At 69.3% G+C, this 57671-nt stretch carries 47 protein-coding genes and 3 pseudogenes (1 of these 50 running past the window's edge); 24 read left to right on the top strand and 26 right to left on the bottom strand.

Features of this window, described 5'->3' with window-relative positions:
- Nucleotides 1-266, bottom strand: partial view of a signal recognition particle-docking protein FtsY gene (ftsY, locus tag ABZ848_RS33670; protein ID WP_360838042.1) — the start only. 937 nt of this gene lie to the left of the window's left edge; 266 of the gene's 1203 nt are visible here — the first part of the coding sequence; it begins with the start codon at nt 264-266; the stop codon falls past the left edge of the window.
- A gap of 104 nt (nt 267-370) precedes the next feature.
- Between ftsY and ABZ848_RS33665 the strand changes: the two genes are divergently transcribed.
- Nucleotides 371-1342 carry an LLM class flavin-dependent oxidoreductase gene (locus ABZ848_RS33665; RefSeq protein ID WP_360838040.1) on the top strand — a complete coding sequence of 324 codons (972 nt, stop codon included), beginning with the start codon at nt 371-373 and terminating at the stop codon, nt 1340-1342.
- A gap of 149 nt (nt 1343-1491) precedes the next feature.
- Here ABZ848_RS33665 and ABZ848_RS33660 read toward each other — a convergent pair whose 3' ends face one another.
- From ABZ848_RS33660 to ABZ848_RS33645, 4 genes are all read right to left on the bottom strand, one after another.
- Nucleotides 1492-2910: a sugar porter family MFS transporter gene (locus tag ABZ848_RS33660; RefSeq protein ID WP_360838039.1), complete on the bottom strand. Its 1419-nt coding sequence runs from the start codon at nt 2908-2910 to the stop codon at nt 1492-1494.
- Nucleotides 2911-3091: 181 nt separating this feature from the next.
- The gene (gene smc / locus ABZ848_RS33655) at nt 3092-6697 is read right to left on the bottom strand and encodes a chromosome segregation protein SMC (RefSeq protein WP_360838037.1); all 3606 of its coding nucleotides are present in this window, start codon (nt 6695-6697) and stop codon (nt 3092-3094) included.
- A 213-nt stretch (nt 6698-6910) separates the two neighbouring features.
- On the bottom strand, nt 6911-7114 hold the full coding sequence (locus ABZ848_RS33650) for a hypothetical protein (protein WP_360838035.1): 204 nt from the start codon (nt 7112-7114) through the stop codon (nt 6911-6913).
- A 381-nt stretch (nt 7115-7495) separates the two neighbouring features.
- A complete protein-coding gene (locus tag ABZ848_RS33645) occupies nt 7496-7777 on the bottom strand; it encodes an acylphosphatase (RefSeq protein WP_360838033.1) in 282 nt (93 codons plus the stop codon).
- A gap of 169 nt (nt 7778-7946) precedes the next feature.
- Between ABZ848_RS33645 and ABZ848_RS33640 the strand changes: the two genes are divergently transcribed.
- Together ABZ848_RS33640 and ABZ848_RS33635 are read left to right on the top strand one after the other, a co-directional pair.
- Nucleotides 7947-9080 carry a CAP domain-containing protein gene (locus tag ABZ848_RS33640; protein WP_360838031.1) on the top strand — a complete coding sequence of 378 codons (1134 nt, stop codon included), beginning with the start codon at nt 7947-7949 and terminating at the stop codon, nt 9078-9080.
- A gap of 72 nt (nt 9081-9152) precedes the next feature.
- Nucleotides 9153-9554 (top strand): helix-turn-helix domain-containing protein, encoded by a 402-nt coding sequence (locus ABZ848_RS33635; protein ID WP_360838029.1) that lies wholly within the window; start codon nt 9153-9155, stop codon nt 9552-9554.
- On the opposite strand, the gene mutM is transcribed toward ABZ848_RS33635, so the two are convergent.
- The 8 genes from mutM to ABZ848_RS33595 all read right to left on the bottom strand — a co-directional run bounded on the left by mutM (nt 9527) and on the right by ABZ848_RS33595 (nt 17883).
- Entirely contained in the window at nt 9527-10387 is an 861-nt protein-coding gene (gene mutM, locus ABZ848_RS33630; RefSeq protein WP_360838028.1) for a bifunctional DNA-formamidopyrimidine glycosylase/DNA-(apurinic or apyrimidinic site) lyase, read from the bottom strand. The genes ABZ848_RS33635 and mutM overlap by 28 nt on opposite strands.
- 78 nt (nt 10388-10465) lie before the next feature.
- Nucleotides 10466-11317, bottom strand: a complete 852-nt coding sequence (gene rnc / locus ABZ848_RS33625; protein ID WP_360838026.1) for a ribonuclease III — start codon at nt 11315-11317, stop codon at nt 10466-10468.
- A gap of 7 nt (nt 11318-11324) precedes the next feature.
- Nucleotides 11325-11498 carry a 50S ribosomal protein L32 gene (gene rpmF / locus ABZ848_RS33620; RefSeq protein WP_003951102.1) on the bottom strand — a complete coding sequence of 58 codons (174 nt, stop codon included), beginning with the start codon at nt 11496-11498 and terminating at the stop codon, nt 11325-11327.
- A gap of 2 nt (nt 11499-11500) precedes the next feature.
- Nucleotides 11501-12151 (bottom strand): YceD family protein, encoded by a 651-nt coding sequence (locus ABZ848_RS33615; RefSeq protein WP_360838025.1) that lies wholly within the window; start codon nt 12149-12151, stop codon nt 11501-11503.
- 132 nt (nt 12152-12283) lie between these two features.
- Nucleotides 12284-13336, bottom strand: a complete 1053-nt coding sequence (locus tag ABZ848_RS33610) for an ATP synthase F0 subunit B (RefSeq protein ID WP_360838023.1) — start codon at nt 13334-13336, stop codon at nt 12284-12286.
- Nucleotides 13337-13411: 75 nt separating this feature from the next.
- Complete coding sequence (gene coaD / locus ABZ848_RS33605) at nt 13412-13891, bottom strand: pantetheine-phosphate adenylyltransferase (protein WP_360838216.1); 480 nt, start codon at nt 13889-13891, stop codon at nt 13412-13414.
- A gap of 26 nt (nt 13892-13917) precedes the next feature.
- On the bottom strand, nt 13918-14520 hold the full coding sequence (gene rsmD / locus ABZ848_RS33600) for a 16S rRNA (guanine(966)-N(2))-methyltransferase RsmD (RefSeq protein ID WP_360838021.1): 603 nt from the start codon (nt 14518-14520) through the stop codon (nt 13918-13920).
- Nucleotides 14521-14649: 129 nt separating this feature from the next.
- Nucleotides 14650-17883, bottom strand: coding sequence for a helicase-related protein (locus ABZ848_RS33595; protein ID WP_360838020.1), 3234 nt, complete (start codon nt 17881-17883; stop codon nt 14650-14652).
- A 166-nt stretch (nt 17884-18049) separates the two neighbouring features.
- Between ABZ848_RS33595 and ABZ848_RS33590 the strand changes: the two genes are divergently transcribed.
- A complete protein-coding gene (locus tag ABZ848_RS33590) occupies nt 18050-19912 on the top strand; it encodes an HSP90 family protein (RefSeq protein ID WP_360838019.1) in 1863 nt (620 codons plus the stop codon).
- Nucleotides 19912-22908, top strand: coding sequence for a tetratricopeptide repeat protein (locus ABZ848_RS33585; RefSeq protein ID WP_360838018.1), 2997 nt, complete (start codon nt 19912-19914; stop codon nt 22906-22908). Before ABZ848_RS33590 ends, ABZ848_RS33585 begins: the two co-directional genes overlap by 1 nt.
- Before the next feature lie 28 nt (nt 22909-22936).
- On the opposite strand, the gene ABZ848_RS33580 is transcribed toward ABZ848_RS33585, so the two are convergent.
- Nucleotides 22937-24808: a DAK2 domain-containing protein gene (locus tag ABZ848_RS33580; RefSeq protein WP_360838017.1), complete on the bottom strand. Its 1872-nt coding sequence runs from the start codon at nt 24806-24808 to the stop codon at nt 22937-22939.
- A 201-nt stretch (nt 24809-25009) separates the two neighbouring features.
- Here ABZ848_RS33580 and rpmB point away from each other — a divergent pair, with 201 nt between their 5' ends.
- The 3 genes from rpmB to ABZ848_RS33565 all read left to right on the top strand — a co-directional run bounded on the left by rpmB (nt 25010) and on the right by ABZ848_RS33565 (nt 29833).
- A complete protein-coding gene (gene rpmB / locus ABZ848_RS33575; protein WP_003993230.1) occupies nt 25010-25195 on the top strand; it encodes a 50S ribosomal protein L28 in 186 nt (61 codons plus the stop codon).
- A 113-nt stretch (nt 25196-25308) separates the two neighbouring features.
- The gene (locus ABZ848_RS33570; RefSeq protein ID WP_360838015.1) at nt 25309-28560 is read left to right on the top strand and encodes a BTAD domain-containing putative transcriptional regulator; all 3252 of its coding nucleotides are present in this window, start codon (nt 25309-25311) and stop codon (nt 28558-28560) included.
- A gap of 34 nt (nt 28561-28594) precedes the next feature.
- Nucleotides 28595-29833: an FAD-dependent monooxygenase gene (locus ABZ848_RS33565; protein WP_360838013.1), complete on the top strand. Its 1239-nt coding sequence runs from the start codon at nt 28595-28597 to the stop codon at nt 29831-29833.
- On the opposite strand, the gene thiD is transcribed toward ABZ848_RS33565, so the two are convergent.
- Nucleotides 29808-30614 carry a bifunctional hydroxymethylpyrimidine kinase/phosphomethylpyrimidine kinase gene (gene thiD / locus ABZ848_RS33560; protein ID WP_360838011.1) on the bottom strand — a complete coding sequence of 269 codons (807 nt, stop codon included), beginning with the start codon at nt 30612-30614 and terminating at the stop codon, nt 29808-29810. The genes ABZ848_RS33565 and thiD overlap by 26 nt on opposite strands.
- Complete coding sequence (locus ABZ848_RS33555) at nt 30611-31576, bottom strand: thiamine-phosphate kinase (RefSeq protein ID WP_242775579.1); 966 nt, start codon at nt 31574-31576, stop codon at nt 30611-30613. Before ABZ848_RS33555 ends, thiD begins: the two co-directional genes overlap by 4 nt.
- Nucleotides 31577-31773: 197 nt before the next feature.
- On the opposite strand from ABZ848_RS33555, the gene ABZ848_RS33550 reads away from it, so the two are divergent.
- Together ABZ848_RS33550 and ABZ848_RS33545 are read left to right on the top strand one after the other, a co-directional pair.
- Nucleotides 31774-32007, top strand: a complete 234-nt coding sequence (locus ABZ848_RS33550; protein WP_003997603.1) for an Lrp/AsnC ligand binding domain-containing protein — start codon at nt 31774-31776, stop codon at nt 32005-32007.
- A gap of 20 nt (nt 32008-32027) precedes the next feature.
- A complete protein-coding gene (locus ABZ848_RS33545) occupies nt 32028-32510 on the top strand; it encodes a DUF3515 domain-containing protein (RefSeq protein ID WP_360838008.1) in 483 nt (160 codons plus the stop codon).
- A 103-nt stretch (nt 32511-32613) separates the two neighbouring features.
- Here the strand turns inward: ABZ848_RS33545 and ABZ848_RS33540 are convergent, their stop codons facing one another.
- The 3 genes from ABZ848_RS33540 to ABZ848_RS33530 all read right to left on the bottom strand — a co-directional run bounded on the left by ABZ848_RS33540 (nt 32614) and on the right by ABZ848_RS33530 (nt 35624).
- Nucleotides 32614-33771, bottom strand: coding sequence for a D-alanine--D-alanine ligase family protein (locus ABZ848_RS33540; protein WP_360838006.1), 1158 nt, complete (start codon nt 33769-33771; stop codon nt 32614-32616).
- Nucleotides 33772-33840: 69 nt separating this feature from the next.
- Nucleotides 33841-34851: an NAD(P)H-dependent glycerol-3-phosphate dehydrogenase gene (locus tag ABZ848_RS33535; protein WP_360838005.1), complete on the bottom strand. Its 1011-nt coding sequence runs from the start codon at nt 34849-34851 to the stop codon at nt 33841-33843.
- On the bottom strand, nt 34848-35624 hold the full coding sequence (locus tag ABZ848_RS33530; RefSeq protein WP_360838004.1) for a lysophospholipid acyltransferase family protein: 777 nt from the start codon (nt 35622-35624) through the stop codon (nt 34848-34850). Before ABZ848_RS33530 ends, ABZ848_RS33535 begins: the two co-directional genes overlap by 4 nt.
- Before the next feature lie 169 nt (nt 35625-35793).
- Here ABZ848_RS33530 and cofC point away from each other — a divergent pair, with 169 nt between their 5' ends.
- Both cofC and ABZ848_RS33520 read left to right on the top strand, forming a co-directional pair.
- Nucleotides 35794-36432, top strand: coding sequence for a 2-phospho-L-lactate guanylyltransferase (gene cofC, locus ABZ848_RS33525; protein ID WP_360838003.1), 639 nt, complete (start codon nt 35794-35796; stop codon nt 36430-36432).
- Between the two features lie 10 nt (nt 36433-36442).
- Nucleotides 36443-36646 (top strand): hypothetical protein, encoded by a 204-nt coding sequence (locus tag ABZ848_RS33520; RefSeq protein ID WP_360838002.1) that lies wholly within the window; start codon nt 36443-36445, stop codon nt 36644-36646.
- Nucleotides 36647-36741: 95 nt separating this feature from the next.
- Here ABZ848_RS33520 and ABZ848_RS33515 read toward each other — a convergent pair whose 3' ends face one another.
- From ABZ848_RS33515 to leuC, 4 genes are all read right to left on the bottom strand, one after another.
- Nucleotides 36742-37398, bottom strand: coding sequence for an HU family DNA-binding protein (locus tag ABZ848_RS33515; protein ID WP_360838000.1), 657 nt, complete (start codon nt 37396-37398; stop codon nt 36742-36744).
- 137 nt (nt 37399-37535) lie between these two features.
- Nucleotides 37536-37766 (bottom strand): hypothetical protein, encoded by a 231-nt coding sequence (locus ABZ848_RS33510; protein ID WP_360837998.1) that lies wholly within the window; start codon nt 37764-37766, stop codon nt 37536-37538.
- Between the two features lie 276 nt (nt 37767-38042).
- Nucleotides 38043-38636, bottom strand: coding sequence for a 3-isopropylmalate dehydratase small subunit (leuD, locus tag ABZ848_RS33505; RefSeq protein ID WP_360837996.1), 594 nt, complete (start codon nt 38634-38636; stop codon nt 38043-38045).
- 6 nt (nt 38637-38642) lie between these two features.
- On the bottom strand, nt 38643-40061 hold the full coding sequence (gene leuC / locus ABZ848_RS33500; protein WP_360837994.1) for a 3-isopropylmalate dehydratase large subunit: 1419 nt from the start codon (nt 40059-40061) through the stop codon (nt 38643-38645).
- 189 nt (nt 40062-40250) lie between these two features.
- On the opposite strand from leuC, the gene ndgR reads away from it, so the two are divergent.
- Nucleotides 40251-40967 (top strand): IclR family transcriptional regulator NdgR, encoded by a 717-nt coding sequence (ndgR, locus tag ABZ848_RS33495; protein ID WP_015036427.1) that lies wholly within the window; start codon nt 40251-40253, stop codon nt 40965-40967.
- Between the two features lie 97 nt (nt 40968-41064).
- Here the strand turns inward: ndgR and ABZ848_RS33490 are convergent.
- Nucleotides 41065-41376: pseudogene (locus tag ABZ848_RS33490) on the bottom strand (DUF4188 domain-containing protein); the annotation flags it as partial.
- Between the two features lie 397 nt (nt 41377-41773).
- On the opposite strand from ABZ848_RS33490, the gene ABZ848_RS33485 reads away from it, so the two are divergent.
- The 8 genes and pseudogenes from ABZ848_RS33485 to dnaG all read left to right on the top strand — a co-directional run.
- Entirely contained in the window at nt 41774-43279 is a 1506-nt protein-coding gene (locus tag ABZ848_RS33485) for a helix-turn-helix domain-containing protein (protein ID WP_360837992.1), read from the top strand.
- Complete coding sequence (locus tag ABZ848_RS33480; protein WP_360837990.1) at nt 43276-43845, top strand: helix-turn-helix domain-containing protein; 570 nt, start codon at nt 43276-43278, stop codon at nt 43843-43845. Before ABZ848_RS33485 ends, ABZ848_RS33480 begins: the two co-directional genes overlap by 4 nt.
- A gap of 181 nt (nt 43846-44026) precedes the next feature.
- A complete protein-coding gene (locus ABZ848_RS33475) occupies nt 44027-44743 on the top strand; it encodes a ParA family protein (protein WP_360837989.1) in 717 nt (238 codons plus the stop codon).
- Nucleotides 44740-45612: a hypothetical protein gene (locus tag ABZ848_RS33470; RefSeq protein ID WP_360837987.1), complete on the top strand. Its 873-nt coding sequence runs from the start codon at nt 44740-44742 to the stop codon at nt 45610-45612. Before ABZ848_RS33475 ends, ABZ848_RS33470 begins: the two co-directional genes overlap by 4 nt.
- Before the next feature lie 120 nt (nt 45613-45732).
- Entirely contained in the window at nt 45733-46044 is a 312-nt protein-coding gene (locus tag ABZ848_RS33465) for a hypothetical protein (protein WP_360837985.1), read from the top strand.
- 313 nt (nt 46045-46357) lie between these two features.
- Entirely contained in the window at nt 46358-46711 is a 354-nt protein-coding gene (locus tag ABZ848_RS33460) for a hypothetical protein (protein ID WP_360837984.1), read from the top strand.
- Nucleotides 46701-47357, top strand: a pseudogene (locus ABZ848_RS33455) (caspase family protein); the annotation flags it as partial. The gene ABZ848_RS33460 and the pseudogene ABZ848_RS33455, both read left to right, overlap by 11 nt.
- A 204-nt stretch (nt 47358-47561) precedes the next feature.
- Nucleotides 47562-49418: pseudogene (gene dnaG / locus ABZ848_RS33450) on the top strand (DNA primase); the annotation flags it as partial.
- Nucleotides 49419-49858: 440 nt separating this feature from the next.
- Here dnaG and ABZ848_RS33445 read toward each other — a convergent pair.
- Nucleotides 49859-52876 (bottom strand): DEAD/DEAH box helicase family protein, encoded by a 3018-nt coding sequence (locus ABZ848_RS33445; protein WP_360837983.1) that lies wholly within the window; start codon nt 52874-52876, stop codon nt 49859-49861.
- A gap of 547 nt (nt 52877-53423) precedes the next feature.
- The gene (locus ABZ848_RS33440; protein ID WP_360837981.1) at nt 53424-53780 is read right to left on the bottom strand and encodes a helix-turn-helix transcriptional regulator; all 357 of its coding nucleotides are present in this window, start codon (nt 53778-53780) and stop codon (nt 53424-53426) included.
- A 398-nt stretch (nt 53781-54178) separates the two neighbouring features.
- On the opposite strand from ABZ848_RS33440, the gene ABZ848_RS33435 reads away from it, so the two are divergent.
- From ABZ848_RS33435 to ABZ848_RS33425, 3 genes are all read left to right on the top strand, one after another.
- The gene (locus ABZ848_RS33435; protein ID WP_360837979.1) at nt 54179-55132 is read left to right on the top strand and encodes a site-specific integrase; all 954 of its coding nucleotides are present in this window, start codon (nt 54179-54181) and stop codon (nt 55130-55132) included.
- 305 nt (nt 55133-55437) lie between these two features.
- Nucleotides 55438-56925, top strand: a complete 1488-nt coding sequence (locus tag ABZ848_RS33430; protein ID WP_360837978.1) for a hypothetical protein — start codon at nt 55438-55440, stop codon at nt 56923-56925.
- Nucleotides 56926-57112: 187 nt separating this feature from the next.
- A complete protein-coding gene (locus ABZ848_RS33425) occupies nt 57113-57529 on the top strand; it encodes a hypothetical protein (RefSeq protein WP_360837977.1) in 417 nt (138 codons plus the stop codon).
- The last annotated feature ends 142 nt before the right edge of the window (nt 57530-57671 follow it).

Raw genomic sequence — 57671 nt, 5'->3', positions numbered from 1 at the left:
TCGGGGACTTCGAGCGCAGGGGGTTCCTCGACGGCGACCGGCGCCGAGCCGTCCGGAAGATCCACCTCCTCTATCGTCCGGCGCGGTTCGTCGCGCGGCGTCTCGGCCTCGTCGCCGACGTGCGGTTCGGCCGGAGGGGCGGTGATGTCGGGGGCGGCGGGGGGCGGCGGGGGCAGCGACTTCTTGCGCCGACTGCCGACGACGAGCCCACCGAGCGCGCCGATCACGACCACGGCGATGACTACAGCAAGGATGACGGTTTCCATAACCCGTCCAGTATCGGCCATGGAGTCCTACGACACCCCTCTGGATGTCTGACACACCGTCAGCTAACGTCCCCCTCCACACCCGCCCGGCGAAGGGGACCCCCATGCCCGTCACGGTCGTACGTTTCAACCTCGTCGAACCCGGCGCCACCCCCGCCTCGCTCGGTGCCCGCTACCGGGCCGCCCTGGAGATGGCCGCGTACGCCGACGAGCACGGGGTCACCACGGTGCAGACCGAGGAGCACCACGGCGTCGACGACAACTGGCTCCCCTCCCCCTTCACCTTCGCGGCGGCCGTGTTCGGGGCCACCCGGCGGATCGCGGTCACGGTCGGCGCGATCATCGGCCCGCTGCACGACCCGCTCCGGCTGGCCGAGGAGATCGCGGTGCTCGACCTGCTCAGCGGGGGCCGCCTGGTGACGGTCGCCGGGATCGGGTACCGGCCCGAGGAGTACGCCCAGTTCGGCGTCGACTGGAAGCGCCGCGGCCGGCTCCAGGACGAGCTGCTGGAGACGCTCCTCAAGGCCTGGACCGGCGAGGAGTTCGAGTACCGGGGCCGTACGGTACGGGTCACCCCGCGCCCCTTCACCGAGCCGCACCCCCTGCTGCTCGTCGGCGGCTCCTCGAAGGCCGCCGCGCGCCGGGCAGCCCGCCTCGGCCTCCCCTTCTTCCCCAGCGCCCACCTCCCCGAGCTGGAGGCCTACTACAAGGAACGGCTCGTCGAGTACGGCACCGAGGGCTGGACCATGATGCCGACCGCCGAGACCCCGCTGCTGCACATCGCCGAGGACCCGGACCGGGCCTGGGCGGAGCACGGCGAGCACTTCCTGCACGAGGCCCGGACGTACGCCTCCTGGCAGTCCGGCGACATCACCTCGGCGGTGCGGTCGTCGGCCGCGACCGTGACCGAGCTGCGCGCCGAGGGCGTCTACCGCATCCTCACCCCGGACGAGTGCGTGACCCAGGGCCTCGACAACCTCGTACTGCACCCGCTGGCCGGTGGGATGCCGGTGGAGGAGGGGTGGCGGAGCCTGCGACTGTTCGCGGAACGCGTGATTCCGGCGCTGGGTGGCTGACTTGCGGCGACAACCGGTGGCCCGGTGAAGACATCGCACCGCCGCCCCCGACCGGGAAGTGACCGGGCGGGGGCGGCGGAGGGTGTCGAGGAGAGGGGCAGCGGGGACTTGGCCCTTCTCCTCGAGTTCGAGGGCCTCTGTTACGAGGCTCAGCCCATCTCCTCCAGCGCCTTGCCCTTCGTCTCCTTCACGAACTTCAGGACGAAGGGGATGGAGAGCGCGGCGAAGACCGTGTAGATCACGTAGGTCGCGGAGAGGTTCCAGTCGGACAGGGACGGGAAGCTCGCGGTGATGGCCCAGTTGGCGATCCACTGCGCGGAGGCGGCCACGCCCAGCGCGGCGGCGCGGATCTTGTTCGGGAACATCTCGCCGAGCATGACCCAGACGACCACACCCCAGGACAGGGCGAAGAAGAGCACGAAGATGTGGGCGGCGATCAGGGCGGTCCAGCCCTGCGCGGCCGGCAGCTTGCCGTCGACCAGGTCGTACGAGAACGCCCAGGCCTCCAGCGCGAGACCGATCACCATGCCGACCGAGCCGATCAGGGCCAGCGGCTTACGGCCGACACGGTCCACGAAGATCATGGCGATCACGGTGCCGACGATGTTGATGATCGACGTCGTGAAGGAGTAGAAGAACGAGTCCGTCGGGTCGACGCCGACCGACTGCCACAGCGTCGAGGAGTAGTAGAACGCGACGTTGATGCCGACGAACTGCTGGAAGACCGAGAGGCCGATGCCGACCCAGACGATCGGCTTGAAGAAGAAGGAGCCGCCGAGCAGGTCCTTGAACGTGGACTTGTGCTCGCTCTTCATGGCGTGCTCGATCTCGCCGACCCGCGCGTCGAGGTCGACGCTCTTGCCCTCGACCTCTTCGAGGATCTCGCGGGCGCGCTCGCGCTTTCCGACGGAGATCAGGAAGCGCGGGGACTCGGGGATCGCGAAGGAGAGCAGGCCGTAGAGGACGGCCGGGACCACCATGACGCCGAGCATGACCTGCCAGGCCTCCAGGCCCATCAGCTTGCCGCGCTGGTCGCCGCCGGCCGCGTTGAGCAGCCCCCAGTTGACCAGCTGCGAGATCGCGATGCCGACCACGATCGCGGCCTGCTGGAAGGAACCGAGCCGGCCGCGGTACGCCGGCGGGGCGACCTCGGCGATGTAGGCGGGGCCGATCACGGAGGCCATGCCGATGGCGAAGCCGCCGACGACCCGCCACAGGGCGAGGTCCCACAGGGCGAAGGGCAGCGCCGAGCCGACGGCGCTGATCGTGAACAGCACGGCGGAGATCTGCATACAGCGGATACGGCCGATGCGGTCGGCTATCCGGCCCGCGGTCGCGGCGCCGATGGCACAGCCGATCAGGGCGATGGCGATGACCTGCGCGAGGGCCGCGGAACCGATGTCGTACCGGTCCCGGATGGCCTCGACGGCGCCGTTGATCACGGAGCTGTCGTAGCCGAAGAGGAAACCGCCCATCGCGGCCGCCGCCGCGATGAAGATGACGTGCCCGAGATGATCGGGATGAGCCGTCCTGGCTCCTGACTTCTGTGCCTGCGCTGTGCTGGTCACGTTCAACTCCTCGGGCCACCGGCAACGCTGCCGGGTGGGGGACCCTTCGAGATAGGTGGTATCTGAAGGTAAAAGCAACGTTGCCGAGACTATGCCTTCAAGTTTCGAAGTCAAGAGGGTCTGGCTGTGACTTTTCAGCGCAGGAGTGACGAGGTTGTGTTCAACTCTTGAAGAGATAGTCTCAGCGCAGGCGCTGGCTGATGACCTTCGAGACGCCGTCGCCCTGCATGGAGACGCCGTACAGCGCGTCGGCGACCTCCATGGTCCGCTTCTGGTGCGTGATCACGATCAGCTGCGACGCCTCCTGCAGCTCCTGCATGATCCGGATCAGCCGCTGCAGGTTGGTGTCGTCGAGCGCCGCCTCGACCTCGTCCATGACGTAGAACGGGCTCGGCCGAGCCTTGAAGATCGACACCAGCAACGCTACGGCGGTGAGTGAGCGCTCGCCACCGGAGAGCAGGCTGAGCCGCTTGACCTTCTTGCCCGGCGGACGGGCCTCGACGTCGACGCCCGTGGTGAGCATGTTGTCCGGGTCGGTCAGGATGAGCCGCCCGTCGCCGCCCGGGAAGAGCCGGCTGAAGACGCCCTCGAACTCGCGTGCGGTGTCCCGGTACGCCTCGGTGAAGACCTGCTCGACCCGCTCGTCGACCTCCTTGACGACCTGGAGCAGGTCGGCGCGGGTCTTCTTCAGGTCCTCGAGCTGCTCGCTGAGGAACTTGTGGCGCTCCTCCAGGGCGGCGAACTCCTCCAGCGCCAGCGGGTTGACCTTGCCGAGCTGCTGGTAGGCCCGCTCGGCCGCCTTGAGCCGCCGCTCCTGCTCGGCCCGGTGGAAGGGCTTCGGCTGGTTGCGCGGGTGCTCGGGGTCCTCGGGCAGCTCCTCGCCCTCGGCAGGCGGGGACGGCGGTACGGGCTGGTGCGGGCCGTACTCCTCGACGAGCCCGGCGGGCTCCACGCCCAGCTCCTCCAGCGCCTTGGTCTCCAGCTGCTCGATCCGCATGCGCTTCTCGGCACCGAGCACCTCGCCGCGGTGCACCGAGTCGGTGAGCTTGTCGAGCTCGGTCTTGAGGTCACGGCCGGTGCTGCGGGCGGCGGTGAGCTCCTGCTCCCGGTGGGCCTTGGCGGCCTCGGCCGCGGCCCGCTCCTCCTCGGCGCGGGCGAGGGAGACCTCGACGTGCGCGAGCAGCTGGCGGGCGCCGGATGCGACGGCCTCGGCGACGGCCGCCTCGTGGCGCAGCCGGGCGCGGCGCTGCTCGGCACGCGCGCGTGCGTCGCGCTCCGCTCGGGCGGCGCGGTCGAGGGAGTCGGCACGGCCGGCGAGGCCCTTGACGCGTTCCTCGTGCGTACGGACCTGGAGGCGGGCCTCCATCTCGGTCTGGCGGGCGTTGGCGCCGTCTGCCGCGAGGCGGTCGCGGACGGAGGTGTCGGGTTCCTCCTCGACCGGCATCTCCTCGGCGACGGCGAGACGTTCGGCGAGTTCCTCGACCTCCTGGAGGGCCTTGTCGAGGGACTCCTGTGCGCGGGACGCCGCGGCGACGGAGCGCTCGGCCTCGCCTGCGGCGCCGCGGGCCTGGCCGGCGAGGCGGCCGAGTTGCTGGGCCACGGCGGACTTCTCGCGGTCTGCTGCTCGGCGGCGGTCGGCCAACTCCTCGACCAGGGCGGCGCATTCCCTGCGGCGGTCTCCTGCCGCGTGCTGGGCCTCGGTGAGTTCCTCGCAGCGGACGGCGAGCTCTTCCAGCTCGGCTGCCGCTTCGTCCACGGAGGCCTGTACTTCGAGGAGGCTGGGCGCTCCCGCGGAGCCGCCGTGGGCGAAGTGGGCGCCGAGCAGGTCGCCTTCGGCGGTCACTGCGGTGAGGTGGGGGTTCGCGTAGACCAGTTCTTCGGCGTCTTCGAGGGTGGGGACGATGACGATGCCGTGGAGTAGGCGGCGGATGGCGGGCATGAGGTCGGAGGGGGCGCGGACGAGATCTGCCGCGTGCTGATGTGTGGCGTCTGCGGGTCCGTCGTGGCTGGTCGCGCCCCGCGGCGGAGCCGCAGATTGATACAGCCCCGCGCCCCTGAGTGGGTCGGGTGCTCCGGCAAGAAGCAGTGACGCTCTGCCTCCGTCCTGTTTCCGCAGCAGGCGGATCGCGTCTGCTGCTGCCGACGGGGAGGTTACGGCCAGCGCATCCGCCGCCGCGCCGAAAGCCGCCGCCAGGGCCACCTCATGGCCCGGTGTCACCGTCAGCAGTTCCGCCGCCGGACCCAGCAAACCGTTCAGCCGGTCCTTCGCCCCCAGCAGCGCCCCCGTGCCGTCCTTCCTCCGCAACCCCATCGCCAGCGCCTCATGCCTCGCCTGCGTCGCCGCGCGCCTGCGTTCGGCCGCTGTTGCCGACTCGCGGGCCGCCGACAGGGTCGCCTCCGCCTCCTTCAGTTGCTGCTTGGCCGCCTCGTGCTGGTCGGCGAGGCTCTCGTCGCCCGCGTCGAGGGCGTCCACCTCCGCCTTGAGGGCCTCGTACTCCTCCTGGGCCGCGACGGCACGTTCCTGCGCCTCGTCGCGGGCCGCTGCCAGGCGGTCGATCTCGGCCTGGGCCGAGGCCGCACGGGAGCGGGCCGCGTTCACCTGGCCGTTGAGGCGGGCGAGGCCCTCGCGGCGGTCGGCGATGGCTCGGGCCACGTCCTTCAGGCGGCGTTCCTCCTGGGTGAGTTCGCGCTCCAGCTCGGCACGGTGGGCGACCGTGTCCTCCAGGGCGCGCTCGGCGGCCTCCAGGGCCGCTTCGAGCTCGGCCTCCTGCTCGCGGATGCGGGCGGCCTCGCGCTCCATGTCCTCGGGGTCGCGGCCCCGGCGCTCCTCGGGCGGTACGGAGGTCGCGCTCTTCACGCGTGCGTCGGCGAGGGAGATGGTGCCGCGGACGCGCTCGGCCAGCTGGGAGAGTTCGTACCAGGTCTGCTGGGCGCGCTGGAGGCGGGGCGTGAGCCGGCGGACCTCGTCCTCCAGGAGTGCCTCGCGCTGCTGGGCCTTCTTCAGCTCCTGCTCGGCCGTCTCCTTGCGCTCCTTGAGGGCTGCCTCGTCGGCGATCTCGGTCTGCAGTGCCTGGCGCAGTCGTACGAGATCGTCGGCGAGGAGGCGGAGCCGGGAGTCGCGGAGGTCGGCCTGGATGACCGCGGCCCTGCGGGCGACGGCGGCCTGGCGGCCGAGGGGCTTGAGCTGGCGGCGGAGTTCGTCGGTGAGGTCCTGCACGCGCGCGAGGTTGGCCTGCATCGCGTCCAGCTTGCGGAGGGCCTTCTCCTTGCGCTTGCGGTGCTTGAGGACGCCCGCCGCTTCTTCGATGAAGGCCCGGCGGCCCATGGGGTCGGCGTGCAGGACGGAGTCGAGCTGGCCCTGGCCGACGATGACGTGCATCTCGCGGCCGATGCCGGAGTCGGAGAGGAGTTCCTGGATGTCCAGGAGGCGGCAGGTGTCGCCGTTGATCTGGTACTCGCTGCCGCCGTTGCGGAACATGATCCGCGTGATGGTGACTTCGGCGTACTCGATGGGCAGCGCGCCATCGGAGTTGTCGATGGTGAGGGAGACCTCGGCGCGGCCCAGGGGCGGACGGCCCGTGGTGCCGGCGAAGATGACGTCCTCCATCTTGCCGCCGCGCAGCGACTTGGCGCCCTGCTCGCCCATGACCCAGGAGAGGGCGTCGACGACGTTGGACTTGCCCGAGCCGTTCGGTCCCACGACACACGTGATGCCCGGCTCGAACCGGAGCGTGGTCGCCGAGGCGAACGACTTGAACCCGCGGAGGGTCAGGGCCTTGAGGTGCACGCCGCTGGACTCTACCTCCCGGGGGTGTCTCACTCCATGAACCCACGGTTTCACCCATGAACGTGCAGGGCACACCAGACGTTAAAGAGAGTGAAAGGATGCGCGGGGGAAAGAAAGAAGGGACGCCGAAGCGTCCCTTGCAAACTCTAACTCTGACAACTTAGCGGTTGACACGGGCAGCCCAACCACTGCTGTCGTTGTTCGATGCAGTGATCAGGTGAGCGCAGGCTCCGCCTGGTGTGCGTCGATGCTCTCCATAAGCGAGTCATGAGAAGCGGCAGCCGCGAGCGCGTCGTTCTCCGCCTGGATCCGTACGAGCTCGGATTCCAGGTCCTGTACGCGCTGCTGGAGCCGTCGCATCTCGGCGATGAGTCGCGGGTCAGAGCCGCCGACGTAACCGAGAAGCGCCTTTGCCATGATGGATGGTCCTCCACACTGAGTGACCGACCGAAGCGGTGTGGGTCGTGAGGGAATCGCACCCGCGATGCTTGGCACTGTTGAGTTTGTGCTGCCGTTCATCCATGCCAAACAGCTAAGGTGCGCGGGGCTTTCAGCGTCTCACCAAAAAGTTTGACGGTCAACACGATCACGCCCTGTATTGGCGGGCAACCCGGGGCTGCGCGGCCTGAAACGGGCGGCGCTGCGGCTCCTGCGGGGCCCTCAGGGCGTGACGATCATTCTTAGGTGCGGAGCCTGCCAGAGCGTGGGGTTCTTGGCAACCACCAGGCCCTTTCTGCTCGGGGCAACTGCCGGTGGCAGGTCCCTCCGCTTCCGCCTGGGCCGATTTACAGAAACCGCTCAGCGGATGGCGAAGCCGTCGTAACCCCCACGAGGTGTGTCCCAGATCTCGGTGACACCCTCCACGCGGCCGGGCGTGTCGTCGCCCTGAAGCCAGTCCAGAAGACCTTCACAACGCTCCCGCGGGCCCTCCGCGACCACCTGGACCCGTCCGTCCCCCAAATTGAGAGCAAAACCACTAAGGCTCCCCAGCTCCAACGCCTTGGCACGCGTGAACCAGCGGAAACCCACACCTTGGACGCGTCCCCGCACCCAGGCGACCAGTCGCACATCCTCGCTCATGGGTGCAACCTAACCGGCCAATGTCTCTCCGGACACTCCTTCCTCTGGCGCCATGCGGTACCGTCCCCACCCAATGAATCTCATATGAAACTCACTCGATCGAGTGAGTCACATCACTCGCAGGATCTTCACGACGCGGGTGATCTCATGGACGAGGAAGGGCAAGGACATGGGACGCCACCGACGCTCCGCCGCCGGCCGCGCCGCCACGGGCCGCGCCACGGGGGTAACAGGAACGGACGGCTCGTACACGAGCGGCTACGACCCCCGGTACCACTCGCCCAGCTACGACTACAGCTACGACCCGCCGGAGGCGTTCGCGGGCGACGGGCAGAACACCACCCTGGGCACCGCTCCGTACCTGAACACCGACGAGCTCCCGCGGACGTCCGTCGAGCACGAGCGGGCCTCGGCGCGCAGTGCCGCGTACCTGTTCGCCACGGAGGACGACTACGCGACCGTCTTCCCGGAGCACGGGCTCTCGGCGGACAGGAACCGGCGCGGTGGTTCGCGCCGGCGCAAGAAGAAGGTCGTCACGCCGGTGAAGACCGGGCTGCTCGGGGTCTCGGCGGCCGTCGCCATCGGCACGGTCGCGGTCGCCACGGGCGCCGTCCCGGGGCTGGAGAACTACAAGCTCGGCGGTGGCGGCAACGACAAGGTGCAGGCCGCGAGCACGCCGACCAACTCGGCGACCGAGCAGGGCGGCACCTCCGGCAGCGTCGACGGCCGCGACCAGGGCTCCTCCACGAGCCGTGACGCGGACCGTACGGCCTCGCCCTCGCCGAGCGTGTCCGCGTCGGCCGCGCCGACCGAGGCGCCGACGAAGAAGCCGAAGGCGACGCCCAGCAAGAAGCCAAAGACCACGCCCTCGCAGAAGGAGACCAAGCCGCCGAAGGAGACCACCGCCCCGGTGACGGTCTCCGCGGAGGCCGCCGCCGAGGCGGAGGTCCTCAAGCTGGTCAACGAGGAGCGGGCCAAGGTCGGGTGCAGCCCGGTCGCCGCCAACAGCGCGCTGTCGGACCTCGCGGAGACGTTCAGCGACGCGATGGCCGCGGACGGCTTCTTCGACCACACCGACCCCAGCGGAGCCACCCCGTGGGACCGGGCGGCGAAGCTCGGCATCACCAACCTGGGCGGCGAGAACATCGCCCGGGGTCAGGCCACCGCGGCCGCGGTGATGGAGGCCTGGATGAACAGCGAGGGCCACCGCGCGAACATCCTGAACTGCGACTTCAAGACCCTCGGCGTCGGCGTGCACTTCGGCACGGGCGGCCCTTGGTGGACGCAGGACTTCGGCTACTAGACGGAGCGCGAGGCGCTAACCGGCAGATTGCACTAACTGTCGGTTAGCGCTGCCTTCGAGTACGCTTGTGGTATGGACATCACGCAGGAGCGCGCGGAGGTGCAGGACCTCCCGTACAACGTGTTCGCCAAGGCCTGTCCCTCGCGCGGCACCCTGGAGCACGTCACGGGACGCTGGGGCGCGCTGACGCTCGGCGCCCTGCACGAGGGGTCGCTGCGCTTCAACGAGCTGCGCCGCCGCGTCGACGGCGTGAGCGAGAAGATGCTGTCCCAGACACTGCACGCGCTGGAGCGCGACGGCCTGGTGCACCGCGAGGCCCAGCCGACCAACCCGCCCCGCGTGGACTACGAACTGACCCCGCTCGGCCACGAGGTCGCCGAGCGGCTCCTCGGCCTGATCCATCTGCTGGAGGGCCGCATGGACGACGTCCTCGCGTCCCGGACGCGCTACGACGAGACGCGCGGCGCCCTCTGACACTTCGGGCAGAAGTAGCTGGACCGGTTCATCCAGGGGCGCCGCCGCATCGGCGTACCGCACCGCTTGCACGGCAGCCCCTCGCGGCCGTACGCGTCGAGTGACCGGTCGAAGTACCCCGACTCGCCGTTCACGTTGACGTAGAGGCTGTCGAAGCTGGTGCCGCCGACGGCCAGCGCCGCGTTCATCACATCCCTTACGTGGCCCAGGAGTTCGGCCGTGCGGGGGCGGGTGAAGCCGGCCGTGGGGCGCTCGTAGTGGACGCGGGCGCGCCAAAGGGCCTCGTCCGCGTAGATGTTGCCGACTCCGCTGATCAACGACTGGTCCAGCAGGGCCCGTTTGATGGTCGTCCGCTTGCGGCGCAGCGCCTGGTGGAAGGCCTCGTCGTCGAACAGCGGGTCGAGGGGGTCGCGGGCGATGTGCGCGATGACGTCGGGCAGGCCCTCGGGGGTGTTGTCGTGCAACGACAGCCCGCCGAAGGTGCGTTGGTCGACGAAGCGGAGCTCGGTAGCGAGGTCGTCGGCGAAACGGACGCGGATGCGGAGGTGCTTCTCGTCGGGGGCCGTGTTCGGCTGGACGAGCAGCTGGCCGCTCATGCCGAGGTGCGCCAGGACCGACTGGTGGGTGTCCTCCAGGGGCAGCCACAGGTACTTGCCGCGGCGGCTGGGCACACCGACGCGGTGGCCCTTGAGGCGGTGCGCGAAGTCGTCGGCGCCCGCGATGTGCCGGCGCACGGCACGCGGGTGCAGCACCTCGGCGTCGGCGACGACACGGTGGGCGACCCACCGTTCCAGGCCCCGCCGGACGACCTCGACCTCGGGCAACTCGGGCATGACGACCCCCGTACCGGACTGTGTATGAGCCGAACGCCCGCCCCACGGCGGGGACGGGCGCTCGGGATGCGCTGTTCGTCAGGCAGAGACGGAGGTGGGGCCGTCGCCGTGTTCGGCGGCGTGTTCGGCCGCGGCCCGCTCGGCCGCCGCCTTCTTGGCCCGCTCGTCCGCCGCGGCCCGGATGGACCGCCACGCGGACTCGGCGGCCTGCTGCTCCGCCTCCTTCTTGCTGCGGCCGGTGCCGGTGCCGTACGAGACGCCTCCGACGCGGGCGGCAGCAGTGAAGGTCTTCTCGTGGTCGGGGCCGGTCTCCGTGACGAGGTACTCGGGCACGCCGAGGGACTCCGTCGCGGTGAGCTCCTGGAGACTGGTCTTCCAGTCCAGGCCGGCTCCGAGGTTCGAGGACTTCTCGATGAGCGGGTCGAACAGGCGGTGCACCAGTTCGGAGGCCGCGTCGAGGCCCTGATCGAGATAGACCGCGCCGATCACCGCTTCCAGGGTGTCGGCGAGGATGGACGCCTTGTCCCGGCCGCCCGTGCCCTCTTCACCACGGCCGAGCCGGATGAAGGAGCCCAGGTCGAGACCGCGACCGACCTCCGCCAGTGCACGCGAGTTGACCACCGCGGCCCGCAACTTGGCCAGCTGGCCTTCGGGCAGGTCGGGGTGGGTGCGGTACAGCGTGTCCGTGACGACCAGGCCGAGCACGGAGTCCCCGAGGAACTCCAGCCGCTCGTTGGTCGGCAGACCGCCGTTCTCGTACGCGTACGAACGGTGGGTCAGCGCACGCACCAGAAGGGCGGACTCGAGCTTGTACCCGAGCCGCCCTTCCAGAAGCGTGTGGGACGAGGCCGTGTTGTCCGACTTTTTCCGGGCGGATGGGTCCGCCTTGGCGTCTTCCGCCTTCTTGGCAGTGGACACGGTGCCTCTCACCAGCCGCTCAGACCTCGAGGACCTGGCGCTTGTTGTAGGTGCCGCAAGACGGGCACGCGATGTGCTGCTGCTTGGGCTCGTGGCAGCGCTCGCACGCAACCAGGGTGGGGACCGCAGCCTTCCACTGCGACCGGCGGTGGCGCGTGTTGCTGCGCGACATCTTCCGCTTCGGAACAGCCACGGCTACTTCTCCTGCTTCTCGTCGACGCCCGCTTCCGCGTCAGCGCCGCTCATCTCGTCCTTCTCGCCGTCTTCGAGTGAACCGGCGAGTCCCTGCAAAGCCGCCCAACGGATGTCGACGGCGTCGTGGTGGTGGTCCGGGTCGTCCGCCAGCCGGGCTCCGCACTCGGAGCACAGGCCGGGGCAGTCGTCCTGGCACACCGGCTGCATCGGCAGTGCGAGCACCACCGCATCGCGCAGCACGGGCTCGAGGTCGAACAGGCCGTCCTCGATGAAGAGCCTGTCCTCGTCTTCCTCGGCGTCGTCGGTCGGCTCCGCCTTGGGGCGGCCCCGATCGTCGGCGTCAGGGTACGAGAACATCTCCTGGAATTCCGCTTCGACGTCCAGCTGAAGCGGCTCCAGACACCTTACGCACTCCCCCTCGGCCTGTGCACGGGCGGTGCCTGTGACAAGCACCCCTTCCATGACCGACTCGAGGCGGAGGTCGAGCTCCACCGGAGCGCCTTCCGGTACTCCGATCACCCCCTGGACACCGAAGTCCTTGGGAGCGTCGATCGTGCGGGACAGCCGCTGCAGCGCACCGGGACGCCGACCCAGCTCGTGCGTGTCGAACACGAGGGGGTTGCGGTGGTCGAGGCGAGCGTTGGGAGCCATTCCTGCTTTCGATCTTCGAGCTCAGAGGGACGCCGCCCTGCGGTGTTCCGGGGCAGCGTTGATCGCGGACGTACACGCGACCGAAGAGCCAGGATACTGGACCTTTCGCTCACGGCCCAATCCGGTGGTCCCTTACTGGCCGCGCCCCTGCTCGTAGGCCCTCAGCTGCTCCGGCGTGATCATGCTCGTGTCGAAGAGGCTGGTCTCGTCGAGGGCGTACGACTGCTGCGGCTGGTGCTGCGCCTGGTGGCCCTGGTTCGGGTCGTAGACGGGCTGCTGGCCGGTGTCGTAGCCCTGGTAGGCGTACGGATCGGCCTGCTGGTAGCCGTAGGCGTCCTGCTGGCCGTAGCCCTGCTGCTGGTACTGGCCCGCATAGGGGTCGGGCTGCTGCTGGTAGCCGTAGACGGGCTCCGGCTGGGCGTAGTCCTGCTGCTGGACCGGCTGCTGCTCGGCCGGGGCGTCCTGCTGGGCCAGGGCGGCGAGGTCGGCGAGGTAGTCGGCGTCGCTGGAGTGCTGGAAGGACGTCTGGTCGTCGGCGAGGGCGCTCAGGTCGTCGGTGGCGATACGGCCGTGCAGCTTCTGCCGGCCGCGGCCGACCGCCTCCAGGGTCTTGGCCAGGACCGCCTCGAAGGCGCCCAGCTTGGCGTCGACGTAGGCGTCGGCGTCCTTGCGCAGGGTCTCCGGGTCGTGGCTGCGCTCGGGGGCGTCCTCGTCCTCGTAACCCTGCTCGTCGAGGCCCGGGCCGGTGCCGAGGAGCTTCTCGCGGCCGCGGCCGACGGAGCCGAGGGTCTTGGTGAGGACGACCTCGAAGTTGGCGAGCTTGGAGTCGACGTAGTCGTCGGCCTCGGCGCGGACCTCCTCGGCCTCCTGGCGGGCCTCGGTCAGGATCCGGTCGGCCTCGGCCTGGGAGCGGCGGGCCACCTCGGTGTCGGAGATCAGCGAGCCGCGCTCCTGGTGCGCCTGGCCGATGATCCGGTCGGCCTCCTGGCGGGCCTGCTCGACCATCTGCTCCCGGTCACCGATCAGCTCCTGGGCCTGTGCCAGGGAGCCGGGCAGCGCCTCGCGCACCTCTTCGAGCATGGCGAGCAGTTCCGCGCGGTTGACCACGCATGACGCGGACATGGGCATCGACCGGGCGCTGGAGACCGCCGCGACGATCTCGTCGAGCTTCTTCTGCACGTCCACCGTGTGCTCGCCACTCTCTACCGATGTGTTGGAGACGGACGGGACGACTGTAGCCCCATCGGTCCCCGCGCCTCATCAGACCTTGCGCAGACGCTCGTTGAGGGCCTCCAGGACCAGCGGCGGCACCAGGTGGGAGACGTCTCCGCCCCAGGTCGCGACCTCCTTGACGAGCGAGGAGGACAGGAAGCTGTAGGTCGGGTTGGTCGGCACGAAGAGGGTCTCCACGCCGGACAGGCCGTTGTTCATCTGGGCCATCTGCAGCTCGTAGTCGAAGTCGCTGACCGCGCGCAGGCCCTTGACGATGGCGGGGATGTCGCGCTGCTTGCAGTAGTCGACGAGGAGGCCGTGGAAGGCCTCGACCTTCACGTTGCCGTACTCGGCGGTGACCTGGCGGATCAGGTCGATCCGCTCGTCGATCTCGAACAGGCCCTTCTTGGACTTGTTGATCATGACCGCGACATAGACCTCGTCGTACAGACGGGAGGCGCGGGAAATGATGTCGAGGTGTCCGTTGGTGATCGGGTCGAACGACCCGGGACAGACGGCACGGCGCACTTGAGGTCCCTCGCTCTCCGGTCCGGTCATCGTGCGTCTTCGCACGTAGAGGCGTCATCGCCCGTGGCGGCGCGACCGTACCAAAACGTTCCCTCGCCGTAACGACGGGACCGGATCGCCTCGAAGCCGTCCGGCCACGCGAATTCGCCGCCTCTGGTGCTGCGCTCCACGGTGACGAGGGCCTCCGGCGCGAGCCAGTGTTCGGTGCGGAGTGTGAGCAGAATCTCGCGAAGATCGTGATCTGTCACACGGTACGGAGGGTCCAGGAAGACCAGGTCGTACGGGGCTGTCGGCGGGCCCGTCTGGATGATCTGCTCGGCCTTGCCTGCCCTGACCTCGGCGCCGGGGAGGCCGATGTTCCTGACGTTCTCGCGGATGGTGCGGGCGGCTCTGGCGTCGGCCTCGACGAGGAGGGCGTGGCCGGCGCCGCGGGAGAGGGCCTCCAGGCCTACCGCTCCTGAGCCGGCGTAGAGGTCCAGGACTCGTTCGCCGTCCAGGGGGCCGCCGAGGAGGGACTGCCAGGTGGAGAAGAGACCTTCGCGTGCGCGGTCGGAGGTGGGGCGGGTTCCGTTGCCGGGTGGGACGGATAGACGACGTCCGCCGGCGGCACCGGCGATCACGCGGGTCATCTTTGGTCCTTGTTCGGGGGTGGTTACGGATTCAGTTTGGCAGCAGGTCCGTCGTGGTTGCTCGCGCTCGCGCGGCGGTAGCCGCATATTCAATACAGCCCCGCGCCCCTAAAGCAGGTCGGCTCCCTTCTAGCCCTTTTCCAAGTACTGCTCCCTCTCCTCGTCCAAGAGGGCGTCCAGGGCTGTGCGTAGGCCCGGAAGGCCCGTCAGGTCCGGGTCCGCCTCCACCACTGCCGCTGCCTCCTCCCTTGCCTCGGCGATGACGTCCTCGTCCTCGATCACGGCCAGGACCCGCAGAGAGGTACGGGCACCCGACTGGGCCTGGCCCAGTACGTCGCCCTCTCGGCGTTGTTCCAGGTCGATCCGGGAGAGTTCGAAGCCGTCCAGGGTGGAGGCGACCGCGTTGAGGCGTTGGCGGGCCGCGCTCGCCTCCGGCATCTCCGTGACCAGGAGGCAGAGGCCGGGGGCCGCGCCTCGGCCCACTCGGCCGCGCAGCTGGTGGAGCTGGGAGACGCCGAAACGGTCGGCGTCCATGATCACCATGGCCGTGGCGTTCGGGACGTTCACGCCGACCTCGATGACCGTCGTGGCGACCAGGACGTCCGTGTCGCCGGCGGCGAAGCGGCGCATGACCGCGTCCTTGTCGTCGGGGTGCATACGGCCGTGCAGGACCTCGACGCGGAGGCCCTGGAGGGGGCCGTTGGCCAGTTGGTCGGCCACGTCCAGGACGGCGAGCGGGGGGCGCTTCTCCGCCTCGTCCTCGGGGGACTTCTTCTTGGCGGACTTCTTGGGGTCGTCCTCCTCGTCGCCGATGCGGGGGCAGACGACGTACGCCTGATGGCCGTTCTCCACCTCCTCGCGGACCCGCTCCCAGGCGCGGGCCAGGAAGTGGGGCTTGTCGGCGGCGGGGACGACGTGCGAGGCGATGGGCGAGCGGCCGGCGGGGAGCTGGTCGAGGACCGAGGTCTCCAGGTCGCCGAAGACGGTCATGGCGACCGTGCGGGGGATGGGGGTGGCCGTCATGACCAGGAGGTGCGGGGGCTGTTTGCCCTTGCCGCGCAGGGCGTCGCGCTGCTCGACGCCGAAGCGGTGCTGTTCGTCGACGACGACCAGGCCGAGGTCGTGGAACTGGACCTTGTCCTCGATCAGCGCGTGCGTGCCGATGACGATGCCGGCCTCGCCGGTGGCCAGGTCGAGCATCGCCTGGCGGCGGGCGGCCGTGCCCATGGAGCCGGTGAGCAGGACGACTTTGGTGGCGTGCTCGGATCCGCCCAGCATGCCGCCCTCGGCCAGCTCCCCCATCATCTCGACGACGGAACGGTGGTGCTGCTGGGCGAGCACCTCGGTGGGCGCGAGCATGGCGGCCTGACCGCCCGCGTCGACGGTGGCGAGCATGGCGCGGAGGGCCACCATGGTGTTGTGGGTGACCGTGAAATTGTCGGTCACGTACGCGTGGCTCGGATGAGCAACGCTGATGCATTGGACGTGCTTTCGGCCGACGTGCTCGACTGCACGAATTCCGCGTCGGAAGGTGTTGTATTTCGGCCGGGGGCGTACGCGATCTGCCTTACGGGTCAGCCGGAACGGCGCGTATTCGCCTGGGAGGGCCACCGAGACATTGAAAGCAGCTCGCTTCGGCAGTACGCGCGCGCGGCCACCCAACGAACGCACGATCCAGGCCACGTCGTCGGCAAGCCTGCGCGAAGCGGAACAGAGCGAGATGCTCAAGCCGTCCGCCTGGACGGTGCCGTCTGTGTCCAAGAGGCCCTGCAACAGGGCAAGGCGGTTCTTGACCGTCGTGTTCTTGAACTCGTCCGGCACGAATTTGCCGTGCGACGTCATACCCCACAGGTCAAGATCCCGCAGGGTCTGAATGATGGGATTGCGGACTCCTCCGACGCGTCGCGTCAGCTGGATGGTGTAGTCGCAGCGAGAGTCCTTCACCGGGACGAGACGGCATTCAGGTGCGATCGCGGCTGCCACGGCATCGCGGATCTCGTCGTCGATCGTGGACAAACGCAGGTTGTGGCGGAACGAACCGTCCCCAAGCAGGAGACCGAACAGATATGGATCCAGCGGCGGGCCGGAGTCGTCTCCGAGATCCACAGGCGCCGCTGCTGGGATGTACCACTTCGACGATCCATTGGCTTTGAACGTGTCGAGGCGGATCTCCCGCGTTGTCATGACCTTGGGTGCCTGGCCCCGATGCCAGCCGGAGCTCGTGCCGACGATCCAGAGGTGCTCGTCGTCGCACTCCACGGAACTTCCGTCGGACAGGAGCAAACGCCAGACGTCCCGCTCTCCCTGCGGGAACACGCCGTCGACCAACGCGATCTCGCCCTGCGGCACGACCACTTCGTCCCCCACACTCATATCCCCCATCCGACGGAAACCGGCGGGGGTGAGCACAAGCGAGTCAAGGGGCTGTGCCTTGCCCGATCCGACCTCCCCCTGCAGCAGCCGGTGCATCGGATGCTCGGTGGCCAGGTCGTCGAAGATCTCCTTGGAGACCTTCTGCTGGCCCTCGGTGAGGGTGAAGGGGAGGCGGTCGTCGAAGGCGGTGAGCAGGCCGTCGGGTTTGGGTTTGCGGGCGACCGCCGGGAGTTGGGCGTCGGCGTGCCTGCGGCGGGCGAGGGCCACCTGGAGGACGAAGGCCTCGTCCCATTTGAGGCGGGAGCGGGCGTCCTCGATGTCGGCCTTGGTGTGCGGGCGGTGGATCTTGAGGAGGGCCTCGGGGAGGGTGACCAGGCCTCGGCCCTCGCGGAGGCCGGCCGGGAGGGGGTCGACGGCTTCCTGGGCAGTCGGGAGGACCGTCTGGATCGCCTTGCCGATCTTCCAGGACTCCAGCTTGGCGGTGGCGGGGTAGATGGGGATCAGGGCGCCGGCCCAGGTCTCGACGGTCTCGTCCGTGTCCCCTCGGAGCAACTCGTAGGCCGGATGGGCCAGTTGCAGGCGGCGGTTGAAGGCGGAGACCTTGCCCGCGAACATCGCGCGTGTGCCCGGGAGGAGTTCCTTGTGGGGCTTGTGGACGCCGTTGCCGAAGAAGACCAGTTGGAGGCGGCCGCTGCCGTCCGTGATCGTGACCTCCAGGCGCTGGCCCTTGCCGCGGGGCGCCTTGGCGGAGGCGAAGGAGTGCAGACGGGCGTCGGCGACCATGGCGACCACCGTGACGTGCTCGTCCATGGGGAGGTCGGCGAGGTGCGTGAGCTGCCCGCGCTCCTCGTATCTGCGCGGGTAGTGGTGCAGGAGGTCGCCGACGGTGTGCAGGGCGAGGTGCTCGGCCATCACCTTCGCGGTGGCTGGTCCGAGCACCGACTTCAGCGGCTGTTGCAGCGGTTCTTGCAGTGCGGGCACGAGATCCATTGCACACCACGCCACTGACATTGCCGTATACGTACCCAGAAACCCCTGGTCAGACGGCTGGTTCGGGCTCTAGGATGGCGCGCTCCGGCCATCCCCCGCGGTCACCGCCCCATCCGGGACCGCCCGACCCCGCGCCGACGCGAGTCCCCCCACCGGCGCTGCGACGATGGACTCCCAGACCTCGAAGTCACCCCAGCCGTCCCAGTCACCCCAGCAGCCTCACACTTTCCAGGTCGACCTGCGCGGCCTGGTGGACCTGCTCTCGCACCACCTCTACTCCAGCCCCAAGGTGTATCTGCGGGAGCTCCTGCAGAACGCCGTGGACGCCATCACCGCCCGGCGGGCCGAGCAGCCCGACGCCCCGGCGCGGGTGCGGTTGTACGCGGAGGGCGGCGCCCTGCGTGTCGAGGACACCGGCGTGGGGCTCACCGAGGCGGACGTGCACAACCTGTTGGCCACGATCGGGCGCAGCTCCAAGCGGGCCGAGGGGCTGGAGGCGGCCCGGTCCGAGTTCCTCGGGCAGTTCGGCATCGGGCTGCTGGCCTGCTTCGTGGTGGCCGAGCGGATCCGGGTAGTCAGCCGCAGCGCCCGTACGCCGGACGCGGCGCCCGTGGAGTGGACGGCGAGCGACGACGGCTCGTACACCGTCCGGACGCTGCCCGCCCAGGCCCGTCCCGAACCCGGCACGACCGTGCATCTGGTCGCGCGGGCGGGGGCCGGCGAGTGGCTGACGCCCGAGCGCGTGCTCACGCTGGCGCGGGACTTCGGGTCGCTGCTGCCGTACGACGTCCGGGTCGGTGAGGAGGCGGTCACCGATCTGCCGGCTCCGTGGGACCGGCCCTACCCCTCCCCCGCCAACCGGCGTGTGGCGCTGGCCCGGCACTGTCACGACCTGTTCGGCTTCACCCCGCTGGACACGATCGAGCTGAGCGTGCCGCTGGCCGGGATCCGCGGGGTCGCGTACGTGCTGCCCTCCGCGGTCAGCCCGGCCCAGCGGGCCACGCATCGCGTGCACCTCAAGGGCATGCTGCTGACCGAGCGGGCCGAACAGCTGCTGCCGGACTGGGCGTTCTTCGTGCGCTGCGTGCTGGACACGGACAGCCTGCGGCCCACGGCGTCGCGCGAGGCGCTGTACGAGGACGAGACGCTGGCCGCCGTACGGGAGGCGCTGGGCGAAAGGATTCGGTCCTGGCTGACGGGGCTCGCGGCGGGGGATCCGGAACGGCTCGGCGCCTTCCTGTCCGTGCACCACCTGGGCGTGAAGTCCCTTGCGCGGCACGACACGGAGATGCTGCGGACGATGCTGCCGTGGCTGCCCTTCGAGACCACCGACGGGCGGCTGTCCCTGGAGGAGTTCGCGCAGCGGCACCCGGTGGTGCACTTCACGCGGACCGTCGAGGAGTACCGGCAGGTCGCGCCGATCGCGTCCGCGCAGGGCGTGGGGGTGATCAACGGCGGTTACACGTACGACAGCGAGCTGGTCGAGGCGCTGCCGTCGGTGCGGCCGGGGACGGTGGTCGCGGAGCTGGACGCGGACACGGTGACCGCGCATCTGGACGCGGTGGATCCGGCGGAGGAGCTGGCGTTGTCGGGGTTCCTGGCGGCGGCCCGGGCCCGGCTGGACGCAGTGCAATGTGACATAGTACTGCGCTCCTTCCACCCCATCTCGGTGCCCGCGCTGCACCTCGACGACCGCCGGACCCGTCACGAACAGGCCCGCGCCGAGGCCGAGGAGCAGGCCGACGACCTGTGGGCGGGCATCCTGGGTTCGCTGCGCGGCGGCGCCCCACGCGCGCGTCTGGTGCTCAACCACCTCAACCCGCTGGTCCGCAGGATCAGTTCGCTGGGTGACGCGGAACTGATCGGCACCGCCACGGAGTCCCTCTATGGGCAGGCGCTGCTGATGGCGCAGCGCCCGCTGCGGCCGGCGGACACCGCGCTGTTGAACCGGGCGTTCATCGGTCTGCTGGAATGGGCGACTCACGGCGAATCCGACACGCCGGGCAACTCCGCGGGGGGCGGTCACTGATGAGCGGGATCACGGACTTCGACGCCCTGCGCCGGGCGATGGCGGAGAACTCCGAGCAGCCGGAGGGCCCGGCGCGCAACGCGCGCGCGGAGGAGCTGCTTGCCGAGGCCGAGAAGCTGGGCATTCCGCTGGCCGTCGTCGAGGCGCTCGGACACCAGCTGAAGGTCTACAACTACAGCTCCGAGAAGGACAAGATGTTCGTCCCCTTTGCGCGTCTGCTGCGCATGTGGGACGAGCGGCCCGAGGACTTCGACGAGTACGAGGTGCACTCGCTGCACTGGGTCTTCAAGTGGATGTCGTCCGGCATGCTCGACCAGCCGCACGTGCCGCTCGCCTCGATCGAGAAGTGGCTCGGCGAGATGGAGCACCGCTACCGGCTCGCGGGGCACTCGGAACGGGCCGTGCGCAGCGCGGAGTTCAGTGTGGCCGCGCATGTCGGGGACGTCACGCGCGCGCAGCGCGCGTACACGGCGTGGCTGGCCGCGGACCGGGACGACATGGCCGACTGCCACGCGTGCGAGCTGCACGGGCAGGGCTGGTGGCAGGCCGAGCAGGGGCGCGACGCGGAGGCGCTGCTGCTGTGGCGGCCGGTCCTGGAGGGCGAGTTCACCTGCGCGCACGAGCCGCACACGGTGCTGGCGTCGTCCCTGGTGCCGCTGCTGCGGCTGGGCCGCACGGACGAGGCGCGCGCGAACCATCTGCGCGGCTTCCGGCTCGTGCGGTCCATGGAGAGCATGCGGGGCGCGTACGCGGACCATGTGGAGTTCTGCGCGCTGACCGGGAACGAGGCGCGCGGTCTGGAGCTGCTCGCGGAGCGGCCGGCGTACTTCACGGACACCGGGCATCCGCGCAGCCGGCTGGAGTTCCTGAGCGTGGTGACGCTGCTCATGGAGCGCCTGGACGAGGTCGGGCTCGGCGACCGTGAGGTGCCGGGGCCGGCCGGCCGCACGTGGACCGCGCGCGAACTCGCCGCACACGCGCGTGCGGAGGCGCTCGCGCTGGCGGCGCGCTTCGACGAGCGCAACGGCACGGCGTACGTGAGTGAACGGGCACGCGCGCGTATGGCGCAGCGCCCGCTGGTGGACCGGCTGCCGCTCGGGGTGCGCGCGGCGGTGCGCCCTGTCGTGGCCCCCGCCGCTCCTGTGGCGCCGGTCGCGGTGGACGCGGCGGAACCGGATCTGCCGGCGCTGCTGGCCGAGGCGCGACGGCTCTCGGACACCCTGCAGCCGAACGCCGTGGAGGCGTGGGCGGCCGTCTCCCGGGCCGCCGAGGGCGCCGAGCTGGACGCCCGCGACCGCGCGGAGATCGTCGACCACGAGGCGATGGACCGGGGCCCCGAGGGCGCCGAGCTCTTCGAGCGGGCCGCCGAGCTGTACGCGGAGGCGGGCGACCCCGGTGAGTCCCTGGCGGCACGCACGCGTGCGGCGTACGTACGCGCCCTGACGGGCCGCGTGGACGAGGCCCTCGCCGCGGTCGCCGAGCCGTACGACCAGATCCTCGCGCTGTACGCCGACGACGCGACGGAGGTACGTCAGACGGCGTCGGTGCTGATGGGCCGGGCGCGGATCCTGATGCGGAGGGTGCAGGAGGCGAACGAGGCCGCGGAGGACGGCGGGCAGGTCAACGGTGTGACGGACGAGGCGGGCGGCGCCGCCGACGCGCCTTCCGGCGAAACGGTTCTGGCCGACGCCGAGGCCGCCGTGCGGGAGTTGCTCGCGTTGGTCGGCGGGTACGCCGGGGGCGACGTGCGGATCGCTTCGCGGGAGGCCGAGGGGCGGGCCATGCTTGCCGAACTGGCGTTGCAGCGCGGCGACTTCGAGGAGGCCGTCGAGTTGTTCGGGCGGGCCTCGGCCGGGTTCGTCACGGTCGGGCTGCCGTGGTTCGCCGTGGAGTACGAGGCGCGGCTGGCCGGGCTCGCGCACCACCTCGGCGACATGGCGGAGACGGAACGGGCGCTACGGGCGGCCCTGGAGCACGGCGGAGCCCATCTGGAGGCCGTCGGACGGGCCCAGCTGCACCTCCAGCTGGCCGAGGTGCTCGGTGGCCGCGGGCTGGCCGTGGAGGCCTCGGAGCACGCCCTGGAGGCCGCGCACTGGGCCGACGAGGCGGGCGAGGGCCGGACGCTCGGCGCCTGGGCCCGGCACCAGCTGGGCGGGTTCCTGCTGCGCCAGGGACGCTGGGCCGAGGCCGCCGAGGTGCTGGAGTCGGCGCTGCCCGACCTGAGCGCCGAGACGCACGGCGACGGCGCGGTCGTACAGACGCAGTGGTGGCTGGGCGACTGTCTGAGCGAGCTCGGCGAGCACCGGGAGGCGGCCGAACGGCGGCTGCAGGCGGCCGAGACCGCCCGGCACTGGCCCGAGCAGCACGACCACGCGACGCTCGCCCACCTCGCCGCCGAGTCCCTCGGAGCGGCGGGGCTGCCCGCCGAGGCGGACCGGGCGTACGCGCGCGCGGGCGAGCTGTGGCGTTCGCTCGGCAATGTGCACGGCCTGGTGCGTTCCCTGCGCGCACGCGCGTGGCTGGCGCTGCGGGCGGACGACGGGGCGGACGAGGCACGGGAGTTGATGGCGGCCGCGGTCCGGGAGTGCGAGTCCGTGCTGGGCGACGGCGTGGACGACGAGGAGGCGCGCGAGCGGCTCGTCGCCGAACTCGGGCACACCCACCGCCAGTTCGGCGACCTTCTGGCCCGCTCGGCGGCCGAGGACGCCGACGACGACTCGATACGGGCCGCCCTCGAAGGCGCCCTCGCCGAGGTCGGCGAGGCCGTCGCGGTCTTCGCCTCCCTCGGGGACGACGCCCTGCACAGCCGTACCGGGGCCGAACTCGCCGCGGGCTGGCTGGAGGCCGACCTCAGCCGTCCAGCACGGGCGGCGGCACGCGCGCGTGCGGTGCTCGCGGCCTACGACGGCGCCGACGAGGCGGACGAGACGGCTCAGGAACGGCGTTCGGAGGCGGAGCAGATGCTCCAGGTGGTGGAGGAGCAGGGGGCGGAGTAGCAGGGGGCGCGTAGAGCACTCGGGCCGGTTATTCGACGCCGATCAGCAGCAGTGCGCCCTGGCGGCCGCCCCGGTACACCACCGTGTCGACGGCGAGGTACGACTCACGCACGCGTGCCTCCAGGTGCGCGGCGACGGACTCGGGGGCCTCGTCGCCGATGACGAGGGTGACGAGTTCGCCGCCGGCCTGGAGCATGCGGTCCAGGACCGACTCGGCCGTGGCGGTGACGTCGGAGCCGATCACGGCGACGTCGCCGTCGACGAGGCCCAGGACGTCACCGGCCTGGCAGATGCCGGCCATGGTCCAGGACTGGCGCTCGGCGACGGCGACCTCGGCGTAACGGGTCGCGCCGGCCGCGGAGGTCATCGACACGACGTCCTCGTCGAAGCGGCGCTCGGGCTCGTGCACGGCGAGCGCCGCGATGCCCTGGACGGCGGACCGGGTCGGGATCAGCGCCACCCGGATGCCCTCGGCGCGGGCCTGCTCGGCCGCCGCGGCGGCGGTGTGGCGCAGGTCGGCGTCGTTGGGCAGCAGCACGACCTCGCGCGCGTGGGCCCGCCGTACGGCATCGAGGAGCTCCCCGCTCGCGGGCGGCTCCCCGGGGCGCGCGAGCACGGTGGTCGCGCCGGCCTCGGTGTAGAGCCCGGCCAGGCCCTCGCCGGGCACGACGGCCACCACGGCACGCTGGACGCGCTCCCGGGGCGGCCGTTCCGCGCCGGTGGTGTGCACGTCACCGGCGCCGAAGTGGGTGATCCGGATCCGGTACGGCCGCCCGGCCTCGACGCCCGCCTCCACGGCGGCGCCCGCGTCGTCGACGTGCACATGCACGTTCCACAGCCCGTCGCCGCCGACCACGACCAGGGAGTCGCCGAGGGCGTCGAGCCGGTCGCGCAGGCGGGACACGGCCGCGTCCTCGGCCTCCAGCAGGTAGATCACCTCGAAGGCGGGGCCGCTCGCGCCGGGGGCGCAGTCGTCGGCGAGAGCGGCGGCGGGGGTGACGGCCGTCTCGCCGTCCACGCGCGCGTGGAGCGCGTCGGCGACGTGTGCTTGTAGGGCGTCGGCGCCGTGTGGCTGGAGGGGGTCGGTGCCGTGCGGCTGGAGCGCGTCGGCGGCCTGCGCTCGGGAATGGGGATCGCCGGCTTCGTCGCCCCCCGCGTCTCCTTGCGCGGCCCACGCTTCCGTACCACCGCCCCGTCTCACGCGCGCGTGCCCCGCCGAAACCGCGACCGCCCCCGGCACCTCCCCCGTGAACGTCTCCACCAGCGCCCCGAGCACCGCCACGAGCCCTCGGCCGCCGGCGTCGACCACCCCGGCCCGGCCCAGTACCGCCAGCTGCCCCGGGGTCGCGGCCAGGGCGGCGCGGGCTCCCTCGTAGGCGGCGCGGGCGACCGCCCCGCAGTCGCCCTCCGTACCGTCGGCCGCGTCGGCGGCGGCCGAGGCGACCGACAGGACCGTGCCCTCGACGGGATGGGCGACGGCCTGGCGGGCGGAGTCGGCGGCGTGCCGGAGGGCGAGGCGGAGGCCGGAGCCGTCGGTGTGAGGCGTCTCACCGTCGGCGGCGAGGACCTGGGCCATGCCGCGCAGCAGCTGGGCGAGGATGGTCCCGGAGTTCCCCTGGGCGCCTATCAGCGCGCCGTGCGCCATCGCGCGCGCGGCGTCGGCGAGCGCGGGCTTCCCGGACTGCGCGGGGCCGACCGCATGACCTGCGAAGACGGCCTCCACGGCGGCGGCCGCGGACTCCACGGTCAGATACAGGTTGGTGCCGGTGTCCCCGTCCGCCACGGGATAGACGTTGATCGCGTCGATCTCCTCGCGCGCGCGACCGAGCGCCTCCAGCGCGAGGCCGCACCAGGTGCGCACCGCGAGAGCATCGAAGAATGTCTGCGGCACCTGCGCCACCTACGGCCTCCCTGAGCTGCTGGACTGCACGCAGCGTAGAGCAGCCATGGTAGTTTCGTTCTACTGGCGCAGTCGTTGTATGCTGCTCCGGTTGCCCGATCCGATCGGGCCGTTCCCCTGGCAACGCCACTCAGATCTAAGATCTCGATCCCGGCATGCCGGGATTAACCGTAAGTGCATCTGAAGCTTTTGGAGTGACCCGTGGCTGCCAACTGCGACGTCTGCGGCAAGGGCCCGGGCTTCGGCAACAACATCTCGCACTCGCACCGCCGTACGTCCCGTCGCTGGAACCCCAACATCCAGCGCGTCCGTACCGTGGTCGGCGGGACGCCGAAGCGCGTGAACGCTTGCACCTCGTGCATCAAGGCCGGCAAGGTCTCGCGCTGACGCACAGTTAAGCGCGCGGCCACTGCTGGTTCGCTGCATCGAGCCGGTCCACCGGAAGGTGGGCCGGCTTTTTGCTGTACCTGACAAGTCGCCCCGCCTGACAAGCTGTACGCATGCGCTTCGGCATCCTGGGCCCCCTGGAGGTACGCACCGACGACGGCACCCCCGTCGACCCCGGCGGTCCCCGCCCCCGCGCCCTGCTCACCCTCCTGCTCCTGGACGTCGGTCACGCGGTCTCCACGCAGCGCCTCGCAGACGGCCTGTACGGCGCCGAGCCGCCCTCCGGGGCCGCCAACGCCCTCCAGTCCCAGATCTCCCGTCTGCGCCGCCGTCTGGCCCCGCACACGGACATCGAGGCGGGTCCGGCGGGCTACCGTCTCACCGCCTCCGCCGAGAGCGTCGACGCCCACCGTTTCGAGCGCCTGGCCGCGGAGGGGCGCGAGGCGCTCGACGCGGGTGATCACGCGCGGGCTCTCTCCCGTCTCCGCGAGGCCCTCGCCCTCTGGCGCGGCCGGGCCCTGCCCGACCTCCCGGACGCGCATGCCGAGGCCGCGCGGTTCGAGGAGCTGAGGCTGGCCGCCGTACAGAATCGCGTGGAGGCGGAGCTGGCGCTCGGCGGTGGCGCCGACCTCGTACCGGAGCTGCGGGCGCTGCTGGCCGCGCATCCGCTGAGCGAGCGGCTGTACGGGCAGCTGATGCGGGCGCTGCACGCGGCGGGCCGGCCGGCGGAGGCGCTCACCGTGTACGAGGAGGCGCGGCGCACGCTCGCGGACGAGCTGGGCGCGGACCCGTCACCCGAACTGTCCGCCCTGCACCTGGAACTCCTCCGGGGCACCGAGCCCGAACGCCGCCGCCTGCCGGTCCAGCTCACCCGCTTCGTCGGCCGCGAGCCCGAACTCACCCGCATCGCAGCCCTCCTGACCGACTCCCGCCTGATCACCCTCACGGGCCCGGGCGGCGCGGGCAAGACCCGCCTGGCAATCGAGGCAGCGGCCGCACTCCGAACCCGCCCGGCCGGGGCCGACGCGCCAACGGGCCGCTACGGCGGGGCCGCCACAAACACACGGCCACCTTCGGCGGCACAGCCGAGAGACCCGCACCCCACCACCCAAGACCCCCGCACAATCCCCGGGGGCCCACACCTCGCATCTCATGGCCGCGCCCTCCCCGAGGACTCGCGCCCGGCCGCCCAAGCCTCACGCGCAGCCCCCGATGGCTCACACCCCGCCAACACGCACCCGCACCCCACCCCCGACATCTGCTTCGTAGAACTCGCCCCCCTCACCGACGGCCGCCACATCCCCTACGCCGTCCTGACCGCCCTCGGCATCCGCGAAGGCTTTCGTACGCCCGCCACCGATGGGCTCGATCGGCTCCTCGGTGCCTTGGAGGACCGTGAGGTCCTGCTCGTGCTCGACAACTGTGAGCATCTCGTCGAGGACGCCGCGAGGGTCGTCTCCCTGATGCTCGCCGCCTGTTCCGGTGTGCGGGTTCTCGCCACCAGCCGGGAGTCGCTCGGTGTCACCGGTGAGGTCCTGGTGCCCGTGCCGCCGTTGCAGCCGGAGCCGGCGACCGCGCTGTTCCTGGACCGGGCCCGGGCCGTGCGCCCCGGTTTCGACGGCCACGCGCGTGTGGGCGACATCTGCACCGCCCTCGACGGGCTTCCCCTCGCCATCGAGCTGGCGGCCGCCCGGCTGCGGACGCTCACCCCGGACGAGCTCGCCGACCGCCTCGACGACCGGTTCCGGCTGCTGTCCCGGGGCGACCGCTCCAAGGCGCCCCGGCACCGCACCCTGCGCGCCGTCGTGGAGTGGAGCTGGGAGCTGCTGGACGAGGAGGAGCGGGAGCTCGCGCGGCGGCTGACCGTGTTCTCCGGGGGCGCGACGCTGGAGGCCGTCGAGGCGGTCTGCGGGCTCTCGTACCCGGAGGACGTGCTCGCCTCGCTGGTCGAGAAGTCCCTGCTGGAGGTCTCCGAGGGGCGCTACCGGATGCTGGAGACCATCCGGGCCTTCGCCGCCGAGGACGTGCCCGAGCCGGAGGAGCTGCGGGACGCCCACGCCGCGTACTTCCTGCGGCTGGCCGAGGAGGCGGAGCCGTATCTGCGCGGCGGCGGTCAACTGCCCTGGCTGGACCGGCTGTCCGCCGAGCGCGGCAACCTGGACACGGCCCTGCGCCACCTCGTACGCCGTGCCCCCGAGGACGCGCTGCGGCTCATGGCGTTGCTGTCCTGGTTCTGGCGGCTGCGCGGACTGCACGGCGAACAGATGCCCACGGCCCGGGAGTTGCTGGCGACGGTGGGCGACACACCACCGCCGGGGCTGGAGGAGGAGTACGCCCTGTGCGTGGCCAACGCGCTCTCGGGCGACGGTGAGCGTCCCGACGGCCAGGAGGAGCTCATCGCGCGCCTGGTCGCGCTGCTGGCCCGGTACGAGGGCCCGCTCAGGCTGCCGTACGTCGTCGTCCTGTGGTCGCTCGCGGTCGGCCCCCGGCAGGCCACCAACGAGCAGGCCGAGGCCCTGGCCGGCGGCTCCCCCTGGACGCGTGCGCTGCTCGACGTCGGCCGGGGGTTCCAGGCGCAGTTCAGGGGCCGGCCTCTGGAGTCGGAGGAGTGCTTCGCGCGGGCGCTGGAGGGCTTCCGGGCCACCGGCGACCGCTGGGGCATGGCCAACTGCCTGGAGCCGCTGGGGATGTTCAGCCACGCGCGCGGGGACTCGCGCCGCGCGCTGGAGCTCCTCGACGAAGGGCTCGTGCACGTCCGGGAGCTGGCCGCCCCGGAGGAGACCGCCGATCTGCTGCGCACCCGGGGCACCGTACTGCTCCACCAGGGCGACGCGGCCGACGCGGCCGCCCACTTCGGGCAGGCGCTGACGCTCGCGCGCTCCGCCGGTCTGCCCGACAAGGTGGCGGGCGCCCGGCGCGGTCTCGCCGACACGGCCCGGCTGACCGGGGACACGGCACGCGCGCGCGTGGAGTACGAGAACGCCCTGGAGGCGTGCGCCGCCAACTGGTTCAGTGTCGGCGAGAGCGTGCGGATCTTCATCGGGCTCGGCCGCACGGCCGTCGCCGAGGGGGACGTGGAACTGGCCCGCGACTGGTTCCGGCAGGCCGCCGAGCTCGCCACCGAGGGCCCCGGAGACCTCGAACTCGCCGACACCGCCGAGGCGTTGGCCGAGGTCGCCGAGTCCCCACGGCGGGCCGCCGTCCTGCTCGGCGCCGGGGCGGGCCTGCGGGGCGGCCGGGTCGAGGGCGACCCCGATGTCGTACGAGTGGAGCGGGACGTACGCGCAAAGCTGTCGCCCCAGGCCTATGACCAGGCCTTCGAGCAGGGCCGGAGCCTGCGGTCAGCGGCGGTCAGCGAACGGTAGGAGAACGGTCAGCGCCGGCGCCGAAGCTCGACCCATGACGAAGACACCGAGCACCGCGAAGACACCGAGCACGACGAACGCTCAGAGCCTCGACCACCTGAACGTCCTCATCTCCGGCGCCAGCGTCGCGGGCCCCGCCCTCGCCCTCAACCTGCTCCGCCACGGCGCCCGAGTCACCGTCGTCGAGAAGGCGCCCCAACTCCGCGGCGGCGGCTTCGCGGTCGACTTCCGCGGCCACGTCCACCGCACCGTCCTGACCGCCATGGGCATCTGGGACGAGATCCACGCCCGCCAGACCCACATGGGCCGCCAGATCGTCGTCGACGCGGACGACTCCCCGAAGGTGGACCTGCCCTCGGAGATGATGAGCGGCGACGTCGAGATCTTCCGGGGCGAGCTCGCTCGGATCATGTACGAGCGGACACGGGATCGGGTCGAGTACGTGTTCGGCGACTCGATCACCACGCTCACCGACACGGCCGACGGCGTCGACGTCACCTTCGAGAACGGCCCCGCACGCCGCTTCGACCTGGTGATCGGCGCGGACGGCCTGCACTCGAACACCCGCGCTTTGGCCTTCGGCGACGAATCGCGCTACCTGCGCTTCTTCGACCACTACGTGGCCGGCTTCGAGGTCCCCAACCACCTGGGCCTGGACCGCACCGGCCGCACCTACAGCGAGCCCGGCCGCGCGATCATGATCGGCAACTACGACGGCGACCCGGACCGCGCGGGCGCGCTGCTGGTCTTCCGCTCCGAACCGCTGTCGTACGACCGCCGGGACATCGCGGGACAGAAGCGGATCCTCGCCGAGCGCTTCGCGGGGATGGGCTGGGAGGGGCCGAACGTCCTCAAGGCCCTCGAAGAGACCGATGACCTCTACTTCGACGCGATCGCCCAGATCCACGTCGACCGGCTCACCAAGGGGCGCGTGGCGCTCCTCGGGGACGCGGGCCACGGGGCGACCATGGGCGGCATGGGGACGGGCGTGGCGATCGTCGGCGCGTACGTCCTCGCCGGTGAACTGGCCCTCGCGGGCGGGGACCACCGTACGGCGTTCGCCGCGTACGAGGCCCGGATCACCGACTTCGCGAAGGGCTGCCAGAAGACCTCGGGCAACGCGGGCCCGTTCTTCGCGCCGCCCACCGAGCGGCGCATTCGCAGCCGGGACCGCATGTACCGGCTGCTCGCCTCACGCCCGCTGGCCGCCTTCTTCAAGAAGATCACCGAGAAGTCGGCGACCAACATCAAGCTCCCCGAGTACCCCGCATAAGGGCCCAGCCGTGGTCCACGGGCCCGATCCCGCCGCCGAGCGCGAACCCGGCGGCGATCGCCCCGGTGACGTACTCCTTGGCCGCCGCCACCGCCTCCGGCACGGACTGCCCCTTCGCCAGCTGCGACGCGATCGCGGACGCGAGGGTGCAGCCCGTGCCGTGCGTGTGCCGGTTGTCGAGACGTGGGGCGCGGAACCAGTGCTCCTCACCGCCGTCGGTGAGCAAGTCGACCGCGTCACCGGTGAGATGACCGCCCTTGACGAGCACCCACTTCGGCCCGTACGCCAGCACGGCCGCCGCGGCCTCCTTCAGCTGCTCCTCCGACTCGACCTGTACGCCGGTGAGTTGGGCCACCTCGTCGAGGTTCGGCGTGGCGACGGTGGCGGCCGGAAGCAGGCGCCGGCGTACGGAGTCCAGCGCCTCCGCGGCCAGCAGCGAGTCCCCGTGCTTGGAGACGCCCACGGGGTCGACGACCACCGGAGCGTCCGTCCCGGCGATCAACTCGGCCACCGCGTCGACGAGTTCGGCGGACGCCAGCATCCCCGTCTTGACCGCCTGTACGCCGATGTCGTCGACGACACTGCGGTACTGGGCCCGCACCGCCTCCACCGGCAACGGCCAAGCCCCCTGCACTCCAAGGGAGTTCTGGGCCGTGACCGCCGTGATCACGCTCATGCCGTGCACACCGAGCGCGAGCATGGTCTTCAAGTCGGCCTGGATTCCGGCCCCTCCACCGGAGTCGGAGCCCGCGACCGCCAGCACCCTCGGCGGGGCGTTCACGACTCGATGTCCCCGAAGTGGTCCCAGCCGCCCTTGCTCGTCCACGGCGCCCCGTCGACCGTCACCTGGGGCAGGGCGGACGGGTTGAGCACCTCGCCGATCACCTTCCAGCGGGCCGGCAGCTTCACGTCCGGCGGGAAGGTCGCCACGATCGCGTGGTCCTCTCCCCCGGTCAGCACCCACTGCATCGGGTCGACGCCGACGGCCTGCCCGATGTCGTTCATCTGGGAGGGGATGTCGATCGCGCCGGAGCGGATGTCGATGCGGACCTTGCTGGCCTCGGCGATGTGCCCGAGGTCGGCGATCAGCCCGTCGCTGACGTCGCACATCGCGGTCGCGCCGAGCCCGGCCGCCGCAGGACCCGCGTGATACGGCGGCTCGGGGCGCCGGTGCGCCTCGACGAACGCGCGCGGCGAGCGGAAGCCGCGGGAGAGCACCGCGTATCCGGCGGCCGACCAGCCCAGCCAGCCGGTCACCGCGACGAGGTCGCCGGGCTGGGCGCCGGCCCGGGTGATCGGCTCCTGGTTGCGCAGATCGCCGAGCGCGGTGATCGACACCATGATCGTGTCGCCTCGTACGACATCACCGCCCACGACCGACGCGCCCGCCACCTGGCACTCGTCGCGCAGGCCGTCCATCAGCTCGCTGGGCCAGGTCACCGGGAGTTCGGCGGGGACGACCAGGCCGAGCAGCAGGGCGGTCGGTACGGCGCCCATGGCGGCGATGTCCGCGAGGTTCTGGGCGGCGGCCTTGCGGCCCACGTCGTAGGCCGTGGACCAGTCGCGGCGGAAGTGCCGGCCCTCCAGGAGGATGTCGGTGGAGGCCACGACCCGTCGGTCGGGCGCGGCGACCACCGCGGCGTCGTCGCCCGGGCCGACCCGGACCGCCGAGGTGGTGGTGAGACGGGAGGTGAGCTCCCTGATGAGCCCGAACTCCCCGAGCTCACCAACAGTGCCCTTCATTGCCCTTGCTCCCCTTCTGTCCCTTGCCGTGCCCGGTCGCGCGTCACCAGTGTCCTCGATACGGTCGAGACATCCGTCAACCCGTGTCGTACCGGCACCCCGGCGCGGGGGCCCCGGGTCTCCCCGCGGTGAGCGGCGACGCGATACCGTGGCGTTCCTTTTCCCCACATGATCCTCGTGGCCGCCCTGGAGGTTCCGTGGTACAGGCGTACATCCTGATCCAGACGGAGGTCGGCAAAGCGTCGACCGTCGCCGAGACGATCAGCAAGATTCCTGGGGTGATCCAGGCCGAGGACGTGACAGGACCCTATGACGTGATCGTGCGGGCGCAGGCCGACACCGTGGACGACCTCGGCCGCATGGTGGTCGCGAAGGTCCAGCAAGTGGACGGCATCACCCGCACCCTGACCTGCCCGGTCGTGCATCTGTAGCCCCCGTCTACCCTTGGCCGGTGAACTTCTTCAGTCACCGGCTCACCGGCCTGCCCGTGCTCGCCCTGCTGATCACGGTCGCGGGCTGCTCATCAGCAGACGACAGTGCCCGGGCCGCGGTTCCCTCGCCGGGTACGAAGGTCGCCGAGCTGTGCCGGAACCTGGACAAGGCGGTGCCGGCCAAGGTCGACGGTCAAGGCCGCCGGGATCCCGAGCCCGCGTCCGCGCTGACCGCGGGCTGGGGGAACCCGGCGATCATACTGCGCTGCGGTGTCGAGCGGCCCGCGAAGATGAGCGACCCGGAGGCCGACGGCGTCGAGGTCAACGGCGTGGGCTGGCTGCTGGAGAAGCAGAGCGACGGGTCGTTCCGCTTCACGACGACCCTGCGCAAGGCGTACGTCGAGGTGAGCATCCCGAAGGACCGCACGGCAGACGGGATGGCGCCGTTGGTGGATCTGGCGCCCGCCGTGAAGAAAGCGATCCCGGCGGGTATTGCCGACTAGTCGCCATGGCCGGAGAGGTCGTGCGTCGGCTGCGGACCGCTGGGGGCTGGTCGCGCGCACGCGGCGGAGCCGCATATTGATACGGCCCGCGCCCCTGGGTCGGTCAGCGCAAACCCGTTGACCTGCGCAGCGCCGCCTGGATGAGGCGGTCCACCAGTTCCGGATAGCTGATCCCGCTCGCCGCCCACATCTGCGGGTACATCGAGATCGGGGTCATGCCCGGCATCGTGTTGATCTCGTTGATGACGAAGTCGCCGTCCTCGGTGAGGAAGAAGTCCGCGCGGACCAGGCCCTCGCAGGACGCGGCCTCGAAGGCGTCCACCGCGAGGCGCTGCACCTCGGCGGTCTCCTCCGGGGTGAGCGGCGCCGGGACGATGCCCGGGGTCGAGTCGATGTACTTGGCCTCGAAGTCGTAGTACGCGTGCGCCTGGGCCGGCGGGATCTCCGAGGGGACGCTGGCCCGCGGGCCGTCCTCGAACTCCAGCACCCCGCACTCGATCTCGCGGCCCCTGAGCGCCGCCTCGACCAGGATCTTCGGGTCGTGCCGCTGCGCCTCGGCGATCGCCTCGTCGAGCCCGGACAGGTCGTCGACCTTGGTGATGCCGATCGAGGAACCCGCGCGCGCCGGCTTCACGAACAGCGGCCAGCCGTGGTCGCCGGCCAGGTCGACGATCTTCTTGCGGGCGGCCGACTCGTCCAGCTCCCACTCGCGCGGCCGGATCACCACGTACGGGCCGACCTTGAGCCCGAAGGAGGTGAACACCCGCTTCATGTACTCCTTGTCCTGGCCGACGGCCGAGGCGAGCACGCCCGAGCCCACGTAGGGGACACCGGAGAGCTCCAGCAGGCCCTGCAGGGTGCCGTCCTCGCCGTACGGGCCGTGCAGCACCGGGAAGACGACGTCGATCTCGCCGAGCGCCTTGGGCACCGATCCCGGTTCGCTGTAGACGACTTCGCGGTTCGCCGGGTCGACGGGGAGCACCACGCCGCCCTCGCTGGACTCCGCGAGGTCGTCGACCTCGGGCGTGCGGCGGTCGGCGATCGCCATGCGCTCGGGTTCGTCGGCCGTGAGCATCCAGCGGCCTTCCCGGGTGATGCCGATCGGCAGGACGTCGTACTTCGTCCGGTCGATGGCACGCAGTACGGCGCCGGCGGTGACCACGGAGATCCCGTGTTCGGAGCTGCGGCCGCCGAACACGACGGCCACGCGCGGCTTGCGGGCGGGCTGCTCAGGGCTCTGGGAGAGGTTCTCGGTGCTCATATCGCGTTGAGAGTACCCGTTGGTAGTGCGCTGATACAGCGACCGCCCCGCACGGGAGAACGGCGTCGCTCAGCGTCGTTCGGGCTTCGCGCTGCGCGACATCAGCTCCTTGAGGGCGACCACCGGAGGCTTGCCCTCGTGCACGATGTCCACGACCGTCTCGGTGATCGGCATCTCCACGCCGTGCCGACGGGCCAAGTCCGCAACGGACTCACAGGACTTGACGCCCTCGGCGGTCTGCTTGGTGACCGCGATGGTCTCCTCCAGGGTCATGCCCTTGCCGAGGTTGGTGCCGAAGGTGTGGTTGCGGGACAGCGGCGAGGAGCAGGTCGCCACCAGGTCGCCGAGGCCCGCGAGTCCGGAGAAGGTCAGCGGGTCGGCGCCGAGCGCGATGCCGAGCCGGGTGGTCTCCGCGAGGCCGCGCGTGATGAGCGAGCCCTTCGCGTTGTCGCCGAGCCCCATGCCGTCCGCGATGCCGACAGCGAGCCCGATGACGTTCTTCACGGCGCCGCCGAGCTCGCAGCCGACCACGTCGGTGTTGGTGTACGGCCTGAAGTACGGCGTGTGGCAGGCCGCCTGGAGCCGCTGGGCCACCGCCTCGTCGGTGCACGCGACCACCGCGGCGGCCGGCATCCGGGCGGCGATCTCCCGGGCGAGGTTGGGTCCGGTGACGACGGCGATGCGGTCGGCGCCGACCTTGGCGACGTCCTCGATCACCTCGCTCATCCGCATGGTGGAGCCGAGTTCGACGCCCTTCATGAGGGAGACGAGGATGGTGTCGGGCGCGAGCAGCGGCGTCCATTCGGCGAGGTTCGCGCGCATGGTCTGGGACGGCACCGACAGGATCGTGAAGTCCGCGCCCGCGGCGGCCTCGGCGGGGTCGGTGGTGGCCCGCAGGTTGGCCGGGAGTTCGACGCCGGGCAGGTAGTCGGGGTTCGTACGGCCGGAGTTGACGGCCTCGGCCACCTCCGCGCGCCGCGCCCACAGGGTGACCTCGCACCCCGCGTCGGCCAGCACCATCCCGAACGCCGTACCCCACGAACCGGCGCTGAACACCGCCGCCTTGACGGGCTTGCTCACGTGCCCTGCCCCTCTTCCTGCTGTTCCTTCTCCTGCGTCTGTGCCTGGGTCCTGCGGCGCTGCTCGATCCGCTCGCGGCGCGGGTCGTAGGGCGTCTCGGGCGCCTTCTCGCCGCGGATGTCCTCCAGCTGGCGGGTGACGGCGGCCATGATGACCTCGGTGGCCTCCTTGAGGACCTCCGCGGACATCTCCTTGCCGTAGAAGCGCGAGAGGTCCACCGGCGGGCCGGCCAGGACGTGGTGGGTCTTGCGCGGCAGGATGTACGCCTTCTTGCTGTACGGCGGCAGGAGTTCGTTGGCGCCCCACTGGGCGATGGGGATCACCGGGCACTTGGTCTGCAGGGCGACGCGGGCGGCACCGGTCTTGGCGGTCATGGGCCAGCCGTCGGGGTCGCGGGTGATCGTTCCCTCTGGGTAGAACACCACGCATTCGCCGCGCTCCACTGCGTCCACGGCGGCCCGGAAGGCGCTGAGCGCGTCGGTGGACTCGCGGTAGACGGGGATCTGTCCGGTGCCGCGCATCGCGGCGCCGACGAATCCCTTCTTGAAAAGTCCGCTCTTCGCGAGGAATCGCGGAACCCGCCCGGTGTTGTACTGATAGTGCGCGTACGCGAAGGGGTCCACGTGGGAATTGTGGTTCACCGCGGTGATAAATCCGCCCTCGGCCGGAATGTGCTCCATTCCGCGCCAGTCCCGCTTGATCAGAACCACCAGCGGCGGTTTGCAGAGCACCGCGGCGAAGCGGTACCAGAATCCGACTCTGCGGCGGGGCACGCGCGCACCTTTCTCTAGGCGTCAAGGACATCGGTCAGTGGGGCCGCACAAGTGTCGCCCCAGGCCGCCGGTCTGTCGAGAACACCGTACGCCTCGACGGCGCGACCGCCAGATGGCCGAGGTGACGGCTGAGTGACAATGGCCGCGACAAGAGAGGGACGGAACGCTCGTGCAGTGGACGTTGGTCATACCCCTGAAACCCCTGGCGCGGGCCAAGAGCAGGCTCTCGGACACCGCGCACGACGGGGTGCGCCCCGGCCTGGCCCTCGCCTTCGCGCAGGACACCGTGGCAGCGGCGCTGGCCTGCCCCGCGGTGAAGGATGTGGCAGTAGTCACGGACGACGCCCTCGCAGGCCGTGAGCTGGCCGCGCTGGGCGCCCGGATCGTGGCCGACGAGCCCTCCGGCGGCCTCAACGCGGCACTGGCGCACGGAGCGGCGGTCGTACGCGCCGAGCGCCCGGAATGCGCCGTGGCCGCCCTGAACGCGGATCTCCCGGCCCTGCGCCCCCTGGAATTGTCCCGGGTCCTGGACGCGGCCACGGAATTCCCCCGCGCTTTTCTCCCCGACGCGGCCGCAATCGGCACCACTCTGCTGGCCGCGACCCCGGGCCTGGAATTGCTCCCGGCATTCGGCCCGGATTCCCGCGCCCGCCATCGCGCGTCCGGGGCGGTGGAACTCCGCCTGACCGCGGTGGATTCGGTACGACAGGACGTGGACACCGGCGAGGATCTGCGCGCGGCCCTCGCGCTCGGAGTGGGCGCCCGGACGGCCGCCGTGGCCGCGCAGTTGCTGATCCCGGGGCAGTAGGCTGCCGGGCATGCAGGCGACCGCGTACACGTACGATCCCGAAACCCGCAGCGGGCAGGTGCTGCTGGACGACGGCACTCCCGTGCCCTTCGACGCGGCGGCGTTCGACGCGGGCGGTCTGCGGCTGCTCCGGCCCGGTCAGCGGGTGCGTATCGAGACGGAGGGCGGGGGCGGCGGTCTGCGGATCATCCTCGTGACGCTTCAGACGCTGTAACGGGTGGCTTCTCAAGGCCTGTAACCGCCCTTGCACACGCCGCGGGCCGGACTCCGATGCGGAGTCCGGCCCGGCGCGTGAGTACCCCTGTGCCCTTACCTCTTGCGGGCGGTGGCCTTCTTGGCGGTGGTGGTGCGAGCCGTCGACTTCTTGGCGGGCGCCTTCTTGGCGGTCGCCTTCTTCGCCGGGGCCTTCTTGGCCGTCGCCTTCTTGGCCGTGGTCTTCTTCGCCGCGGTGGTCTTGGCGGCGCCGGTGGCCTTCTTGGCCGTGGTCTTCTTCGCGGTCGCCTTCTTGGCGGTGGCCGTGGTCTTCTTGGCCGTCGTCTTCTTGGCGGTGGTCTTCTTCGCCGCGGCCGTCGCCTTCTTCGCCGGGGCGGCCTTCTTCGCGGCGGCCTTCTTCACCGTCGCCGTCGCCCCGCCGGACAGGCTGCCCTTGGGCGCCTTCTTCACGGCGACCTCGCCGCCGCGCGGGAGCTTCTTCGAGCCGCTCACCAGGTCCTTGAAGCCCTGGCCCGCGCGGAAGCGCGGAACGGAGGTCTTCTTGACCCGAACCCGCTCGCCCGTCTGGGGGTTGCGGGCGTAGCGGGCCGGCCGGTCGACCTTCTCGAACGAACCGAAGCCGGTGACCGAGACCCGGTCCCCCGCGACGGTCGCGCGGACGATGGCGTCCAGGACCGCGTCGACGGCCTCGGCGGCCTGCTGACGGCCACCGACCTTGTCGGCAATCGCTTCTACGAGCTGCGCCTTGTTCACGTCTTCCCCTTCGGAGACATTGCCAGAACGAAAGTGTTCAAGCTTTTTCGCACGTTAGGCAGATATATACCGCAAATCAAACACGAAACGGGCTTATCACCCATGCGCCGCAACGAACTCGGCTGTCTCGGCTGCGTTCAGCGGTCCTCATCGGGGATTCGACCCTCGTCGAGGTCCGCGGTGAACGCCTCCAGTCGCCTTGCCGCGTCGGCGAGATCGTGCTTGGCCGCGGCCGTAATGACCAGCAGCTTCCGGGTCAGCGCCATCCGTACGCCCTCCGGGACTTGCAGTGCGCGCACTCTTGTGTGCGCTTCCTTGAGCTGGACCGCGACTGCCGCATAGAGCTCGAGTTGGCCGTCGTGTTCCATGCACAGATTGTGCCATCTGGGGCGAGTTGTCGCCTGCGGGGGTAGCAACTGTGCCCTCAAACGGCCTTCCACGCGTGTGCGAAAGCCACGGTCACTGCATCCGCGTACCCCCGCAACACCCTTTGTAACGTGGGAAGTTGAACGAAAGCCAGTGCCTGTGCGAAGACATTCGTCCGCAGACACGGCTGTACCCCCGATCGGGCTGATCGGGGGTACAGGCGGGGGTGTCGGTGGCCGAATCTCGACCTGTTCAGTTGCTCCGGAGGAGGGTTGCCGTCACGCCTGGAGCGTCTTCGGCTTGAACGAGGGGCGCTTGGCCTCGTAGGTCGCGATGTCGGCCTCGTTCTGGAGGGTGATGGAGATGTCGTCCAGCCCGTTCAGCAGCCGCCAGCGGGAGTTCTCGTCCAGCTCGAAGCTCGCGGTGATGCCCTCGGCGAGCACCTCGCGGGCCTGAAGGTCGACCGTGATCTCGGCCTGCGGGTCGTTCTCGCTGAGCTCCTGCAGCGCTTCCACGATCTTCTGGTCCAGAACGACCGTGAGCAGGCCGTTCTTGAGCGAGTTGCCGCGGAAGATGTCGGCGAAGCGGGAGGAGATGACGGTCTTGAAGCCGTAGTTCTGCAGCGCCCACACGGCGTGCTCACGGGAGGAGCCGGTGCCGAAGTCGGGACCCGCGACCAGGACCGTGGCGCCCTTGCGCTCGGGCCGGTTGAGGATGAAGTTCTCGTCCTTGCGCCAGGCCTCGAACAGCCCGTCCTCGAAACCGTCCCGGGTCACCTTCTTGAGCCAGTGAGCAGGGATGATCTGGTCGGTGTCGACGTTCGAGCGGCGCAGCGGGACGGCCCGGCCGGTGTGCTTGGTGAATGCTTCCATGACTGATCAGACTCCAGCGGGGACGTCGGCGAGGTCGGCGGGCGAGGCGAGGTGGCCCAGCACGGCCGTGGCCGCGGCGACCTGCGGCGAGACCAGGTGCGTACGGCCGCCCTTGCCCTGCCTGCCCTCGAAGTTGCGGTTGGAGGTGGACGCGGAGCGCTCACCCGGGGCCAGCTGGTCCGGGTTCATGCCCAGACACATCGAGCAGCCCGCGTGCCGCCATTCGGCGCCGGCCTCCTTGAAGACGACGTCCAGGCCCTCGGAGACGGCCTGCAGACCGACGCGCGCGGAGCCCGGGACGACCAGCATCCGTACGCCGTCGGCGACTTTGCGGCCCTTGACGAGCTCGGCCGCGGCGCGCAGGTCCTCGATGCGGCCGTTGGTGCACGAACCTACGAAGACGGTGTCCACCTTGATGGAGCGCAGCGGCTGGCCGGCCTCCAACCCCATGTATTCCAGGGCCTTTTCGGCGGCGAGGCGCTCCGATGCGTCTTCGTACGAAGCCGGGTCGGGGACGGCGGCCGAAAGCGGCGCGCCCTGACCGGGGTTGGTGCCCCAGGTGACGAACGGCGACAGTTCGGCGGCCTCGATGACGACCTCGGCGTCGAACTCGGCGTCCTCGTCCGTCTTGAGGGTCTTCCAGTACGCGACGGCCGCGTCCCAGTCCTCGCCCTTGGGGGCGTGCGGGCGGCCCTTGAGGTACTCGAAGGTGGTCTCGTCGGGGGCGACCATGCCCGCGCGGGCACCGGCCTCGATCGACATGTTGCAGATGGTCATGCGGGCCTCCATCGAGAGTTTCTCGATGGCCGAGCCCCGGTACTCCAGGACGTAGCCCTGGCCGCCGCCGGTGCCGATCCGGGCGATGATCGCGAGGATCAGGTCCTTGGCGGTGACGCCCTCGGGCAGTTCGCCGTTGACCGTGATGGCCATGGTCTTCGGGCGGACCAGCGGCAGCGTCTGGGTGGCCAGCACGTGCTCGACCTGGGAGGTGCCGATACCGAAGGCCAGACCGCCGAACGCGCCGTGCGTGGAGGTGTGGGAGTCGCCGCACACGACCGTCATGCCGGGCTGGGTCAGACCCAGCTGCGGGCCGACCACGTGCACGACGCCCTGCTCGACGTCGCCCAGCGAGTGCAGGCGCACGCCGAACTCGGCGGCGTTCTTGCGCAGCGTCTCCAGCTGGATGCGGGAGACCGGGTCGGCGATCGGCTTGTCGATGTCGAGGGTCGGGGTGTTGTGGTCCTCGGTCGCGATGGTGAGGTCCAGGCGGCGCACCTTGCGGCCGCTCTTGCGCAGACCGTCGAAGGCCTGCGGGCTGGTCACCTCGTGCAGGAGGTGCAGATCGATGAAGAGGAGGTCGGGCTCGCCCTCGGCGCGCCGGACGACATGGTCGTCCCAGACCTTCTCCGCGAGTGTCCTACCCATCGCTTTCCCTCCGGCCGGCAAAGCTGCGCCGGCCCAACTAGAGATCTTGTGGAGGCGACGCCCTCGGCCCCTGTTCCCGGGCACCCGCCGCCAGGCCCGTCGGTCTTCGGGCCGCTGTGCATACAAGGGTTGCGCGTCTCACGGAAAAATGAACTTGCGTTTCACAGAGTGAGACGTGAGTATCGTTGCATGGACAACAGTAGCGGCGTCGGCGTTCTGGACAAGGCAGCCCTTGTCCTGAGCGCCCTGGAGTCCGGGCCCGCCACGCTCGCAGGATTGGTGGCGGCCACCGGACTGGCACGACCAACGGCCCACCGACTGGCCGTGGCCCTGGAGCACCACCGCATGGTGGCACGTGACATGCAGGGCCGTTTCATTCTCGGCCCCCGTCTCGCGGAGCTGGCCGCGGCGGCCGGCGAGGACCGCCTGCTCGCGACCGCGGGCCCGGTGCTCACGCACCTGCGGGACGTCACGGGCGAGAGCGCCCAGCTCTACCGCCGCCAGGGCGACATGCGCATCTGCGTCGCCGCCGCGGAGCGCCTGTCCGGACTTCGGGACACCGTCCCGGTCGGCTCGACGCTCACCATGAAGGCCGGCTCCTCCGCGCAGATCCTGATGGCCTGGGAGGAGCCGGAGCGCCTGCACCGGGGCCTGCAGGGCGCCCGCTTCACCGCCACCGCGCTCTCGGGCGTACGCCGCCGCGGCTGGGCCCAGTCCATCGGCGAGCGCGAGCCGGGCGTCGCGTCCGTCTCCGCGCCCGTGCGCGGCCCCTCCAACCGCGTGGTGGCCGCCGTCTCGGTCTCCGGCCCCATCGAGCGCCTGACCCGCCACCCGGGCCGGATGCACGCCCAGGCGGTCATCGACGCCGCGGCCCGCCTCTCGGAGGCCCTGCGCCGCACCGGCTGACACACCGGACCACCCCACGGGACGTCGGCGGGGAGAGCCGGCCCCGACGCCGCGGCAGGCCCTCCCCGCTCCCCCGATCCCCCCTGGTCCCTCCCGGTCAGCCCGCCTGCTCGGCCGGTGCCTCCTGCTGCGACCGGTGCGCGAACCGGTCCTTGGCGTACCTGCCCCGCTTCTCCAGCGGGATCTGCCCGTGCGCGGCCGCGAGACCGAAGGCCGGCATGTCGCCGTAGATCGCCTCGTACGACCCCTCCGGCACGATGTACGCCTCGTGCCAGATCCCCACCTGCCCGCGCAGCTTGCCGTCGCGCTCCTTGCGGTTGAGCGTGGCCCACGCCTTGTGGTGGAACGCGTCCGGTGCGGTGGCGTAGGCGTACAGATTCTCCTTGGACTCCCAGTAAATCTGCCGCACCCCTTCTGGCCTGGGCTTATGAGGGTTAAAGCGGCTGTGACCTGCTAGGACGGGTTACAGAGGCGATCGGAGGCAGTCAGAGGAAAACGCTCTGATTCGACCCCGGTACGACCCGGGTCGTTCAGAGGCAGTCAGAGGCAGCGCCTCTGCAAGCTGCTTCTGGGAGACCCGAGTTGGCCGGGATGGATCAGGAGCGGCGACCTCGACGGCGCTCCGCTCCTGCCTTGGTCGAGTTGCGATGGGGACGCCTGCCTCCAGAGCGGGGCCAGGCATACGAATGCCTCCAGGACGGCAATCCTGGAGGCATCGCTGGCACCGATCGGAGGTCGGTTCCGGGCATCACCCGTGGTTTTAGCGGGCCTGGGTGGCGCCCTTGTCTTTGCGAGACGACCTCACCGTGCCACACCACAGTCATCAGGCAGAACCACAGCGGCAGATCCCTCACCCGTTCGGCCGACTGGGCCTTCACCACCTTCGTCCGGCTGCGGCCGAACTCGTCCTGCTCGGGGATCTCACCGGCCGGTACGCGACGGGCAGTTACAGCAGGCTCGGTTCCGACGGCCGCATCGTGGCCGTGCGCCAGGACCGGCAGGGCGCGGCCGAGCACGGACACCGCGTCACAGCGGCCATCGCCTGCCATGTCGCCCGGGCCGGCGGCAGCATCGACGAGCTGACCCGGCTGCTGCTGCACCCCGACCACGAGGGCGGCCGGCACGCCCGGCACATCGCCCTGCGCTCAGGGCAGGCACGCGCCCTGGACTACATCCGGCGGGTGTGGGCCAGCGCGACGGCTGTGGTCGCCGGAACGCGAGTGCCGGCTTCACGTCACCACGCCTACGAGGTTCTTGCCGCCCTGCGGGACCGCATCGAGACCGCGCCCTGGCGCGGCGAGCGGGGACGGACCGCGCTGCGGGTGCTGCGGGCGCATCTGAACTTCGCCGAAATTGCCGGTGGCCCGCTGCATCACGCCAGCGAGCGGCAGACCGCGGAGGAAGCGGGGATCTCACGGACAACGCTGCGCGTGGTCTACGAGACCGTCCTCAAGCCTGGGGGCTGGCTGCGGCGGCTGCGGGTCGGGCATGGCCGGGAGGGCTCCACCTGGTACCTCGACCACGACAGCAGTACCGGTGGCCGTGCCTGCGGTTCGCTGTCTCGTTTCTGGACCACTCAGTACCCCCCCGACCTGGCACTTGAGGAGTGGACCACCCCTGAGACGGCCATGACGGCCGACATCGACTCCACCGTCATCGCCCGCCTGATGGGACACGACGCCTTCGCCCACCGAGGTCTCGGCAGCTCCGCCCTCATGATCATCGGTGCGCTGCACGTCCGGCCTGCTCAGACGGTTAGCGAGCTTGTCGGTACGGCCTCCGTGTCCCGCGCCACTGCCTATCGGACGTTGCGGCGCCTGGCCAACCACGGTCTGGTGCACCACGACGGCGAGACGTGGACGCTCGCTCCCCGTGCCGTGGAGGGCTTCGGCAACGGCTCTCAGGACGCCGCCATGGAACTGGGTGCACGGCCGGCTGAGGGCTGGGACAGCATCGCCCAGTGCTACGGCACAGCGGGCGTCGCGGTCCGGCGCAGGACTCTGCATGCGGTCGAGCGGGCGGCGTACCGGGAGGCGCTGGACCGGTTCGCGGAGCACCGCAGCAAGGCCATTGTGATCGTCCGCGACGGGCGCCAGGTCCTGGTCCCGGCACCGCGGCCCGATGAATTCCCGTCCGCGTGGCAGACGCCGGGCGGGAGCGTCCTCGACCCGGTCACCGGTCGGACTGCGGCCGATTGGCGCCTGGCCACCGATGGCCGACTGATTCTCATCACCCCTGCTGACCAGCGCAGTTACGACGAGCTGGCCGCTGCCCATGCCGAAGCCCTCAGGGAATGGAACTCCGCCACGTGACTCCACAGCCTCCACTCGCCGATGTCGAGAGTGAATCGGTCACTCCTCAAGGCCTGCGTGAGCAGTACGAGTTGGGCGCCACGGTCGCCGAACTCGTCGCCACGAGCGGTCTGTCGTACGGCACGGTCCTCAACCGGCTGCGCGAGGCCGGGACCGTGATGCGCACCTCGTGGCAGACGCGCAGGCTGCGCGACGGGCAGGCCCGCCGCAATCTCGCGGCTCGTCTGCGCCGCCTCTACGAGCAACAGGGCGCCACGCTCGAAGAGTTGGCCGTGGCGGGGTCCGTGACGCGACGTGCCGCGCGGCGGCTGCTGATCGAGGCCGGGGGCACGCCCCGCACCACCCAGCAGACACTGCGCATCCGTTCCGCAGCCCATGCCGCGCGGCGGATGAAGCTCGCGGCATCCCTGCGGGCGCGGTACGAGGCCGGCGCCACGGTGCCGGACCTCGCTGCGGAGTGCAGCTACTCCGTCGGCAGCGTTTACCGGCTCCTGCACCTGGCGGGCACCCGCATGCGGCCCAAGCACAACCACGGCCCGGCCCGGACCCCGCGGAAGCGGTCATGAGCGCCCCCGCAGGTGTCCCTGTCCGGGTTGGGCAGGTCAGGGGTCCGAGGGTGAACCATCCCGGATCCAGCTGCGCAGCACGAGGCCCTCCTCCGCCCAGATGCGGCCGCCTCCGGCGTCGGCCTCCTCGCCGGCGCACGCAACCCCACACACCTTTCCCGATTCAGGAGATCAAGCACACGTGAGTGAAAACACCCGTACCAAGACCCTGGCCGCTGCTGCGGCCGGCGCCTGGGACGCCTTCGTCATCGTGGTCGGCATGCTCAAGGGCGGCACCGGCAAGACCACCTCGGCCTGGTTCATCGCCCTCTACTACGCGGTCGTCCTCGACGTGCCGACGCTGCTGCTGGACGCGGACGCCACCAGCCAGTCCGCCTACGACTGGTTCAGGGTCGCCCAGGCCGCCGGCTTCGAGATCCCCGCCAACCTGGTCATCGAGCGGTACCCGTTCGACGACATCGCCGAGTACATCCGCACCAAGCGGGCCGAGTTCGGCGCGATCGTGGTCGACGCCGGCGGCGGCAGCGCCCGCATCTTCCACGAGGCTGTTACCGAGGCGAACCTGCTGCTCGTGCCGGTCGCCCCCACCAAGATCGAGCGCCGCAAGCTCGTGGCCACCTTCGACGAGGCCGAGCGCGCCGCCGCCCGCAACCCCCACGACGTCACCGCCCACGTGGTCATGGTCAAGGCCGACGACCGCACCAGCCTGCCCGGCCGGGCCAGGGAGCAGCTGCTGGAGCCCGCCGAGGGCGAAGGCATCGGCCCGGACCGTGACGAGCCGTTCCCGCTGGCCGAGACCACCATCCACTCCTGGGTGCACTACATGGAGGCCTTCGGCGAGATCCCGACCGAACTGAGCGAGTACGCCAACCTGATGAAGGAGCTGACCGAGGCATGAGCGAGAAGAACGACAGGCCGAAGCCGCCAGCCCGCCGCGCGGGCGGTCGCGCCCTCGGCGGGGTCAAGAAGACGACCCCGCCGCCCCCTCCGCCGGCCGCCGAGCTCACGCCCGAGCAGTTCGCCGCCGAACAGGCCGCCGCCCGGGAGGAAGGCCGTCCCGCCGCCGACGAGTCCCCAGCCCAGCACCCTTCCACGGCTCCCGCGGAGACGTCGGCGCAAGGCGACCCGACTGGGACGGTCCGAGAGGTGCCGCAGCCCCAGGTCCCGCCGACCGTCGACATCGAATCGAGCGGCGCTGTCCACGACCTGGCGGCGCAGCCGGCTCACTCCATTGCAGGAGCGCCTGCGGTGCAGCCGATTCTCTCGGGGCAAACGGCGCAGGGGCCGGAGCAGTTCGTGGTCGGAGCCGCTGAGCCCGCGGGACCCGTGGTTCAGTCCACGCAACTGACTGAGCAGGTTCCGCAGGCCGCTCTGTACCAGGACACCGCCACGGTCTCTGGGGTGTCGCCGACCGCCGAGGTTGCAGTGCGGCCAGCCGCTTCTCCGGTCCCAGGCAGTACCGCCTTCCCGGTGAGGACGGATGTTCCGGGATCTCACCAGGAGCGGAACACGCGATCGGAGGCGGCCCCGAGCGAGGGAACCCCGTGGGCTCAGGGGCCCGGTCGTCCCAAGGACATTCCCGAGACGGCCGTCGTCCTCAACCAGCGCATCATCACGCGCGAGAGCCTCGACTCCTCAGTCCCCGCCGCGCTGAGGCTGAAGAAGCGGATCAAGCGCTTCGCACTGGACAACGAACTCGACCACCTGCCGATCGGCGACATCGTCTCAGTCGCACTGGACGAGTGGCTCGCCACCCGCGGCTTCTGAACCCAACGGCAGTGCACAGGCGGCCGCCTCTACAAGGATGCGGCCGCCCCTGCCGACTATTCCCATAGTCCATTAGGCGGCTGACTAGTCGCCTAGCCGGAACCGACCGGAGCAACTCTCGTGCCTGATCCCTCCCACTACGCCCGCCGACTGCGTGAAATCGCCGACGCGCTCGACTCTGAGGTCGAACCGACCGATGACGCTCTTGCGCCGCACCCGGACACGTTGGACGTCATCGGCAACCGGCATACAAAACGCGGACAGCTCAACTATGCCGTTCCTGAGGTTCTCCAGCTTCAGCGTCGGATCCGCCGCTACCACGCCGACACCGGCGTACCGCACGGAGACATCGTCGCGCTGGTGCTTGACACCTTTCTTCGCGCCAAGGGCTACCCACCTCACCTGAGGCCATCAGAGCCGGAAGCCGTGTGACCTCTTTTCCCGCAGCAATAGGGATCGGGACATCCGTGCTTCAAGGTGACGGGTTGCGTCGCCAATCACTCCAGGTTCCGTTCGTTCCGGCTCGGGGCGCCTTGACGGTCCTTCAACTGCTGTGTTAACGCCCATCGGATGGCACTCGCGTGGACGCCGGAGAGCAGGGTGTTCGGAAGGAGACGCTGCCCCTGACTCAGCTGGCAACGTTAAAGTGACCCTGCGGCAGTGAGTGCATGACGTGGTCGCGAACTCGAAGGCGCACACCGCTCTCACCTACGGAAGATCGAAGAAGCCAAGGGGGCGCAGCTGCGTGGAACTTGAAATACGCCTGGAGGACGGGGCGCCGGCCGAAGAGTTCACCTCGCTCCTGCAGTGGTTGCGCCGTGAGCGCGATCTTCAGGGGCATGTAAGGGCTGAGCGTCGGCCAACACAAGCGGACGAACTCGGAGGCGCATTCGAGTTGATCAGTGTGGCTGTCGGTTCTGGTGGCATTGCCACAGCCTTCGTCGCATCGCTCGGGTCCTGGCTCAGCAGCAGGCGCACCGAACAGAGCGTCAGTGTCACCGTCGATGGGAAGTCCGTGCAGATTGTCCGTAATGGTGCGGACCTTGTCGACGAAGCGGAACTTCTGCGCCTGATCAAGCAGACGCTCGATGAGCACTAAGGGGAGCACTGGCCGGCTCGATCGATGCGCCGTCCTGCTGGGCGTGTCCCGTTATCGCGATGTGCGGCAGCGTCCTGTGCCGGCAGCCGCGAACAGTCTTCGGCGCATGCGGCAATTGCTGATCGACTCAAGGCTGTGCGGCTGGCTTCCTGAGCAGGTGACCGTGATTGACAACGCGGCTCACGTACCGGACGTTGCAGTCCAGTTGCGCGAACTTGCGGCGCGCACTGACGGCACCTTCCTCTTCTATTTCGTCGGCCATGGCACTCTTTCCGAGCGTGGTGAGCTGTTCTTACCGCTGAGTGAGACCAATACGGATCATGTCGATCTGACCGGCATGCCCTACGCTCACGTTCGGGACGCTTTGCTGGGCAGTCCAGCGCGTGTGAAGATTTCGGTCCTTGATTGCTGTCATTCCGGCAGAGCGGTTCAAACGCTCTCTGCGCAGGCAGACAGCCTTGCTCTGGCAGCCGATGTTCGAGGAACCTATATATGGACGGCTGCAGACGGTCCCGCGCATGTCGTTCCCCTCGATCAACAGGACGACGCCTGTACCTCCTTCACGGGTGAGCTCATCAGCCTTGTTCGCGAGGGGATTCCGAACGGACCCACGGTTCTGACGCTCGGCGACCTTTACGAGCCCCTGCGCCAGAGGATGCGCGCTCGCGGTCTGCCGTTGCCGAACCGTCTGGTCGATGACACTGCCAGTAGCGCTCCCTTCGCATGGAACGCGTGGAAAACGGCCAGGCCAGCGGCCACTGTCCAGTATGAAGGGTCAAGCCAGGCAAGTCGGAACGGCCGGGTCGGGTCGCCCTCCCGTGCTGAGGCACAACCAGTCTTAGGCAGGAGGGACCTTGCAGCCCTCAAAGCCGAAGTTCCGCTCAGGGACGTGATCGCTGATTATGTTCCACTTCGCAAGTCTGGACACGAATTCCGTGGAAGTTGCCCTTTCTGTGAAGGAAACAGCGGGCAAATCAGCGTGAACAGCGAAAAGGGCGTCTATCACTGCTTCGAGTGCCTTGCCGGTGGTGACGCGCTGGACTTCATCATGAAGATGGAGCACCTTTCCTTCGGCGAAGCCGTGGACCGGCTAGCTTCACGCGGCGGTATCGCGCTGCGCGCTGATGCAGGCCACCGCGACCGCCAGCACGTTGACCGCATCCGCCTGGTCGAAGCACACACAGCGGCCGCGCAGTTCTACCTCACACAGCTCAACACCACCTCCGAGGCCGCGATCGGCCGCACATTCCTCGCCGAGCGCGGTATCGACCAGGCCGCTGCCGAGTATTTCTCCGTCGGCTACAGTCCCCAAGGTTGGGACCACCTCACGCGCTACCTGCGCGGCAAGGGCTTCACGGACAAGGAACTCCTGCTCTCCGGCTTGGCCCAGGAAGGGCGCCGTGGCCCCATCGACCGCTTCCGCGGCCGTCTGATGTGGCCCATTCGCAACATCGGCGGCGAAGTCGTCGGCTTCGGCGCCCGCAAGCTCCGCGAAGCGGACAACGGCCCTAAGTACATCAACACGCCCGACACGGCGATCTACAAGAAGTCCCAAGCGCTGTTTGGCATCGACCTCGCGAAGAAGGACATCGCCAGGACCAACCACGCCGTTGTGGTTGACGGCTACACCGACGTCGTGGCCTGCCACCTGGCGGGTATCTCCACCGCCGTCGCCACCTGCGGCACTCTTTTCGGTGCTGATCACATCCCGATCCTGCGACGCCTCCTCAAGAGTGATGGGAGCTCCCGGATCACCTTTGCCTTCGCCCATGATGGGCACGCTCATCAGTCCGCGCTGCGCACACTCGCAGACGATCAGAAGTTCGCCGCTCACTCCTACATCACCGTCGCACCTGACGGGATGAGCGCCAGTGCATTGCGCATCGCTAAAGGCGATGCGGCCGTCACGGAACTTGCTGAACCACACACCCCGCTCTTCGAGTTCATCCTGCGTAAGATCATTACTCGACACGATCTGGAGACAACGGCCGGGCAGAGGGCCGCCCTGGCAGAGGCTGCTCCCGCAGTCGCCGGCATCACGAACAGGGCGACTCAGCACCACGTCGCGCTCCAACTCGCCAGCATGCTCGGCAGCCTGGACGAGACCTTCGTGGTCAGGCACGTAAGCCACCTGGCTCGTGAAACGCGCGGTAGTACTAGCCAGGCTCCCACGACGCGGCACCTGCCTTCGAACGCGAACGCCGGGACTCAGCCCAACCCCGTGATCAATCTTCGTAACCCCGTCTATGCAACGGAGCGCGAACTACTCAAAATCGCCCTACAGCGGCCCGACCTGGTCTCCCCAGCCTTCGACGCCTACGGGATCGAGGAGTTCACTGCTCCGCCCTATGCGGCCGTGCGCCGAGCAATCATGGAAGCGGGCGGCGCCGAATACGGTGTCCAGGACCCGCAGGAGTACCTCTCTCTGGTACGCGAAGCCACTCCCGACGGCGCTGTCCGGGCCCTGATCGCCGAGCTGACCGCCGAGCCGATCATGCGCAGAAACGTTGACGAAGCCTACGCAGGTGGCCAACTCGTCGCCGTCAGGCGGCGTTCAATCGACCGGAGGATGCAGGACCTCCTGGGCGTCCTAGCTCGCGAGCACGACGAGAAGGATCCATCGCAGTCGGCAGCCGTACAGAAAGAAGTGTGGCTGTTGCAGCAGTACAGTCAAGCCTTGCAGGAACGAGGTGCGGAAGCCTTGTGAACGCGCTCCACCCTTGGCACTGACCGCGTGGCCGTCAATGCCCTCGACCTGGGAAACGGCTGGGCTTCACGGACTTCAAAGCCGCGCGATTCCTCAGCTGTTCGACCGGCGAGCTGCTGGTGACCACATGCCGCGGGTGCCTGGTCGCTGGATGCTGAAGGCCTTGCGAGGTACGTGGCGTCATTGGTGCCGTCGAGCAGCGGCGTTGAAGGCGGGCTGCGAGTGACATGCGGCAGCCGGAATGTGGTTTCGCCTACGCCGCCCCAACGCTTCCGAGGTTGCAGCGGCCGTCGCCGCGAGCTGTGTCTCCTACGGTCAGGCTGTTAACGCGTTCTTACTACGCCGCGTGCAGCGACCAGTCCGACTCCGACTCTCATTCACGTATCGCTGATCCCAGATGAAGAAGTCCTGCAGCCCTGGAGATGTGCTAGATCCCGTGGTTAGGGATGGACGATCACTTGGAGAGCGCTGTTGGCGGTATCCATCGCGTATACCTCGGCGCAGGCGAGCAGGTGGAGCTGGTCTTCGGAGACCCGGGTTTTGGAGACGCCGGGCTGAACGATGGTGATGGTGAACTTCGGCTCCAGGAGTGAAGCACGCTGGGCGAGGTCGTAGAGGGTCTGGTCCGTCCCCTTTTCCAGTCCAGACCGGCCTTGCTCTCGGCGGTTACCTTCGCGGCGGATCAGGTTGTTGAAGAGGCGTCCCGGGCGGTGCCTCCACTTAGTGGATTTATGGACTTGGCCGCACACTTCGTACAGATCAGCGACTCGGGCACCAGGTGCATCGCCGTGCGAATACTTGCAGTGGACGAGGTTCACATGAAGTTGGTTGCCCTCGACGCGGGCCGCGACGATGTCTGCCACTTCACCGGCGCCATCGTCGTCGATAACAAGGTCCCAGTCGGCCTCGCCAAGGAGATGCTGGATGGCCCGTGCCTGGATGGAGGTGGGGTCTCGGTCGGCACCCTGGGACTCCTTGTGCAGGTTGATGCCCGTCCAGTCGATGGTCACGAGCCGTTCGGGGCTGAACGGCGCCACAGTCCCTGCCGGGCGAATGAGGAGCATGTCCGGTTCCAGGATCGCCTCGTCCTCGAAGAGGATCCGCAGACCGTGTTGGTTCAAGTATTCGCTGAAGGGCTGGGCTTGGCGGCTCGTCGCGACTGTTGGTTCGGGGCCGTCGCACGTGAAATTTAGACGGCCTTCCGCGACGGTGATCTGGTAGTCGACGCTCCAGTGCGGTGTGTGCAGGGTGAAGCCGATCGGGCCTTCACGGGTGAAGGTGGTGATAGTGAGGTCGGTGTCGATCACCGGCCAGCTGAAGTTGTCGCGCTTGACTTCCACGCTCTCGGTGGTGTCGAGGAAGAACTGGATCGGCCACTCCAGGGCCAGCGGGACGAGCTCGGGACGTTCCTGGACTTCGGTAGGGATAATGAATCCCTTGAGGACGTCTGCTGGATCGACAGTCGTATCGGTGAGTTTGGCACCGACTTCGTCGCACCAGTCGACCCAGCGTTTGAGGTTGTGCGCCACGCCGTAGTTCCAGACGCGCCCTTTCAGCGAGGCGCCCACGTTGACGCGCTCGCCGCCTTCGTAGCCGCTGACGAAAATGTTGGTCTGGCTCTTGTTGCGCCGTTCGGCCTCGGGATAGTCGAGGAGGACGTCGGCGCCGACCGCAAGCTGAAAGCGGCGGCTGCGGTTGCGGGCGTCAAGGGTCCCTACGTTGGTAGGCACACACCGCCGGATCTTTGCCATGATCCGGTAGACGACCGGCCCCTTGATCCGGATGGCGTCCGCGCCGGCCACCGCTTGGGCGAGTTCTTCGTGAACACTGCTGGTGTTGGAGCTGTTGATGTAGAGCAGCCCGTGTGTTCTGTCCCAGTACAGGATGTAGAGGTCGTGCGAGACGTCCTCCAGGCTCTTCACCGTGCCCCAAACGACAGGCTTCCGCTCGCGTGCCACGAGCCAGGCGACCCGGTCTCGTTCGTTGATGGCAACCGGGTAGGTGAGCAGCCGGTCGCCGAAGAACGGCGCAAGCGCTTCGGGCTTCCACCGCAGAGTGCTGGTGCGATAGACGACCGTGCTCATCCGCGGCGCGATGTTCCGGATCGAGACCTCTTCGGGCAGGCTGGAGAAGGCCTCCTCGAAGTCGCTGAGTTCTTCCTGCGCGCCGACCGCGTGAGCGGAGAGGATCTCGATGACGTCATTCCAGTCGGCATCCTCGGCATACAGCTTCTTCAAGTTCTCGTCGAACTGAGTCTCGGTGCGGTTGACGACGACGGTCGCCGTTCCCACCGTGGTGCCAGCGGTCACTCGTGCGAACCTGCCGATGAACTGCAGTGTGATGCCCAGGCTCTTGTGCTGGTCATGGATTGCCGCGATCTTGAGCGAGGGCAGGTCGAAGCCTTCGCCGAGCATGTCGACACAGACGACGATCTTGCTGCTTCGGTCGCGCAGCGCATTCAGTGCGGCTTGAAGGTCCGTCTTGCGGCCTTTGCTGTGCAGGATGACAGGGTTCAGGTCCGGGGCGAGCTCTTGGTAGAGGGGCAGGACATCCTCGGCGCGCCCGATCCGTTTGACGCGAGCCATGAGGAGGTGGTCGTAGCCGGCGGCTAGGTCCTCGCGGAGTAGTTCTACGGCCCGTTGCGCAATGGCTCGGTCCGGGTCGAACAGGTCGATCACGGGAGCGTATGTGATCTTCGAGAAGTACTTCTGCTGGTATGCGTCCTTCAGCGAGAAGCTGAACACGAATCGACCGCCGAGGTCGGCGCCGTCGCTGCGGAACGGGGTGGCCGTGAACTGGACTACGCGCTTCCCGTCGAATTGATCGCGAATCTCACGCCAAGTCTGCGCGGTCACATGATGGGCCTCATCCACGAACAGATGGGTGCACGTCTCGATCAGGGCATCCCGTGCTGCTGGAGAGAAATGCTGCATGACGGACGGCGTCGCCACGATCACATTGCAGTGCGTCGCGAACTCGTGGGCCAGAACAGGGTCTTGCATCCCGCGCTTGACCCGTCCGACGACCGGCTTGAGTGCCGACTCGGCGACGTTACCGAAGGCTTGGAGTAGCCCCAGTCCCTCGAACTTCTTCGCCACCTGGTCCCGCAAGGCGTCGGAAGGAACGATCACCAGAAGGCGCTCAACTTTCCCGGCCACCAACAAGGCCACCATGGTCTCGGTCTTGCCCGTTCCCGTAGGCATGACGACCGTAGCGGGCTGAGGCCTCCTTGACGCCCAGTGCCCAAGAACTGCATGTACGGCGCCAAGCTGCGGCTCCCGCAAGCCAGCTATGCCTCGCTTCAAGTCCTCTTGGCGGAACCGGAAGGCCTCATCGAACGAGGCATGCACCGTGGCTGCGTCGACAAGATCGTCAGCGCCGTTCGGAGTCGCGAGGCGCCAGGCAATGTTGCCTTCGAGAGTGCAATGCTTGAGCCGGCCGGAGGGATCCACTCCCATGACGCCTCGCACGAAGTAGGTGACTCAAGAAGCCACTTAATGATCATTCATTAGCAATTTTATCAGCAGTCACACCGACCTCTTTGGGCTGCCGTGATGAGCAGGGCGCCCTAACTGATCGAGCTGAGGAGAGGTCGGTGCTGGGCCGCGCCGACTGGACTGGCGTCGCGCAGCTTGATGTGCTGGCCGCCCTCCTGAAGGGCAGTCAGGTGCACCGGTGAGGAGGCAGACCGGAAAGGAAGCGACCGAACGCCGCTCGAAGGTCACGCCCCTACCGCCAGTGGAATGCGGACTTGCGTTCACCGGCACCGCCCTGCGCACACCTCAGCCCTAGCCGTCTGGGTCGGAGGACGGTCAGTCAGCCCGAGGCGGCGCTGCCGCAGGAACCGGGCTGTCCAGTAGTGTCGGCCGTCAAGAACAATTGCCACGCAAGCAGGCGCGGCACCCAGCGCTGACAGTCAGTCTGCGAGGGCGCAGTAGTCGTTCTGCGCGACGACGGCTGCAGCTGGACCCCGGCTAACGTTGATTGGCCCTTGACGATCCGCTCTCACCGCTGCTGTTTCTTGCCAGAGCGATCGTCCACCAGGTGATTGATGAGCTCACCAGGCGCTACATCAAGTGCTACCGCGATGTCCACGAGAGTCAGAACGCTGGGATTGCGCTGCCCATGCTCAATGTAGATGAGACCGCGAAAGCTCAGCCCGCTGCGTTCTGCGAGCTCCTCCAGGCTGTAACCACGTTCCTCTCTGTGGCGGCGGATCTGCATACCCAGCGACAGGAGCCGCGGGTCGGGCGACGGTTCACGATCTGGCACACAGCGACACCACCGGTGCGCCAACCGGAAGGCCATGAACAGCTGTGCATAATCGGGCCGGGTGCGGGAAATGCTGATGCTGTACAGCAAGCAGGCCACACCGCGAGGCGCTCATTGTCCGGACTCGATGACGTCTCGGCACCGCTGTTGAGTTGACGCGGCGGGAGTGGTGAGTTCCTTCAAGAGGCACGATGAGAAATGTGTTGCCGTTTGATCGTTGGCATAAGTCATATCCGAAACCACACCGCGGCGACGTTCCCTGCAAATGTGGGACCAGGGGCCGCCCCCTCTATCCTTCAGCGGATCACGGACGAGGGCTCCGGTGGCAGGCCCGCTACGTCGATCACCTCGGACGGGAGCGTCGCGTCTCGTTCAGGGAATGGCATGAAGCACACGATCACCTGAACCAACACTCGTTGCCTGGAAAGAAGGAAGGAGAGAGAGGTCGGGCGCACCGCGGCCGTAATGTCTCCTTCTATGCAGCCCAGATGATCAGGAGGAAGAGGAGGCGGGGGAAAAGGAGGAGCACGGTAGACCTGTACGAAGGGCATCTCCGCAACCACATCCTGCCGTTCGCCGGTGACCGTCCCGCAGCATCGCTGCGTCGGAGTGATTCCACGGCATTCGTCGACCACCTCCTGGACACCCCGAGCCTTCGGTCGCCACGCTCGGTCGTTCAGGTTTTCAAAACGTGGCGAATCCTCATCAACTACATGATGGACGAGGACGTTCCACTACCCGTAAACACTGTCTTCCGCGTCGAACTCCCCGAGATCTGCTGCAGCACTGAAGTGGCCCTGACGCCCGATCGCGTAGCTGCGGTAGCGGCGGCAATGCGACAGGTCGAACCGCACTATGAAATTGCGGTGTGGCTGGCTTCCTGTGCCGGCCTCCGTCGGGGAGAAGTGCTCGGGCTGAAATGGGAGCATATCGACTGGGAGCGGAATCTCCTGCGTATCAGGGAGCAGCGGCTGCGCGGACAGGACGCGCCGCTGAAGACTAAGGCGAGTTCTGCCACCCTGCCCGTCGACGCCTTCCTGATCGGGCAACTGGAAAAACACCTGGCGCGCTTCGCTCCGCCCGGGGCTGAACCCGGACTTCTCCACGCGAAGGGGAGGAGCGGGGCGGCTATAGAACCAGGAGGCCCCGGTCTTGTCGTGACGAACGCTCATGGCCGGCCGGTCCGGTTGTCTCACTTTTACCGTCGCTGGCATCAGGCTCTGGAAAGGGCAGGTCTCCCTCCGCGAACGCGCTTCCACCAGCTGAAGCGCTTTTACACTTCCACGCTCGCCATGTCAGGAGAGCACGACCCCAAGACTGTGCAGCTGCTGTCCCGCCATGCCAGATTCTCCGAAACCTGGGACACGTATGCGCAACCTCCGCGGACTGCCGCAGAGCTGAGGGTCAACGTTTTCAGTAGCGTATTCAGTGTCGCGAGCTGACGCCGCATGGCATTCCGTGCGACCGGGCCTGCCGGAAGGGCCCTCCCCGGGTTGCCGTGGTGCCTCTCGGGCATCAGCCCCATGACAAGGCCTCTGTCCCGTACGGCAGGAGCACCGCAGGCGATGGCCCGTGGGCGGAGGCCGCCGAGATGTGACGTGGGCGTCCCAGGGGGCACGGCCGATTCCCTACCGCAACGGCCGGATGATTCTGGCCATTCCCTGAATGCCGTCTGGCGTTGCCGAATGGCCGACGTCACTCTCATGTCTGAAGAGGTACGTCCGGGTGTTCAGGGGGAGGGACTGCCGTGAAAGACGCTCTGAGTGCTGCGCAGATACTGGAACGCCTCTTGGATTCGGTTGTGGTCGCTGCGGATTCCAAGAACGCACTGATCGGCAGCGTGGAAACAGCGGCTCGCGCCGAGGACAAGAAACGGCAGCGGAATCAGCAGAAACAGGCCGAGGAAGCGGAGCGGGAGGGCCGGCCCCGCAAGGAGGCGCCGCCGGAACTGCGCCGCAAACAAGGGTTGCGTGCCCTGCCCGGCTCCGAGCTGGGTGCGTCCGTGCAGCTGCCGTACATCGCGCTGCTGCATCACCTCGCGCGAGGTCTGTCGCTCACGCAGCGCGGCGCGGCTCGCGGGCTCGCGGAGCACTGGGGCAGCTTGAAGTACATCCAGGCCTTGCAGGCGGGGAAGGGCTCGTTCCTGTGGCTCTCTGGGGAGGGCAAACGCATCGCCAAGCACTACAAGACACTTCAGTCGGAGGAGCTGGGCCAGGCGTTCGCTCTCACGCTCGCCGAACGCGTCCTGCGCAGCCGGTATCCGCATCACCACGTCTCCATCCTCCACTCGGACACGGTCCTGCGCGCAGGATGGGCTCTGACCAGCGCGGAAAGAGAGAACAAGGACAACAAGAGCGTGAGCGTCGGTTACCGCTACCGTCCGCAGTACCTGGCCGAGGTGTGGAAGCCGGACCAACCGTCGATGATCTTCCCGATCGCGTGCAAGGGCAACCACAGCGGGGCGTCCGTCTCACACACGCAGCTTGCTGCCTGTGCGGCGTACGTGGACGGCGTTCACATCGGGGCCTGGAACGAGACGCCTGGCTTGGTTTTCAGCACCGAGCTTCCCCTCGACGGGCCGGTCACCGTCCATGCCCTGCATGCGCCAGGCCACGGATCTGACCTCAGCCTCAGCGGAGATGAAGGAAGCCGCGAGGTGGACTTGGACCAATCCCCGCGCCAGCTGGAACAGTTCCCGGGGATCGAGCGCCCCGCCGAAGCGGGACGTCACGTGCCTTTCGAGCCCGGCTGCCAGGTGAAGCCTGATCAGTTCGCGTGGTTTCAGCAGACCTTCGCCCACACCGACGCCGCGGGGCTGATGGCATTCGCCGGAGCGGGCCGGGCCACCGCAAGGCTTCTGACGAAGCGACAGGGCCGAGAGTTCTTCGAGGCTTTCGAGCATCCGGCAGCAGGCAGCGTCCAGGACATCACCTGCACGCTGCTGGGTGACGAATTCGCCGGCACCGACCACGTCTTTCGCCTCAACGGCGACCACGTGGAGGCCTTCTCCGGAGTCCAGGCAGATCTCTTCCGCCATCTGGCCAGGGGCACACGAGCCGGCGACGACAAGGCGGAGCGAGCACAGGTGTCGGCATGGCGCAGCACCCTTCATGAGCGGAGGAAAGCCTGGCCCCGCGCCGACTGGGACGATGAGTGGGGTGGGCCGGTCTCCATCCGCGAGGACGGCACAGTCCTCGCCCTTCGCAGGGTGAACGTGAAGAAGACAGGCGACTGAACTCGGGCCGGTCTTCCCTCGCACCGGTAGTCATGCCGATCAGGCGGGAAGCCGCGGCGATTTCAAATCCCTGTCTGCCCCTCGCCGATGGCCGAATGCAGCCCTGCCCGCTGGTCGTCGAGCTGTGCCAGCGGCACCTTCATGCCAGAGTCATCCCACGTGACGGCCCGATAGCAAGGAGTGGTGAATGCAGGACGGGGGGCGCCATTGGCGGCTCGTGGTGCCGGCCGGCGGGGATGCGCTGCGGCAGGAGCGGCTCACGCGTGATCTGTATGCGGCACTGCACGAGGCGGAGGGGGTGGCCGTCGGGTTCGCCGACGCCGGCCAGCCCTCGGAGCCTGGTCACAAGGGCACCGGAGCCGGCGAGGTCGCGCTGTGGGCTGCCACGGCTACGGCCATTGCGCGACCCGCCTCACAGGTCCTGATCACTGCGATCAAGGAATGGTGCGCCAGGGACCGGCACCGCAAGGTCGAGGTCACCTACGACGGGCGTTCCGTCGCGATCACGGGTCGGCCGGACGCCGCTCAGGAGCGCGTGGTCCGCGATTTCCTGGACAAGGTGGGTGACGCCCCCTCCGGCGGGCCGGAGGGCGGCGGGGAGTGACCCGACTGGTCAGACGCCGTGCCCTGTTGATCGGCAATGAGCACTACGTGTGAACGATCACGTAATTCCCCGGGCCCGGCGTCACGTAATTCCCCAGGTCCTGACCTTGTTCATGTCTACTTGATCGAGGGCTTGTTTGTCT

Source organism: Streptomyces sp. NPDC047081, from assembly GCF_040643775.1.
Lineage (GTDB): Bacteria > Actinomycetota > Actinomycetes > Streptomycetales > Streptomycetaceae > Streptomyces.
This window is presented reverse-complemented; position numbering and strand designations above follow the sequence as displayed.

Bases quoted from the DNA above. Each gene is read 5' to 3' on its own strand.
- ABZ848_RS33665 (WP_360838040.1), top strand. From the start codon at position 371: ATGCCCGTCACGGTCGTACGTTTCAACCTCGTCGAACCCGGCGCCACC.
- ABZ848_RS33650 (WP_360838035.1), bottom strand. From the start codon at position 7,114: ATGGCAAAGGCGCTTCTCGGTTACGTCGGCGGCTCTGACCCGCGACTC.
- ABZ848_RS33645 (WP_360838033.1), bottom strand. From the start codon at position 7,777: ATGAGCGAGGATGTGCGACTGGTCGCCTGGGTGCGGGGACGCGTCCAA.
- ABZ848_RS33640 (WP_360838031.1), top strand. From the start codon at position 7,947: ATGGGACGCCACCGACGCTCCGCCGCCGGCCGCGCCGCCACGGGCCGC.
- ABZ848_RS33635 (WP_360838029.1), top strand. From the start codon at position 9,153: ATGGACATCACGCAGGAGCGCGCGGAGGTGCAGGACCTCCCGTACAAC.
- mutM (WP_360838028.1), bottom strand. From the start codon at position 10,387: ATGCCCGAGTTGCCCGAGGTCGAGGTCGTCCGGCGGGGCCTGGAACGG.
- ABZ848_RS33615 (WP_360838025.1), bottom strand. From the start codon at position 12,151: ATGGCTCCCAACGCTCGCCTCGACCACCGCAACCCCCTCGTGTTCGAC.
- rsmD (WP_360838021.1), bottom strand. From the start codon at position 14,520: ATGACCCGCGTGATCGCCGGTGCCGCCGGCGGACGTCGTCTATCCGTC.
- ABZ848_RS33595 (WP_360838020.1), bottom strand. From the start codon at position 17,883: ATGGATCTCGTGCCCGCACTGCAAGAACCGCTGCAACAGCCGCTGAAG.
- ABZ848_RS33590 (WP_360838019.1), top strand. From the start codon at position 18,050: ATGGACTCCCAGACCTCGAAGTCACCCCAGCCGTCCCAGTCACCCCAG.
- ABZ848_RS33585 (WP_360838018.1), top strand. From the start codon at position 19,912: ATGAGCGGGATCACGGACTTCGACGCCCTGCGCCGGGCGATGGCGGAG.
- ABZ848_RS33570 (WP_360838015.1), top strand. From the start codon at position 25,309: ATGCGCTTCGGCATCCTGGGCCCCCTGGAGGTACGCACCGACGACGGC.
- ABZ848_RS33565 (WP_360838013.1), top strand. From the start codon at position 28,595: ATGACGAAGACACCGAGCACCGCGAAGACACCGAGCACGACGAACGCT.
- ABZ848_RS33555 (WP_242775579.1), bottom strand. From the start codon at position 31,576: ATGAAGGGCACTGTTGGTGAGCTCGGGGAGTTCGGGCTCATCAGGGAG.
- ABZ848_RS33540 (WP_360838006.1), bottom strand. From the start codon at position 33,771: ATGAGCACCGAGAACCTCTCCCAGAGCCCTGAGCAGCCCGCCCGCAAG.
- ABZ848_RS33520 (WP_360838002.1), top strand. From the start codon at position 36,443: ATGCAGGCGACCGCGTACACGTACGATCCCGAAACCCGCAGCGGGCAG.
- ABZ848_RS33510 (WP_360837998.1), bottom strand. From the start codon at position 37,766: ATGGAACACGACGGCCAACTCGAGCTCTATGCGGCAGTCGCGGTCCAG.
- leuD (WP_360837996.1), bottom strand. From the start codon at position 38,636: ATGGAAGCATTCACCAAGCACACCGGCCGGGCCGTCCCGCTGCGCCGC.
- leuC (WP_360837994.1), bottom strand. From the start codon at position 40,061: ATGGGTAGGACACTCGCGGAGAAGGTCTGGGACGACCATGTCGTCCGG.
- ndgR (WP_015036427.1), top strand. From the start codon at position 40,251: ATGGACAACAGTAGCGGCGTCGGCGTTCTGGACAAGGCAGCCCTTGTC.
- ABZ848_RS33470 (WP_360837987.1), top strand. From the start codon at position 44,740: ATGAGCGAGAAGAACGACAGGCCGAAGCCGCCAGCCCGCCGCGCGGGC.
- ABZ848_RS33445 (WP_360837983.1), bottom strand. From the start codon at position 52,876: ATGGGAGTGGATCCCTCCGGCCGGCTCAAGCATTGCACTCTCGAAGGC.
- ABZ848_RS33435 (WP_360837979.1), top strand. From the start codon at position 54,179: ATGATCAGGAGGAAGAGGAGGCGGGGGAAAAGGAGGAGCACGGTAGAC.
- ABZ848_RS33425 (WP_360837977.1), top strand. From the start codon at position 57,113: ATGCAGGACGGGGGGCGCCATTGGCGGCTCGTGGTGCCGGCCGGCGGG.